This window comes from Paenibacillus marinisediminis (assembly GCF_054343325.1).
The window spans coordinates 692,056-749,726 of sequence record NZ_JBTGUH010000002.1; the positions used below are offsets into that span (position 1 = coordinate 692,056).

At 47.9% G+C, this 57,671-nt stretch carries 56 protein-coding genes, 1 pseudogene and 1 riboswitch (2 of these 58 only partly in view); of the genes and pseudogenes, 12 read left to right on the forward strand and 45 right to left on the reverse strand.

Annotated elements, in window-relative coordinates; all coding sequences use genetic code 11:
- The 7 genes from ACXX53_RS08925 to rplS form a co-directional block, all read right to left on the reverse strand.
- On the reverse strand, nt 1-984 hold the 5' portion of the coding sequence (locus ACXX53_RS08925) for a DNA ligase (RefSeq protein ID WP_458568274.1). It extends 951 nt beyond the left edge of the window; 984 of the gene's 1,935 nt are visible here — the first part of the coding sequence; its start codon is at nt 982-984; its stop codon lies beyond the left edge, outside the window.
- 127 nt (nt 985-1,111) lie between these two features.
- Nucleotides 1,112-1,756 (reverse strand): ribonuclease HII, encoded by a 645-nt coding sequence (locus tag ACXX53_RS08930; protein ID WP_458568275.1) that lies wholly within the window; start codon nt 1,754-1,756, stop codon nt 1,112-1,114.
- A gap of 127 nt (nt 1,757-1,883) precedes the next feature.
- On the reverse strand, nt 1,884-2,987 hold the full coding sequence (locus ACXX53_RS08935; protein WP_458568276.1) for an SDR family oxidoreductase: 1,104 nt from the start codon (nt 2,985-2,987) through the stop codon (nt 1,884-1,886).
- 164 nt (nt 2,988-3,151) lie between these two features.
- Nucleotides 3,152-4,204 (reverse strand): AI-2E family transporter, encoded by a 1,053-nt coding sequence (locus tag ACXX53_RS08940; RefSeq protein ID WP_458568277.1) that lies wholly within the window; start codon nt 4,202-4,204, stop codon nt 3,152-3,154.
- A gap of 190 nt (nt 4,205-4,394) precedes the next feature.
- On the reverse strand, nt 4,395-5,291 hold the full coding sequence (gene ylqF, locus ACXX53_RS08945; protein ID WP_458568278.1) for a ribosome biogenesis GTPase YlqF: 897 nt from the start codon (nt 5,289-5,291) through the stop codon (nt 4,395-4,397).
- Nucleotides 5,292-5,331: 40 nt separating this feature from the next.
- Nucleotides 5,332-5,961: a signal peptidase I gene (gene lepB / locus ACXX53_RS08950; RefSeq protein WP_458568279.1), complete on the reverse strand. Its 630-nt coding sequence runs from the start codon at nt 5,959-5,961 to the stop codon at nt 5,332-5,334.
- 129 nt (nt 5,962-6,090) lie between these two features.
- Nucleotides 6,091-6,432, reverse strand: coding sequence for a 50S ribosomal protein L19 (rplS, locus tag ACXX53_RS08955; RefSeq protein ID WP_458568280.1), 342 nt, complete (start codon nt 6,430-6,432; stop codon nt 6,091-6,093).
- 293 nt (nt 6,433-6,725) lie between these two features.
- Between rplS and melA the strand changes: the two genes are divergently transcribed.
- The 4 genes and pseudogenes from melA to ACXX53_RS08975 all read left to right on the forward strand — a co-directional run bounded on the left by melA (nt 6,726) and on the right by ACXX53_RS08975 (nt 10,993).
- On the forward strand, nt 6,726-8,024 hold the full coding sequence (gene melA / locus ACXX53_RS08960; RefSeq protein WP_458568281.1) for an alpha-galactosidase: 1,299 nt from the start codon (nt 6,726-6,728) through the stop codon (nt 8,022-8,024).
- Nucleotides 8,025-8,159: 135 nt separating this feature from the next.
- A complete protein-coding gene (locus ACXX53_RS08965) occupies nt 8,160-9,488 on the forward strand; it encodes an alpha-L-fucosidase (RefSeq protein ID WP_458568282.1) in 1,329 nt (442 codons plus the stop codon).
- A 602-nt stretch (nt 9,489-10,090) separates the two neighbouring features.
- Nucleotides 10,091-10,273, forward strand: a pseudogene (locus ACXX53_RS08970) (transposase); the annotation flags it as partial.
- Nucleotides 10,274-10,345: 72 nt separating this feature from the next.
- A complete protein-coding gene (locus ACXX53_RS08975; protein WP_458568382.1) occupies nt 10,346-10,993 on the forward strand; it encodes a transposase in 648 nt (215 codons plus the stop codon).
- Nucleotides 10,994-11,466: 473 nt separating this feature from the next.
- Here ACXX53_RS08975 and ACXX53_RS08980 read toward each other — a convergent pair whose 3' ends face one another.
- From ACXX53_RS08980 to ACXX53_RS09025, 10 genes are all read right to left on the reverse strand, one after another.
- The gene (locus tag ACXX53_RS08980; protein ID WP_458568283.1) at nt 11,467-11,667 is read right to left on the reverse strand and encodes a hypothetical protein; all 201 of its coding nucleotides are present in this window, start codon (nt 11,665-11,667) and stop codon (nt 11,467-11,469) included.
- A 77-nt stretch (nt 11,668-11,744) separates the two neighbouring features.
- Nucleotides 11,745-12,500 (reverse strand): tRNA (guanosine(37)-N1)-methyltransferase TrmD, encoded by a 756-nt coding sequence (trmD, locus tag ACXX53_RS08985; RefSeq protein WP_458568284.1) that lies wholly within the window; start codon nt 12,498-12,500, stop codon nt 11,745-11,747.
- The gene (rimM, locus tag ACXX53_RS08990; protein WP_458568285.1) at nt 12,500-13,018 is read right to left on the reverse strand and encodes a ribosome maturation factor RimM; all 519 of its coding nucleotides are present in this window, start codon (nt 13,016-13,018) and stop codon (nt 12,500-12,502) included. The genes trmD and rimM overlap by 1 nt, the downstream gene beginning before the upstream one ends.
- Before the next feature lie 82 nt (nt 13,019-13,100).
- Entirely contained in the window at nt 13,101-13,331 is a 231-nt protein-coding gene (locus tag ACXX53_RS08995) for a KH domain-containing protein (protein WP_458568286.1), read from the reverse strand.
- A gap of 23 nt (nt 13,332-13,354) precedes the next feature.
- Complete coding sequence (gene rpsP / locus ACXX53_RS09000; protein WP_458568287.1) at nt 13,355-13,627, reverse strand: 30S ribosomal protein S16; 273 nt, start codon at nt 13,625-13,627, stop codon at nt 13,355-13,357.
- A gap of 40 nt (nt 13,628-13,667) precedes the next feature.
- Nucleotides 13,668-15,038, reverse strand: coding sequence for a signal recognition particle protein (gene ffh / locus ACXX53_RS09005; protein ID WP_458568288.1), 1,371 nt, complete (start codon nt 15,036-15,038; stop codon nt 13,668-13,670).
- A gap of 22 nt (nt 15,039-15,060) precedes the next feature.
- Nucleotides 15,061-15,417, reverse strand: a complete 357-nt coding sequence (locus ACXX53_RS09010) for a putative DNA-binding protein (protein ID WP_458568289.1) — start codon at nt 15,415-15,417, stop codon at nt 15,061-15,063.
- Between the two features lie 224 nt (nt 15,418-15,641).
- The gene (gene trhA, locus ACXX53_RS09015) at nt 15,642-16,283 is read right to left on the reverse strand and encodes a PAQR family membrane homeostasis protein TrhA (protein WP_458568290.1); all 642 of its coding nucleotides are present in this window, start codon (nt 16,281-16,283) and stop codon (nt 15,642-15,644) included.
- A gap of 113 nt (nt 16,284-16,396) precedes the next feature.
- Nucleotides 16,397-17,794: a (Fe-S)-binding protein gene (locus ACXX53_RS09020; protein ID WP_458568291.1), complete on the reverse strand. Its 1,398-nt coding sequence runs from the start codon at nt 17,792-17,794 to the stop codon at nt 16,397-16,399.
- Nucleotides 17,791-19,206 carry an FAD-binding oxidoreductase gene (locus ACXX53_RS09025; protein ID WP_458568292.1) on the reverse strand — a complete coding sequence of 472 codons (1,416 nt, stop codon included), beginning with the start codon at nt 19,204-19,206 and terminating at the stop codon, nt 17,791-17,793. The genes ACXX53_RS09020 and ACXX53_RS09025 overlap by 4 nt, the downstream gene beginning before the upstream one ends.
- 178 nt (nt 19,207-19,384) lie before the next feature.
- Between ACXX53_RS09025 and ACXX53_RS09030 the strand changes: the two genes are divergently transcribed.
- Both ACXX53_RS09030 and ACXX53_RS09035 read left to right on the forward strand, forming a co-directional pair.
- Nucleotides 19,385-20,080: a FadR/GntR family transcriptional regulator gene (locus ACXX53_RS09030; protein WP_458568293.1), complete on the forward strand. Its 696-nt coding sequence runs from the start codon at nt 19,385-19,387 to the stop codon at nt 20,078-20,080.
- Nucleotides 20,081-20,113: 33 nt separating this feature from the next.
- A complete protein-coding gene (locus tag ACXX53_RS09035) occupies nt 20,114-21,346 on the forward strand; it encodes an MFS transporter (protein WP_458568294.1) in 1,233 nt (410 codons plus the stop codon).
- An 87-nt stretch (nt 21,347-21,433) separates the two neighbouring features.
- Here the strand turns inward: ACXX53_RS09035 and ACXX53_RS09040 are convergent, their stop codons facing one another.
- From ACXX53_RS09040 to ACXX53_RS09110, 15 genes are all read right to left on the reverse strand, one after another.
- A complete protein-coding gene (locus ACXX53_RS09040) occupies nt 21,434-22,291 on the reverse strand; it encodes an ABC transporter permease (protein WP_458568295.1) in 858 nt (285 codons plus the stop codon).
- Nucleotides 22,284-23,204, reverse strand: a complete 921-nt coding sequence (locus tag ACXX53_RS09045) for an ATP-binding cassette domain-containing protein (protein WP_458568296.1) — start codon at nt 23,202-23,204, stop codon at nt 22,284-22,286. The genes ACXX53_RS09040 and ACXX53_RS09045 overlap by 8 nt, the downstream gene beginning before the upstream one ends.
- A 249-nt stretch (nt 23,205-23,453) precedes the next feature.
- Nucleotides 23,454-24,809, reverse strand: coding sequence for a serpin family protein (locus ACXX53_RS09050; RefSeq protein WP_458568297.1), 1,356 nt, complete (start codon nt 24,807-24,809; stop codon nt 23,454-23,456).
- A gap of 136 nt (nt 24,810-24,945) precedes the next feature.
- A complete protein-coding gene (gene ftsY, locus ACXX53_RS09055; RefSeq protein WP_458568298.1) occupies nt 24,946-25,947 on the reverse strand; it encodes a signal recognition particle-docking protein FtsY in 1,002 nt (333 codons plus the stop codon).
- Between the two features lie 15 nt (nt 25,948-25,962).
- On the reverse strand, nt 25,963-29,535 hold the full coding sequence (gene smc / locus ACXX53_RS09060; RefSeq protein ID WP_458568299.1) for a chromosome segregation protein SMC: 3,573 nt from the start codon (nt 29,533-29,535) through the stop codon (nt 25,963-25,965).
- Nucleotides 29,536-29,721: 186 nt separating this feature from the next.
- Entirely contained in the window at nt 29,722-30,420 is a 699-nt protein-coding gene (rnc, locus tag ACXX53_RS09065; protein ID WP_458568300.1) for a ribonuclease III, read from the reverse strand.
- Between the two features lie 12 nt (nt 30,421-30,432).
- Complete coding sequence (gene fabF, locus ACXX53_RS09070) at nt 30,433-31,671, reverse strand: beta-ketoacyl-ACP synthase II (RefSeq protein WP_458568301.1); 1,239 nt, start codon at nt 31,669-31,671, stop codon at nt 30,433-30,435.
- Between the two features lie 146 nt (nt 31,672-31,817).
- Nucleotides 31,818-32,054, reverse strand: a complete 237-nt coding sequence (gene acpP, locus ACXX53_RS09075; protein ID WP_458568302.1) for an acyl carrier protein — start codon at nt 32,052-32,054, stop codon at nt 31,818-31,820.
- Between the two features lie 105 nt (nt 32,055-32,159).
- Nucleotides 32,160-32,906, reverse strand: a complete 747-nt coding sequence (fabG, locus tag ACXX53_RS09080; RefSeq protein WP_458568303.1) for a 3-oxoacyl-[acyl-carrier-protein] reductase — start codon at nt 32,904-32,906, stop codon at nt 32,160-32,162.
- Between the two features lie 133 nt (nt 32,907-33,039).
- A complete protein-coding gene (gene fabD / locus ACXX53_RS09085) occupies nt 33,040-33,966 on the reverse strand; it encodes an ACP S-malonyltransferase (RefSeq protein ID WP_458568304.1) in 927 nt (308 codons plus the stop codon).
- Between the two features lie 123 nt (nt 33,967-34,089).
- Entirely contained in the window at nt 34,090-35,076 is a 987-nt protein-coding gene (locus ACXX53_RS09090; protein WP_458568305.1) for a beta-ketoacyl-ACP synthase III, read from the reverse strand.
- Nucleotides 35,077-35,111: 35 nt separating this feature from the next.
- Nucleotides 35,112-36,107 (reverse strand): phosphate acyltransferase PlsX, encoded by a 996-nt coding sequence (plsX, locus tag ACXX53_RS09095; RefSeq protein WP_458568306.1) that lies wholly within the window; start codon nt 36,105-36,107, stop codon nt 35,112-35,114.
- Nucleotides 36,108-36,158: 51 nt separating this feature from the next.
- Nucleotides 36,159-36,743: a transcription factor FapR gene (fapR, locus tag ACXX53_RS09100; RefSeq protein ID WP_458568307.1), complete on the reverse strand. Its 585-nt coding sequence runs from the start codon at nt 36,741-36,743 to the stop codon at nt 36,159-36,161.
- A 1,043-nt stretch (nt 36,744-37,786) separates the two neighbouring features.
- A complete protein-coding gene (rpmF, locus tag ACXX53_RS09105; protein WP_458568308.1) occupies nt 37,787-37,960 on the reverse strand; it encodes a 50S ribosomal protein L32 in 174 nt (57 codons plus the stop codon).
- A 59-nt stretch (nt 37,961-38,019) separates the two neighbouring features.
- Nucleotides 38,020-38,529 carry a YceD family protein gene (locus ACXX53_RS09110; RefSeq protein WP_458568309.1) on the reverse strand — a complete coding sequence of 170 codons (510 nt, stop codon included), beginning with the start codon at nt 38,527-38,529 and terminating at the stop codon, nt 38,020-38,022.
- A gap of 245 nt (nt 38,530-38,774) precedes the next feature.
- On the opposite strand from ACXX53_RS09110, the gene ACXX53_RS09115 reads away from it, so the two are divergent.
- A complete protein-coding gene (locus ACXX53_RS09115) occupies nt 38,775-39,980 on the forward strand; it encodes a nucleotidyltransferase (protein WP_458568383.1) in 1,206 nt (401 codons plus the stop codon).
- Nucleotides 39,981-40,029: 49 nt separating this feature from the next.
- On the opposite strand, the gene ACXX53_RS09120 is transcribed toward ACXX53_RS09115, so the two are convergent.
- Nucleotides 40,030-41,085 carry a YlbL family protein gene (locus ACXX53_RS09120; protein WP_458568310.1) on the reverse strand — a complete coding sequence of 352 codons (1,056 nt, stop codon included), beginning with the start codon at nt 41,083-41,085 and terminating at the stop codon, nt 40,030-40,032.
- A gap of 124 nt (nt 41,086-41,209) precedes the next feature.
- On the opposite strand from ACXX53_RS09120, the gene ACXX53_RS09125 reads away from it, so the two are divergent.
- Nucleotides 41,210-42,508: a nucleoside recognition domain-containing protein gene (locus ACXX53_RS09125; protein WP_458568311.1), complete on the forward strand. Its 1,299-nt coding sequence runs from the start codon at nt 41,210-41,212 to the stop codon at nt 42,506-42,508.
- Nucleotides 42,509-42,541: 33 nt separating this feature from the next.
- On the opposite strand, the gene coaD is transcribed toward ACXX53_RS09125, so the two are convergent.
- The 3 genes from coaD to ACXX53_RS09140 all read right to left on the reverse strand — a co-directional run bounded on the left by coaD (nt 42,542) and on the right by ACXX53_RS09140 (nt 44,408).
- Nucleotides 42,542-43,054 (reverse strand): pantetheine-phosphate adenylyltransferase, encoded by a 513-nt coding sequence (coaD, locus tag ACXX53_RS09130; RefSeq protein WP_458568312.1) that lies wholly within the window; start codon nt 43,052-43,054, stop codon nt 42,542-42,544.
- A complete protein-coding gene (rsmD, locus tag ACXX53_RS09135; protein WP_458568313.1) occupies nt 43,038-43,646 on the reverse strand; it encodes a 16S rRNA (guanine(966)-N(2))-methyltransferase RsmD in 609 nt (202 codons plus the stop codon). Before rsmD ends, coaD begins: the two co-directional genes overlap by 17 nt.
- A 177-nt stretch (nt 43,647-43,823) precedes the next feature.
- Entirely contained in the window at nt 43,824-44,408 is a 585-nt protein-coding gene (locus ACXX53_RS09140; RefSeq protein WP_458568314.1) for an NAD(P)H-dependent oxidoreductase, read from the reverse strand.
- A 547-nt stretch (nt 44,409-44,955) separates the two neighbouring features.
- Here ACXX53_RS09140 and ACXX53_RS09145 point away from each other — a divergent pair.
- Nucleotides 44,956-45,483, forward strand: coding sequence for a hypothetical protein (locus tag ACXX53_RS09145; RefSeq protein WP_458568315.1), 528 nt, complete (start codon nt 44,956-44,958; stop codon nt 45,481-45,483).
- 179 nt (nt 45,484-45,662) lie between these two features.
- Here ACXX53_RS09145 and ACXX53_RS09150 read toward each other — a convergent pair whose 3' ends face one another.
- From ACXX53_RS09150 to ACXX53_RS09160, 3 genes are all read right to left on the reverse strand, one after another.
- A complete protein-coding gene (locus ACXX53_RS09150; protein ID WP_458568316.1) occupies nt 45,663-45,932 on the reverse strand; it encodes a hypothetical protein in 270 nt (89 codons plus the stop codon).
- A 213-nt stretch (nt 45,933-46,145) separates the two neighbouring features.
- Complete coding sequence (locus tag ACXX53_RS09155) at nt 46,146-46,643, reverse strand: hypothetical protein (protein WP_458568317.1); 498 nt, start codon at nt 46,641-46,643, stop codon at nt 46,146-46,148.
- Nucleotides 46,644-47,059: 416 nt separating this feature from the next.
- Nucleotides 47,060-48,019, reverse strand: coding sequence for an alpha/beta hydrolase (locus ACXX53_RS09160; RefSeq protein WP_458568318.1), 960 nt, complete (start codon nt 48,017-48,019; stop codon nt 47,060-47,062).
- 149 nt (nt 48,020-48,168) lie between these two features.
- On the opposite strand from ACXX53_RS09160, the gene ACXX53_RS09165 reads away from it, so the two are divergent.
- Nucleotides 48,169-48,633 (forward strand): LSM domain-containing protein, encoded by a 465-nt coding sequence (locus tag ACXX53_RS09165; RefSeq protein ID WP_458568319.1) that lies wholly within the window; start codon nt 48,169-48,171, stop codon nt 48,631-48,633.
- Nucleotides 48,634-48,740: 107 nt separating this feature from the next.
- Here the strand turns inward: ACXX53_RS09165 and ACXX53_RS09170 are convergent, their stop codons facing one another.
- Nucleotides 48,741-49,961: an MFS transporter gene (locus ACXX53_RS09170; protein ID WP_458568320.1), complete on the reverse strand. Its 1,221-nt coding sequence runs from the start codon at nt 49,959-49,961 to the stop codon at nt 48,741-48,743.
- Between the two features lie 100 nt (nt 49,962-50,061).
- Between ACXX53_RS09170 and ACXX53_RS09175 the strand changes: the two genes are divergently transcribed.
- A complete protein-coding gene (locus tag ACXX53_RS09175) occupies nt 50,062-50,127 on the forward strand; it encodes a DUF2905 family protein (RefSeq protein WP_458568384.1) in 66 nt (21 codons plus the stop codon).
- Between the two features lie 21 nt (nt 50,128-50,148).
- Here the strand turns inward: ACXX53_RS09175 and ACXX53_RS09180 are convergent, their stop codons facing one another.
- The 4 genes from ACXX53_RS09180 to ACXX53_RS09195 form a co-directional block, all read right to left on the reverse strand.
- Nucleotides 50,149-50,961: a GAF domain-containing protein gene (locus ACXX53_RS09180; RefSeq protein ID WP_458568321.1), complete on the reverse strand. Its 813-nt coding sequence runs from the start codon at nt 50,959-50,961 to the stop codon at nt 50,149-50,151.
- 115 nt (nt 50,962-51,076) lie between these two features.
- The gene (locus ACXX53_RS09185) at nt 51,077-51,466 is read right to left on the reverse strand and encodes a hypothetical protein (RefSeq protein ID WP_458568322.1); all 390 of its coding nucleotides are present in this window, start codon (nt 51,464-51,466) and stop codon (nt 51,077-51,079) included.
- Nucleotides 51,467-51,849: 383 nt separating this feature from the next.
- Nucleotides 51,850-52,692, reverse strand: a complete 843-nt coding sequence (locus tag ACXX53_RS09190) for a bifunctional 5,10-methylenetetrahydrofolate dehydrogenase/5,10-methenyltetrahydrofolate cyclohydrolase (protein ID WP_458568323.1) — start codon at nt 52,690-52,692, stop codon at nt 51,850-51,852.
- Between the two features lie 56 nt (nt 52,693-52,748).
- Nucleotides 52,749-52,827, reverse strand: a riboswitch (ZMP/ZTP riboswitch).
- An 88-nt stretch (nt 52,828-52,915) separates the two neighbouring features.
- A complete protein-coding gene (locus ACXX53_RS09195) occupies nt 52,916-54,193 on the reverse strand; it encodes an adenylosuccinate synthase (RefSeq protein WP_458568324.1) in 1,278 nt (425 codons plus the stop codon).
- Nucleotides 54,194-54,319: 126 nt separating this feature from the next.
- On the opposite strand from ACXX53_RS09195, the gene ACXX53_RS09200 reads away from it, so the two are divergent.
- Nucleotides 54,320-55,204: a LysR family transcriptional regulator gene (locus ACXX53_RS09200; protein WP_458568325.1), complete on the forward strand. Its 885-nt coding sequence runs from the start codon at nt 54,320-54,322 to the stop codon at nt 55,202-55,204.
- Between the two features lie 258 nt (nt 55,205-55,462).
- Here the strand turns inward: ACXX53_RS09200 and ACXX53_RS09205 are convergent, their stop codons facing one another.
- Nucleotides 55,463-57,671, reverse strand: partial view of an ABC transporter permease gene (locus tag ACXX53_RS09205; protein ID WP_458568326.1) — the 3' portion only. Its footprint extends 329 nt past the window's final position; 2,209 of the gene's 2,538 nt are visible here — the last part of the coding sequence; its start codon lies beyond the right edge, outside the window; it ends in the stop codon at nt 55,463-55,465.

The window sequence follows — 57,671 nt, forward strand, 5'->3', positions numbered from 1 at the left end:
GCTTCCACCCGCTGCGCCGCCCTGTGCGTGCGCATTAGCCGTGCCTCCGTCTGGCATAGCCTGCCCGCCCGGCGACAACACACTTGCCCCAGCACCTCCGGCAGCTCCAGCTCCCGTGCTTGGCACACTGCCTTGCCCCGCATTCGCCGCGCCCGCAGCTGCTCCGCTTCCACCCGCTGCGCCGCCCTGTGCCTGCGCATTAGCCGTGCTACCGCCTGGCATAGCCTGCCCGCCCTGCGACAGCCCACCTGCCCCAGCACCTGCACTCGCCGTGCCCGTACCGGCTCCGCTTCCTTCCGCAGTGCCGCCTGCGGATGGCATAAGCGCGAGCAGCGTGCGCACCAGTGCCTGCGATTCCTTCAGCACGCCACTCCACGCTGTGTTCGCTATGCTTCCGCCTTGCAGTGTATCGCCTGCCTTCAGGAACGCTGTCAGCAGCTCATTCAACGGCTTGCCGAACATCGCTTGCTGCAGGCCGCTTATACCAGCTGCTGTTAACGGCAGCTGACGCTTCACAGCAACCGCAACCGCCTGCATCCATTGTTCCAATGACACTCCCGGCGGCTTCTGCTGCATCGCTTTACCTAGACGCTCCATGGTGTCGCGCGTTAACGGAATCCCATTCTTCTGCAGCTCTAATACAAGCGTTCGCGCCCATGGCTCATCCGGCAAGCCTGCCTGCTTCAATGCATCAGCTAGAGTTGGCAGCGGCTGCGCATTAGGTCCATCCGACGGCTTCAACATAATCATGCCGTCTTCCTGTTGCCCTTCAACTACCATCCAAGTCGCTTGCCCTTGCTGCAATGGTGTTTCTAATACGGCATGCACTGCGACACCGTTGATTTGAACGACTGCTTCTTTACCATTTTCCGACACACTTTGCACGATTCCGCGTACCTGCTGCCCGGTCTTTAATTCCAGCACGCGTGTTTCACCGGGCTTCGCATCCCCCATCATGCCGCGTACCATGCTTGTAATATTCATGTTCGTCCCCCGATTCCACAACAAGTCTAACTTCTTTATCGGCAGAAACTGGGATCAACTAAATACATAGAGCATTTTCCGCCTATCAACATTAGAATTTAACCAGATACTCCAGTTTGCTCTGATACTAAAACAACGTATTCTGCTGATCCTCCCACTTCTTAAGAAAGCTTCTGCGATGCATATTTGTCGCTCCATGCTCATCCAACTTCGCATAATGCGCTTTAGTCCCATACCCTTTATGAACAGCTATTCCGTAACCAGGATACATCTCTTCCCATTCTCCGGCACACAGACGATCTCGTGTTACTTTGGCTAATATGGAGGCAGCAGCGATCGATTGGCTCCTTGCATCGCCTTTGACCAATGCTTCCTGCGGCAGCGGCAGATCTATTCGCTCAGCATCAACGAGCAATACTTCAGGTGAGATGGTCAAGCCTTCAACTGCCATCTTCATCGCCATGCGCGCCGCCTGCTTAATATTGATCCGGTCAATGGTTGCAGCATCTACCCGCGCTACTGACCACGCCAATGCTTCATTAATGATTTGTTCATACAGCAGCTCCCGCTTCTTCTCCGTCAGCTTCTTGGAGTCGTTCACTCCATCCAAGATAACATTCTTAGGCATAATAACTGCCGCAGCTACTACATCTCCAAACAGGCACCCTCTGCCTACTTCATCTATACCTGCAATAAATTCATAGCCCTGGTCCCAATATCGTGTTTCCCATTCCAGCATATCGATCTGTTCCATTACTTCTTTATTGCTCATGTGACCGTATCCCCTTTCGTTAGTTCACGCACGCAGCTTGCGCGTTGCTGAACTCGAATGCCTGTCCATCGTACCTGCTTCAACGAGAATCGTCAACATGACCAACAAAGCGTCAGCTTCATCGAAATCACTTAATGTTTAACTGCTTGCTGCTGTCGTTCTTGTGCTTGCCGTAATAGGCGACCATAGGTGCAATTGTCTCCTGAAAATCAGGACATTTTATACCGGCTCCTTGCAGATCGCGCTCAGCTTGTGAACAATCATATTCGGCCATGCAGCTAAAGTAATCCAGCCCTTCCTTCTCCACTCTCAGCCACTTTCTGATCACAGCGATTTGCATGAATGGCTTGGCTGCTGCAAGCGGCAGCATTCCTTTGGGCTTTCTACCCAAGTACTCCTGCATCAGCATTCGGTATACATCCCTCATCGGATAAGGCTTAGGGTCTGCCAAATGATAAGTCTTTCCTTCGCCTACCTGTTCATGAGCAAGATAAAGAACTGCAGGAACGATATAATCCACCGGCACAAAGTTGCCTTGTGCATCCCCTTTTCCCATATAAGGTATGAACGGTAGAAAGGACAGCTTATCTATCATATTCAGAATAAAATAAGGTCCGTCAAACTTAATCGTTTCGCCCGTCTTCGAATCGCCTCTGACGATTCCCGGGCGAATGATCGTCGTCGGAATATCGCTCATCGCTTGCTTCACGATTACCTCAGCCTCATACTTTGTGCTTTCATAATGATTTTTGAAGCCTGCATGATGCTGAAGCTCCGATTCCATAATTCGTCCTTCACGTTTTCCAGACACATAAGCAGTACTAAAATATACGTACCTCTGCAAGCCGACCAATGCACGCACCCATTCCGTGACGTTGCTAGTACCGACCACATTCACTTGGTAGGCCATTTCGTAGGGCACAGCCAGATCATATATGGCAGCTAGATGAAATACATGCGTGATCTTTTTTTTCATATTAGGAAGATGCACGGAATCAATACCTAGTCCCTGCTTCGTGATGTCTCCTGGCACAATAGTAAATAAATCAAGCGATACCCCCTCTTGTGCAGCGATGGATGCAATTTCATCCTGTGCTTTCTGCACTAGATTCGGAAGAACAAGCACGTACAGATGCTCTACTGGACGTCCGCATTTCAACAGTCCTTGTATGACTAACCTTGCAATAAAACCGGGAAACCCTGTAATAAAGTAGTTATGATTCTCGTTCATATGTACACCCCCATAGCTTCAATAGCCTTCATGTATACGTTTTCGTGATGTAATAAGCAAATCCTTCCAATTTCTTCACACTTGCCATCATGTGCAGTAAATAAAATAAAGAACCCTTGCATATACAAGGGTTCTTCGTATGTCAGACAGCTTCACCGTTACGGTTAATGGGCACCCTTGACCTTCTCCAGGGAATTATCCGCAAAATTAACTTCTAACAAGTCAAGCAAGAAGATAAACAATGGGATGCCAAGAATTAATCCCCACACTCCGATAAAATGCTCGGAAACCAGCAATACGATGAACGTAAAGAAGATTGGAAGCTTCGTTTTTGCTGACATCAGCTTCGGATTCATCAGATAAGTCTCAAATGAATGTAGCGCAGCAATCATGATGAGCACGTAAAGGATAACCTTAAAACCGCCGATCGAGAAGCCAATCGCACATAATGGAATGAGAGAGATGAACACGCCCGCTACTGGAATTAAGCCGAGTACAAAGATCATGAGGCTAAGCGCGATCAAATTCGGGAAGCCCATCAACCACAGGAAAAATATCGACATGATACAGTTCAGAAATGAGATCGTTACCTGCACTTCCAGCACTTTGCCGAAAGAATGTGTAAATTTATTGCCAAAGTAGCACAACTCTTCATAGAAATAAGCCAACTTACTTGTTCTAAATTTATCGATAAACTGCTTGATTCTATCCTTCTCTAACAGGAAGAATAAACTGAGAATCAAAGCCATAATGATATTCATGCCTACTGCGCTGACTTTCTGCAACAGCGAAAGCATAAATGTCATCCCTTTATTCACATAGTCGGAGAAATTGATGCTCTGGACTGATGCGAGAATGTCCTGTAAGAATTGATTCTCAACAACAGGCAGAGGCTTATCGTAAAATTTAACTACCTGATCTACTAAAGGCTTCAACTCGGTTATGACACTTGGTATTAACTTGTATATACCAAACCCTATTAATGCAATGAATATTACGTACTGAAGAATTAAAGTTGTTAAGTTGCCAGCCTTGGTCTTGATCTTCATCTTACGAGTCAAAAACTTATGGAGTTGATTCATTAAATAAGTCAGAATGTAGAAGATCAGCAGCAAGTTCATCATGCCTCTAAATGTATAAATAAATACGAGAAGCAGAACTACGACTAAAAATCGTTTCATCCCTTTACTCTGTAACAATTGCTGTAGACCATTCATGTAGTTACTGTGCTCCTTTTAACTATATATTTCATTGCTACGTATGACAGTAACTGTACGTTTCATATTATTTCGCGGTAACATTCGAGAGTTTTTAACTCTTACCCCAATTATTGCCGATATGCAGCAATTTTTATCCGATTGCTCAGCAAAAAGCCGCTCCACCTCAAACAGTGAAACGGCTGTACGATTATTTTGATTCAGTTAAAGAAACCCCGCATTCTTCCGGTGTTTCCAGCGTAACTCTACCCATTTTGCCGGCACGGAGCTCACGCAGGATAATACCTGATGCTTTCTCAAGATCCACGCGTCCTCCACTGACAAGACAACCGCGCTTACGCCCGATCTCTTCCATCACGGCGACGACTTCATTCGGATCCTCGCTGTCTACTTGTGGCAGCTCTTCAAGCTCGAAACGTTCCTTCAAACGCTCGCTATAATGCTTTGTCAAATACTTGATCGCATAAAATGCGATGTCTTCGACATTCAACAGTTGATCCTTAATCGCGCCAGTTGTCGCGAGTCGGTATCCTACCAGTTGATCTTCGAATTTAGGCCACAAGATTCCAGGTGTGTCCAGGAGCTCCATCTCCTGTCCAACACGGATCCATTGCTGGCCTTTGGTTACACCTGGCTTATCGCCGGTAGCAGCAACTTGTCGCCCTGCAAGCTTATTGATCAACGTTGATTTACCGACATTCGGAATGCCAACGATCAATGCTCGAATAGCTCGCGGCTTCATACCTTTCGCGATCTGGCGAGCGATCTTCTCCTCCAGCAGCTTACGAGCTTCGCCTGGAATCTGCTGTACATTCGTGCCTGTAGAAGCATCAACAGGCAGAACTGCATGTCCTTCAGCGCGGAAGATTTGCATCCAGCGATTCGTCATCTCTGGATCTGCAAGATCTGCTTTATTCATAATAATCAATCTAGGCTTATCCCCTAATATCTCGGAGATCATAGGGTTTCGGCTTGACATCGGCAGTCGAGCATCCAAGAGCTCGATCGCTACATCGATGAGCTTCAACTTTTCCTGGATCTGTCTGCGTGCCCTTGTCATGTGTCCCGGGAACCATTGAATCGACATCGCGATCCACCTCCTTCTATGCTGTGCGACGCTACTTCATCTATTCATGATTAACGAATTGTATATTTTTAAGCGGCCAGAAGATAACATCCGCTCTACCAATCACGTCTTCAAGCGGAATAAATCCGAGCAGTCGGCTGTCAGTACTATTGTTGCGATGATCGCCCATCACGAAAATGTGACCTTCTGGTACTTTATTTTCTGTAATTATTTCGTTTGGAAAATCGCGACCATCCTGGTCATTGTACAATGTTCCGTTCTTATGAGCCTCATCTATTGCTTCTTGTATGTAAGGCTCCTCCACCTTGCTTCCATTAACATACAAGTCATCGCCTTTGTACTCAATGGTATCGCCAGGCACCGCAATTACACGCTTAATTAAATCGCGGTTTTGCTCCGGAACGTGGAACACAACCACCTCACCGGGTTGGGGATCACGGAAATCGTATACGATTTTGTTAACGATCAGACGTTCACCTGTCCAAAAATTAGGTTCCATTGATGGTCCGTCTACGATAAATGGTGCAAATAGCAGCCAGCGTACGAGGACGACCAGTACAACTGCTACTGCAATTGCTTTGACCCATTCGAGTAACTCATTTGATTTACGCGGTACAGTACCGGATGGTTCAGCTGCACTCGGTTGTTTTACTTGATTCTCTTGCTCCATATCATACCGGGCCCCGCCTTCTTCATAGGATGCGAATCGGATATCGATTTCATGCTACTAGCGTAACGTATTTTCGGCTATATAGCAAAAAGAGAGCTTGCGCGATATGCAAGCCCCCTCGATGTTCCATTAGCGGATTTCTTTGATTCTCGCTGCTTTACCGCGTAGGTTGCGAAGATAATAAAGCTTCGCACGACGCACTTTACCACGGCGAGCCACTTCGATTTTCTCGATTTTCGGCGAGTGAATTGGGAATGTACGCTCAACACCTACACCGTAGGAAATTTTGCGAACAGTAAACGTTTCACTGATACCGCCGCCACGACGCTTGATAACAACACCTTCAAACAACTGGACACGCTCGCGTGAACCCTCGATAACTTTAACATGTACTTTCAAAGTATCACCAGGACGGAAGCTAGGCAGATCCTTGCGGAGTTGCTCTTGCGTGATCGCTTGTACGATATTCATCTATGACTCCTCCTTCCTCACAGACGTTCTTACATCTCAGAGCAGCATCTTGGCTTACTCGTCACAGTATGTAGAGGACCGCCGTATTCAACACAACAGAAGTTATTCTAACATATTATTATCTAGAACACAACTCGTATTTAATCATAATACCAATATCTTTTTTTCACTTTGTATCTATGATTTGCGCAAACTACAAAAGCACATATTCTTCATTATTTTTCGCATGTCTAGTTGTCTGTGAATGATTTACATTGAGAGTGTAACCAATCCCGATCAAGAGGTGATAGCAGTTGAGTAAAATAACGATTTTAGGAGCAGGCAGCACCGTATTCGCAAGGAACATACTAGGTGACTGCATGTTAACCCCATCTTTGCAAGGATTCGAGCTTGCTTTGTATGATATCGACCCTGTACGTCTCCATGATTCTGAAATCATTATTAGCAACATATGCAAAACCGTTGGCAGCACATGCAAAGTAAAGAGCTATACAGATCGAAGAGAAGCGTTGCGAGGCGCTAAATATGTTGTCAACTCCATTCAGGTTGGCGGATATGATCCATGTACGATCACCGATTTTGAGATTCCGAAGAAATACGGACTTCGTCAGACCATTGCCGATACAGTCGGCATCGGCGGTATTTTCCGCAACTTGCGGACTATACCGGTTATGCTGGATTTCGCGAAAGACATTCGAGAGGTATGCCCGGATGCGCTGTTCCTAAACTACACGAATCCGATGGCTGTGCTGACCAATGTGATGAATACATATGGAGGAGTCCAAACAGTAGGTCTTTGCCATAGTGTTCAAGCCTGTGTCCCTAATTTATTTTATCATTTAGGAATGGATTCGACAGGTGTGAAAGCCAAGATTGCTGGAATTAATCATATGGCGTGGCTGCTGGAAGTCACTAAAGACGGTGTGGATCTCTATCCTGAGATCAAGCGTCGTGCTCTTGAGAAACAGCAAACTAAACATCATGACATGGTGAGATATGAACTTATGTTCAAGTTCGGTTACTATGTCACGGAGTCATCTGAGCACAATGCCGAATATCACCCTTACTTCATTAAGCAGCGATATCCTGAGCTGATCGATCAGCTTAACATTCCATTGGATGAATACCCTAGACGATGCATCTATCAGATTCAACATTGGAAAGAACTGCGTGAATCGCTCGTCAACGATGTGGAACTGTCTCACGAACGCTCAGGCGAATACGCTTCGCGCATCTTCCATGCGATCGAAACAGACGAACCGTACCAGTTCGGCGGCAATGTGATGAATACTGGCTTGATTACGAACTTGCCTCAGGAGGCATGCGTAGAAGTATCCTGCTTCGCTAATCGAAGCGGTATCCATGCTACCCATGTGGGAAATCTCCCGCCTCAGCTGGCAGCGCTTAACCGCACCAACATCAATACACAGCTGCTGACGATTGAAGCTGCGATCACGCAAAAGCGTGAACATATTTATCATGCCGCAATGCTTGATCCACATACATCAGCAGAGCTCAGCTTGGACGATATCGTAAGCTTGTGTGACGATCTTATCGAAGCACACGGAGATTGGCTTCCTAAGTTTAACTAATGAATTGAATAGACTCAATTCCTTGCCCTCAGCGAACATTTCGTTGAGGGCTTTTAGTATAAACCCTCTATTTATCAACAGCTTCCTATGCCCTACCTTCATGAGATTTATGTATAGCTGCAGAGAATCAGCCATATGCTCTTTACTATCGCAACAAACAATATCAATTCATCAGAGGAGGAATCTAAGTTGATCAAGTCCAAACAAGAACGTATGCAATGGTTTATGCAGGATCGCTTCGGCATGTTTATCCATTGGGGGCTATATGCCATCCCCGCTCGCGGTGAATGGGTTCGCAGCACAGAGAGACTAACCGTCGAAGATTATGAGCCTTATTTCAACACCTTCAACCCTGATCGTTACGACCCAAGAGCATGGGCTAAGGCCGCTAAAGCTGCAGGCATGAAGTATACAGTTATGACAACAAAGCACCACGATGGCTTCTGTTTGTTCGATAGTGCACTAACTGATTACAAGGCAACAAACACCCCGGCAGGTCGTGATCTTATTCGTGAATATGTAGACGCCTTCCGCGCAGAAGGTCTAAAGATTGGTTTTTATTATTCCATTATCGATTGGCATCATCCTGATTATCCGGCATACGGCGATCGCCAGCACCCTATGCGTTCCAATGAAGCGTTCAAAGATAAAGAGATGGACTTTAATCGCTATCTGGAATATATGCATGAACAAGTTAAGGAACTGCTTACGAATTACGGTACAATTGATATCTTATGGTTTGACTTCTCATACAACGACATGACGGGTGAAAAATGGAAGGCTACGCAGCTTGTGCAAATGATTCGAGAACTGCAGCCTAATGTCATCATTGACAATCGTCTAGGCGGCAACATTTATGCCGTTGAGCCTGAGATTTACGCAGGGGACTTCGCTTCTCCAGAGCAGATACTCCCGCCTAAAGGCATCGTGAACGAAGCAGGTGAACCGATTCCTTGGGAAGCATGTATAACGTTAAATCAACATTGGGGATATCATGCCTACGATCAACAGTATAAGAACCCGAAAACAGTCATTCGTGGACTTGTAGAATGCGTAAGTAAAAATGGCAACCTGCTGCTAAACGTAGGTCCAGATGCTAAAGGAGAAATACCGCTTCGATCGCTCGAGATCCTTGACGAAGTCGGCAAATGGATGCACCGCAATGGAGATAGTATACATGGCTGCTGCGCTGCGGAATTACCGAAGCCGGAATGGGGCCGCTATACACGGAACGGTAATAAGCTGTACGCGCATATATTAGATCGCGGAATTGGACCTATTGCCCTAGAAGGCCTAGAGGGACACGTACGGAATCCGCGCATGTTAGCAGACGGCTCCGAAGTAAACATCCAGACCCCTTGGAACGGCGAAGCCTTCAAGGGTTATTTGTTCATCAATATCCCATCAGCTCAGCTTCCTTGCGACATCGATACAGTTGTTGAATTTGATCTTATTCAAGTTTAATGCTTAAGAGAGGCTAGTCCCTATACATATTCTACACGTATGGTGCTAGCCTCTCACACCCTTTTCAGATTTCAATTTCATTTTTGATCAACACCATCTATTTACTTGTTCAAGGCTCAACCTAACCATACTCCGTCTACAGATCCCCTGCCACCCTCCCCTTAACTCAGGTAAATAACACTTTCCTATAACTTCACCTATTTCATGATAATCGCCAGTCATGTTCCCCCTTTACATCACGTTTCGCCATTCTCCCTACCACTCAGGTTAATATCACTTCCAGAACTTCTTCTCCACGCTCATGATAATCGTCTGTCATGTTCCCCTTTACATCACGTTTCGCCATTATCCCCTCCTCTCAGGTTAATATCATTTACCAAATTTTAATCTATTTCACGACAATCCCAAGCTTCATCCACTCTACAACCATGCTCATCGACACTCAAACTGCTTCATTCCTGTGCATTGATTATTTACCCACATCACAATAAATCATATTATATTTTACATAATTTAGTTGAATCAAGAACATTTGTTTGCTATAATTGTTATACAGTTAAGAACATACATTCGCTAGCAAAGATCAAAGGGAATAGTTGTTAATGAAATTTCGAAATGATTGGAGTTCACTCGAGGAATTATCTCACTATTTTTCTGACGAACATGACTGTATTAATTATTTGTATAATATGAAATGGCCGCACGGTTTTGAGTGTCCCCGCTGCCACAATGCTCACCATTATGTCATACGCACTCGTCGGCTGCCGCTATATGAATGCAGTTCCTGTCATCACCAAACCTCCCTTACAACAGACACAATCATGGAGAATAGCCGCACTTCATTACGCAAATGGATTATGGCAATATGGTTAATCACTCAACACGATGTGTCCATTAATGCAGTTCAACTCAGCTCTATTATTCAAGTTACATATAAGACTGCTTGGTCTATTCTACATAAGATCCGATCTATCATTAGTGCAGTCGATCTGGATTCTCCTTTGGAAGGTAACGTACAGGGCATTGTTGAATACCATTGCAAGCCTACTTTCCGTTCAACTTTGGAGCTTCTTTCCTATGAACATCCGCTAATCGTGGCAGCATCCATTACAGCCGATGAACATATCATCGCCCTTAAGATGAAACTTGTTAATCGACAGCATCTTCGCGATCGAACATTGCGCCCCATAGCTAGCAGCACCTTCAATGATCTTCATACTTGCGCAGATCCTTCTAACATCGAGATTATCCCACACCCATACCGTGCACTGCGATTTCGGCACCTGAAAGATGCATTTCAACAAGCCCGTAGATGGATGATTACTACGTTTCATGGAATTGGGCAGAAATATTTACAGCGCTATTTGGATGAGTTCTGCTTTCGCTACAATGCACGCAACCATCCTCTTTCCGCCTATGAACGCTTAGTGAGCATGTGTATGTACACTAATTACGCTACACATGTGAGAAGCAACGCTCCATCCTATATGTATCGAGCTGCATAATTTCATGTTCATTTTCAGCACTCGAGGTACCGTCCTTATCATGCAAAGTTAGTACATAAAACACGCTTATCTTGGATGGCTGTTTTTCTTGAAATGCCATTAATTTGTGCTATTTTTGATTATTGTTTCACATACATTAATACAATCAGTTTTGTTAATAAGACTATCGAAATAGCCCATTTCCAGTTCCTGAGCTATGGGGATAATGGTCAGATACTCTTTCTGACATATACTTCACTCCCAAAACAATCTTATTCCATTCGTCCTGTTCTACGCCGAACAGCTACTCGATATCCCCCTGAGCAGCTCAACAACCAGCTTGTCCTTTCCTGAGCCATTGGGATAATGGTCGAACACTCTCGCGGACCTATATCTCGTATATGTCATGAAGCATCTGCAGCAAGCTGGAATAATAAAAAAGGGAGTGTCCCCTTCGTCATATAACAACACCTATGACTAATAAGACCATCCCTTTATTCATACAGCGCATCCTTCAGCTTACTCGACATCGAAGACTTGCGTGAATATTTTACTACGGTTTGCCGCAGTCGATCATTTTCCAGGCTCAGCCGTTCCACTTCCTCTAGGAGCTCAGTAAGCAGCGCTCCAGTTGTGGCATTCGAAGATTGAAGCGCTTGCTCTACTTGTGCTCGGTATGACTTCTGCTCTCGCATGGTTTTCCCCTCCATTGCCTGCAGCGAGACAAGCAATCACTCTCGTGTCAGCTTGCAGCCGCAAGTGACACGTTCGTCTACTGCTGCTCCTGCTCAAGTTCCTTGCGCAATCGATCCAGCACCTTAAGATCTTCCTTCGTTAACTCCATCTTCTCCAGCAGATCTGGTCGACGTGTGAACGTACGACGTAAGGATTGTTCACGGCGCCAACGCTCAACGTTAGCATGATGCCCGGATATAAGTACATCAGGAACACTCCACCCGCGAAATTCTGCAGGACGAGTATAATGCGGATACTCCAGCAGCCCCGTACTGAATGAATCTGTCACAGCGGAAGATTCATTGCCCAGCACACCAGGCAGCAGCCGTACGACGGCATCGGCGATGACTAGTGCAGGAAGCTCGCCGCCTGTCAGAACATAATCGCCTATGGATAGCTCGTCTGTTACAAGATGCTCGCGAATGCGTTCATCGTAGCCCTCATAATGACCGCATACAAATATTAGATGCTCTTCCTGCGCTAGTTCCTCTGCTTTCGACTGTGTGAAGGTCTCACCTTGCGGGCACATCAGAATTACTCGCGGTTTACGGGCAGATTCTGACTTTGCATGCAAATGCTCTACAGCCATGAAGATCGGCTCTGGCTTTAGCACCATACCTCCACCGCCGCCATACGGATAGTCATCAACCGTATTGTGCTTGTTCGTAGAGAACTGGCGGAAATTCGTTGCTTCGAGTTCCACCAAACCTTTTTCCCGGGCGCGTCCCATAATGCTCGTATTGAATACACCTTCACACATCTCAGGAAACAGCGTAAGCACATCAATACGCATTAGATCAGGCCCTCCATCAGGTGAACCGTTACCAGCTTGCTTGCTACGTCCACTTTCAAGATAACATCATCGATGACCGGCAGCAAAACATCTTGTCCTTTAGGACGCTTTACGACCCATACATGGTTAGCGCCAGGAGCCAATATTTCTTTGATAACGCCTAGCTCTTCTCCTTCATCTGTCACCACTTGGCATCCAATGATGTCACTGTAGTAATATTCATCTTCTTCGAGTTGATCACGATCAACATCTGAAATTTTAAGGAACCAACCCTTGTATTTTTCAACATCGTTAATGTCATCCAAACCAACAAACTTCACCATGTATACATTCTTATGTAATCGGGAACGTTCCACTGTTACGGAAATGGTCTGTTCATTGTTCGGATGCTGAATATAGAGACTGCTCTTCGGCGCAAATCTCTCTTCAGGAAAATCAGTGTGCGAAACAACCTTGAGCTCACCACGAATACCATGTGTATTGGCTATCATGCCAACGGTATATAACTTCTCCGTCATAACTTCCTCCGATTTTTTTATGATCACAAGCATTAGTATATGAAAAAGGGCTAGGATATGATCCTAACCCCAGTCCGACTTATTAAGAAACAATGTCAACGACAATCCGTTTCGGAATCTTGACGGCTGCCGATGTGACAACCGTGCGAAGCGCCTTAGCAATTCGACCTTGCTTACCAATCACTTTACCGACATCATCGGGGTGAACGTAAAGCTCATAGACGATAACTTGCTCTTTCTCGACGACTTCTACACGGACCTCTTCCGGATGATCGACCAAAGCCCGTGCAATGACTGACACTAACTCTTCCATCTCCGACCCTCCGAACGAGTGATTTATTTCTGAAGTTTCGATTCATGGAACTTCTTCATAACGCCAGCTTGGCTAAGCAAGTTGCGAACCGTGTCGGAAGCTTGTGCACCTGTTTGGAGCCATTTCAACGCTTTTTCTTCGTCGATATTGACTTGTGCAGGCTGAGCTACCGGATTGTAAAAACCAATTTCCTCGATGAAACGACCGTCACGCGGGGAACGGGAATCACTTACAACTACACGATAGAAAGGCGCTTTATGAGCACCCATACGTTTCAGACGGATACGTACTGCCACGACATTCACCTCCTTAACGAAATATCATAATGGTTAAGCATTAACGAAACGGGAAACGCATTCCCTTCGCTTTGCTCTTCATATTCTTCATCATTTTAGGTCCTTTTGGACCCATCATGTCAGAAAATTGCTTCATGACGCGGCGCATCTCGTCAAATTGCTTAATCAATCGGTTGACGTCAGCCAGCTGAGTTCCGCTGCCTGCCGCAATCCGCTTGCGCCGACTATGATTAATCAGATCGGGATCTTGACGCTCATCGTTCGTCATGGAACGGACAATCGCTTCTATCCGACCCATCTGACGCTCGTCGACCTTCAAGTTCTGCGCCTGCTTCATCTTACTCATACCTGGGATCATGTCAAGGATCTGATCGATTGGTCCCATCTGCTTGACTTGCTGCATCTGCTCTAGGAAATCATCAAATGTGAAGGATGCGTTGCGCATCTTCATTTCCATTTCCTTAGCCTTCTCCGCATCGATGTTGGACTGTGCTTTCTCGATTAGCGAGAGCATGTCCCCCATCCCGAGAATTCGTGAAGCCATCCGTTCTGGATGGAACGCCTCAAGAGCATCAATCTTCTCGCCGAGTGCGGCGAACTTGATCGGGCAGCCAGTGACAGCTTTGACGGACAATGCGGCACCGCCGCGTGTATCGCCGTCTAGCTTCGTCAGTACTACACCAGTCAATGTAAGCTGCTGGTTAAAGCTATCTGCTACGTTTACTGCATCTTGACCTGTCATAGCATCAACGACGAGAAGCACTTCATTTGGCTTAACTGTAGCATGGATCTGCTTCAGTTCTTCCATCAGCGTCTCATCAATATGAAGACGGCCGGCAGTATCGATAATCACATAATCGAGGTGCTGCTCGCGCGCATGCTCAACTGCTTGTTGCGCTATATCAACTGGATTGGCCTGATCACCGAGGGTGAAAACCGGAACATTGATCTGGGCTCCCAGAACTTGCAATTGCTTGATCGCAGCTGGACGATAGATGTCCGCGGCAACGAGCAATGGTTTATGGTTCTGTTTCTGTAGAAGCTTCGCAAGCTTAGCAGAAGTAGTTGTCTTACCAGCGCCTTGAAGACCTGCCATCATGATTACGGTAGGCGGCTTGTTCGCTTTCTCAAGCTTAGCTGCCGTGCCACCCATCAATTCTGTCAGTTCCTTGTTGACGATATCGATTATGACCATGCCTGGTGTGAAGCTCTTCATCACTTCCTGGCCGATAGCCTTCTCTTTTACTTTGGCAATAAAGTCTTTGACGACTTTAAAGTTAACATCCGCTTCGAGCAGTGCGAGACGCACTTCGCGCATTGCCTCATTTACATCTTCATCCGACACCTTGCCCTTACCGCGCAATTTGCCAAATACATTCTGTAATCGATTCGTTAATCCTTCAAATGCCATAATATCATCTCACCCCGTTCCCTTAATCTAACGCCTGCAATTCACGGACAATCTTCTGCAGTTCCGCTCGCTGCGGGTCGGGTATGCTCGTATTCGCGAAAACCTGCTGCAGTTGCTCTAGCAGCTTCGTCCTTGCTTCAAACGTAACGAGCAGCTCGAGTTTATTCTCATAAGACTCCAATGTTTGCTCCGCCCGCTTAATATGCTCATATACCGCTTGTCGGCTGATTCCGAACTCCGCGGCAATCTCTCCTAATGAGAAATCATCGTGAAAGTAGCATTTTAGAAATGTCTGCTGCTTCTCCGTGAGCAACGGTTCGTAAAAATCAAAAAGCAAATTGATTCGGTTGGTCTTCGCTAACACTTGTTCATCGTTCATCAGGGCCACTCCTTTCGTCAAGGAAAAACACTTTACAGCCCATCGACGTTCCTTATCATATCGAAATCAGCTCCCAATGTCAAGCGTTTTACCTTAACAAGTTCTTAAAGATATTGTACTCGCTTCTGTTATGTAATATTTATCAATTATACATAACTACGAAAAGGACTATCCCATGAATAGTGATAGCCCTCCTCATACTCTATCTGGCTAGACTAAATAGTCTAATTTGTCATGATCAAATACACACATCCATAGTGAAGCGCGGCACCAGCCAGTACGAATAGATGCCAAATAGCGTGATGATAGGGCAATCGTTCCCAAACAAAAAAGACAATCCCTGCCGTATAGCATATCCCACCAGCCAGCAGCATATATAAACCCGTGACACCTAACGCGGATGATAAATCATTCCAGAGGACTGCTACAAACCAGCCCATCACCAAGTAGCCTAATGTAGAAAGCCACATATATCGCCCTGTGTAAAATTTTTTGTATATTATCCCCGCCGCCGCGGCTCCCCAGATCAAGCCAAGAAGATACAGGCCTTTCCGTTCACCAACTGCAATCAACAGAAATGGTGTATAGGTACCTGCGATAAAAATATATATAGACATATGGTCGAAAATAACAAACTTGATCTTTCGATTGCCTTCAGGGAGGCTGTGCATCATAGTAGAGACGGCAAACATCATAATTAGCGTTAATCCGTAAATTATCACACCCGCCAAATACCAAGCTTTATCTTGCTTCCAGGCCGCATGGATCAGCGCGGCAAATCCAGCAAGACTTAGCAGCACCCCAAATCCATGAGTAATGACATTCATCCGTTCTTCATTGCGAATGAAGTGTTCCTTAGTCGTCAATCTGTCTCCCCCCTTGCTGTGATGATTCCGTTCCTAGGCTAATGCCTATATAACGGATTACATCATATGCAATCGACAACAAGAGGGTGTATAAAAACATTCTATTGAAGCGCTTATGTTTGCAATACTTTCTCGGCAAAATAATCCACAACGTGCATGACGCGCAGCCGATCATGCGCGTTCTCCCGCTCCACTCCAGCCTTCATCTGCAGTAGGCATCCTGGGTTGCTCGTCAGGATGATAGCTGCACCCGTCTCATTCACAGCTTCCATCTTACGATCCAATAACGAGTTTGCCATCTGCGGCTGCTGCAGGTTATAGGTTCCTGCCGAACCGCAGCAAGCTTCCGCGCCCTCCAGCTCAACATAATGAATCTTAGGCAACAGGCCCAGCAGTTGGCGCGGACCTGCTCCAGCCTTCATCACATTGCGAAGATGGCAGGAGTCCTGATAAGTTACTGTTTCAAAAGTATGTTCTTCTGTAGGCGCAGCCTCGGAAGCAGTTACTGCCTCTTGTTTCAGTTTGTTCCAACGATTGGAGCGAAGCAATAACTCGCTAATGTCCTTAATCTGTGCGACAAATGTACGAGCGGTCTCCGCCCAATCCGAATCATCTGCCAACAAATGATCGTATTCGATCAGCATCGCTCCGCAACCGCCAGCGTTCGAAGCAATATAATCTACCTTTACATCGCGGAACGCAGTCAGATTCTGTATCGCGAATTCTCTGGCGGTCTCTTGATTGCCGCCATGCGAAAATAGCGCACCGCAGCAGGCTTGTGCCTCGGGGATAATAACATCATATCCTGACTCGGTCAGCAGACGCACCGTATTCACATTTGTCTCCGTAAATACGACATCCATAATGCAGCCGCGGAACAATCCTACCGTGCCGATTCGCTCCCCCTTAGCGGCAAATTGCTGTCCGCCTGCTCGATGCACGACACCGCGACTATCCGCCTGCGGCATAATCCGCTCCATCGTCTGAATATGCGGCGGAAGCCAGCGCAGCAGATTGCGCTTGCCCGCAAATCGCTGCAGACCTGAGCGCTGATAGCCCTCCAGCAGCTTGCTCATCATAAGCAAGCGTTCATGCCGCTTAAAGATCGGCTTCATGAAACGATGTACTCGATTCGTCGTTATGACCTTATTGCTCGTTGCTGCTTCTTCTTCAAACAGCACTTCCTTCGTCTGTTCAAGCAGTTGTCCATACTTTACATCCGAGGGACATACAGGCTCGCATGCGCGGCATCCGAGACATAAGTTCATCTGCCGCTTGAATGAGTCGTCCGGCTCCATGATGCCGTCCGCCACAGCCTTCATTAACGCAATTCGCCCCCGAGGAGAAGCCGCCTCTAGTCCCGTCTGCTGATAGGTCGGACAGGAAGGCTGGCAAAACCCACAGCGCATGCAATTCATCAACTCTTCATAATCAAGCGTTTTGACTAGCTTCTGCTGAAGCGTTAATAAGCTCTGAGGATCAGGCTTCGCTACTGTCTGCTGTTCAGTCATCTTGATATCACCAGCCTTTTGCGGGTGGACTTAGCGAAGATCTTGCTTGGATTCATAATTCCGTTCGGATCAAATGCCTGCTTGATCCCTTTCATCAGGTCGATTCCAGCCGCTCCAACCTTCCACTCTAGGTACGGTGCCTTGACTGTGCCGACACCGTGCTCCCCTGTTATCGTGCCGCCGAGACGGATCGCCTCCTCAAATATAGCGGCAAATGCCTCCTCGACACGGTGTATTTCATCCGCGTTGCGAGCATCCGTCGGGCATGTCGGATGTAGATTGCCATCGCCAGCATGCCCGAACGTACATATCTTAACGCCGTACTCATCTGCAATCCGATTGATCGCAAGCATCATATCCGCTATTCGAGAGCGAGGAACTGTCGCATCCTCCAATATCGTAGTAGGACTAATTCTCGCAAGTGTTGATAATGCGCTTCGCCTTGCCTTCATCAGCTGCCCTGCTTCGGCTTCATCCTTCGCAGTCTGAATACGGGATGCTCCTTCTTCAGCGCATATCGCAGCAATAGCTTCCATATCATTGCGGACACTATCAAGCTCTTGACCATCCTGCTCAATCAACAGCACGGCTTCCATATCGATAGGGAGTCCGATATGGTTGTATTCCTCTACTACTCGTATCGTCGGCTGATCCATGATTTCGAGCGTAGCTGGAATGATGCGTGCCCCGACGATACGAGATACCGAACGCGCGGCTGCGTATATATCCGAATAGGCAACCAGCATCGTCTGCCTGACTAGTGGCGCGGGCAGCAGCTTCACCGTCGCCTCCGTAATTAACGCAAGCGTACCTTCCGAGCCGACAAGCAGCTTGGTCAGATCATAGCCCGCGACATCCTTGTACAGCTTGCCGCCTGTGCGAATAACCTCGCCGGAAGGAAGCACGGCTTCCAATCCGAGTACATAATCCTTCGTGGTACCATACTTCAGGCCTCGCAATCCGCCTGCACCTTCCATAATGTTGCCGCCGAGCGTCGAGATAACCATACTGCTCGGATCAGGAGGATAGAATAGCCCCCGCTTTTCTACTTCGCGGTGGAACTGCTTCGTATTCAACCCAGGCTGAAAGGTTGCGGTTAAATTGTCCGTATCCAGCTCAAGGAGCTTATTCATACGCGTCATGGCCACCACGATGCCCCCCTCCACAGGCACGGTGCCTCCGCACAGATTGCTGGCTGCGCCGCGCGGTACGATCGGTATCCGATACTCATTCGCTGCACGCAGAATGTGCTGTACCTCGGCTGTCGTTTCCGGATACACAACCGCATCCGGCAAAGATTGAAGCATCGGCGTTGCATCATAAGAATGCGTGACGAGCGCTTCCTTGTCATCCCTATACCTTTCAGGTCCCAGCAGCTCCAGTAATTGTTTCCTTACTTCTTGAACCAACATGTTCTTCCCCCCAATTGATCTCCATAGTTCAAACTGCAGTCTGAATGAATTCGCTTATGACCATTCCTTTGACAATTTAGCAGGTCATCTGATGACTTTTACCATATTATACCTTATGATAAAGTTAGGTGTATACCATCATTTCAAGAAGAATAACTGCAGTTAGAGGGGCCGTCGCATGAACAGAATTATGATTAAAAAGGGGGCAGAGCTTGTCTCCGATCATTTATTAGAGCAAATGAAAGCAGGTTTGTACGCGCCTGGTCAGAAACTGCCATCAGTAGAAGCGCTCGCTAAGCAGTATCAAGTGGGACGCTCTACGATTCGAGAAGCGCTAAGCGCGCTCAAAGCGATGGGTTGGCTCGACATTCGCCACGGCGGCGGGACATTCGTTCGCGAGCAACCGAATGAGCCCGCTTCGGTCTTACAGGGCTGGCTGTCCGATAAGCAATCGCTCACCTCATTAATAGAGGTACGGAAGATGATCGAGGTAGGCTCAGCCAGCTTAGCCGCACGCAGGCGAACTATAGCGGACTTGGCATATATGGAGGAATGCCTCAGCCGAATGGAATCACATCTCGATGATGAGCAGGCAAGCCAGCAGGATGACCTGATGTTTCATATTCATCTGGCACGCGCTAGCCATAATGAGATCTTAATTCCGATGCTTCATGCATTTCACACGGAATGTGCACGGTACATGGGCAGTACGCGCCGCATGTGGCTATTTGGCGAACGCTCTTCCACTCTGCAGCTTCTAGAGGAGCATCGTCTGATCTACGAAGCAATCTTGCAGCAGGATGAATCGCTCGCATCTAGAAGAATGCTTGAGCATCTAACTAAAGTAGAAATCTTATTGGAGCAAAACAGGTAATTATCTTTCAATAATCTGCTAGGAGACTGACGAATGAACCGATCTTTCTATACTTTGTGGTCAAGCCAATCCTTTACCAGCATTGCTGGCTCCCTATACATGATGACGTTAATCGCAGCAGTCTACCAAATGACTGGCTCTGCCGCCTTTGCTGGCGCTGTATCCTTCGTGCGTTCAATCGCCGTGCTGGCAAGCAGCTTGACGCTGCCATTTTGGTACAAGAAGCTGCCTCTCGCTGCAATTACGCGTCTATTTCTACTTCTTCAATGCAGTGTTGCTGCAGCTGTTGCCTTCTCTCTTACTCCGCTATCCTATGTGCTGCCGACGAATCTATATGTCGGCTATGCGTTCATCGGCATCGTGTTGATCGGCTACACGGAAGGCTGTGCTTCTACCAGCGCTAATGCGCTCTATCCTCGCTTAGTCCATGCGGATAAGCGTGTGCAGGCTAATAGCCTCGTGTCAACGAGCATGCAGATGCTGTCCCTGCTTGGATGGACATTTGGCGGCATCCTAGTTGCCAAGCTCGGCTATTCACTTGCCCTGCAGCTTGCAACAGGTCTGCTGTTGCTTGGACTCCTAATCATCATTAAGCTGTCAGAGCCTCAGACAGATTCGGTTCAGCAAAAAGCTTCACGTTCCCTGCTGGCTGGATGGAGCTTTTTGTTCAAGCATCCCCGACTTCGCGTCATCACGTGGATGGATCTTATTGAAGGTGTAGCAGGCGGCATATGGATCGGTGGTATTACACTCGTATTCGTACAGGAGGTACTGCAGCAAAATGAAGCTTGGTGGGGATATATTAATGCCGCCTATTACGCGGGTACGATCGTTGGCGGCATCATCACGCTCAAGCTTGCGACATGGATTAATCGTCACCTCGTAACCACGATTATCATAGGCTCTTTCGGCGTCAGTATACTCGTGCTCGGGTATGCGATAAATGTCCAAGCCTTTGTAGCGTTAGCGCTAGTTATGCTGATGGGACCATTCTATCAGCTCCGCGACATCGCCCAACGAACTTATGTTCAGCTGCAAACGCCTCAGGAGGATCAGCCGCATGTATTTGCCGCGCAGAATACAATCTCGTACGTCTTATTCGGTATCTCTGTTTTATTTGCCGGCACCGTGGCTGATCTATGGGGTGCACGCGCTGTTTATCTTGTTGCTGGCACTCTGTATCTATTATCTTCGGCAGCTGGATTAATATTGCGTCGTTCTCACGCATCGTTGCAGCAGGAGCAGCAGCACACAACCACATCCTAGTAATCGCTATTGGCCTTCCAAAAGTAAAAAGCCCTCTAACGTTTCACGAACGAGACGTTAGAAGGCGATTAAGTTCATAGTATAGGATCACTTACTCTTGCGCGAAAGATTAAATATCGCTAGACCGTAGAACAATACGGTCGTAAGAAGCAGCACGATGATACTCGTGCCCATTCCCGTCGTATAATCACCAAACGAATAGGTAACCCCCATCATCTCATTGAATTGTTCAACAGCGTCCGACGGGGCATTGGCAAATGCCGCAGCCATGGGCTCTTCCATCATCACCTGTCTAAAGAGCGAGCCAGCATGTGAAACGGGGAAGATCTTAACGATGAACTGTACAGCCTCAGGCAGATTTCCGATGGGAATATATATACCAGTTATGAAGCCAATTAACGTCCCGACAACTGAGCTCGCAGTCGCGAATGCATTCTGACTTTTAAAGAATGAGACAAGGAAGTACACCATCGCACTTCCAGAGAGTACAGACAACAGGATGATGCCTAGCACTTTAAGCAAGGCTTCAAACGATAGCAATTCGCCGCCATAGATCTTGATGTATCCTTCAGCAAGCACAAGGGCGATGAGACTGATGATGACCCCAACGATATAGGAACTAAGAATATATCCTCCAGCGAGTGAAGAACGTTTGATAGGCGATGCCGAAAAATCCTTCAATATCTTCTTGGAGCGATCCTCCACCATAACTCCGAACGCGCCCATCGTTGTCGTTATCGAAGTAACGGCAAGCAGCCCTGCCATTATCCAGCTATCGATAAGAAAGCGTGCATGTTCACCAAAATCAGTCATGCCGGATGTGATTGCATCTCCAAGAAATAGTACGTATAAGCCTATGATGATGAATACAGCGAGGAGGGAGAAGAATACAGCCGTTTTGTCTCGGAAAAATATTTTCAAATTACGCTTCGCGATATTAAGCATACTCTCTGATCTCCCCTCCCGTAATGTGGATAAATACATCATCCATCGTGCCGCGTGTGACTTCAAAGCTTGATATATATGGCTCGCATTGATTCAGAATCGCGATTGCTTCCATCGTATTCGACAGCTTGATGGAGACGATCTCACCCGTACATCCATAACTAATGTCATTGGATTGAAGTGCTGCAAGCAACTGATCTCTGTCTAGGGGTATCATTTTCAAAAAGTCAGCACTGAACTGCTCCTTCAATTCGTACGGCGTGCCTTGGGCAGAGATCTTGCCATGGTCAATGATCGTGACATAGTCTGCATTTGCAGCTTCTTCCATGTAATGAGTGGTCAGGAACACAGTCATTCCCTTCTCCTTCTGAAGCTTCTGAATCGTTTCCCACACACTCTTGCGTGTTTGTGGATCTAATCCGGTAGTAGGCTCATCGAGAAAGAGAATCTTTGGCGTATTAATAAGCGCCCGTGCGATATCCGCCCGGCGACGCTGTCCGCCTGACAGCTTCCCGTAGGGACGATTCTTGAACTCCGTCGCTCCCGCAGCTTCAAGCGCAAGCTGTATCGCTGTCTTCAGATCTTCTTTCGATATGCCGTAAAAACCGCCTCTAACTTGTAAATTCTCATGAACAGTCAGCAGCGGATCGAGAAGGCTGTCTTGGAATACAACTCCGATCTTGGAACGTATCTGATTATCGTCGTGTCCCAGCTTATGTCCATCTATTACAACAGAGCCGCTGTCAGGTTCCAGTAACGTACAAATAATATCAATAGTCGTAGATTTACCCGCACCATTCGGCCCTAGAAATGCGAATAACGAGCCTCGCTCCACGTAGAAGTCTATCCCCTTTACCGCCTCTACTTGACCATACGATTTCTTCAAATTAGTTACTTCAATGATCTTATTCAAGCTTCATCACCTTTCTAGCTTAGAATTTCTAATTAGTCATGTCGTGATCTATAATTACTTTGGAGCATTGGAAATAATAACACATATAAATCTTAGCTAGCTTGACATAATCTGTCTATATAAAAATGAGCAATAATTCATGCGCTTGCCCCAAAACAAAAATAACCGCCCAGCCGTCATTTGAATGAACAGCGAAGCGGTTATTGTTATAAGCAGCACATAAGTTATACGGTGGAAAGTTGCAGCAAATTAAGGCTGTGGATTGACAACGGTGCCCATAAACAGCGGTAGTCCTGTCTCATTGTCCATAATGGCGTATAGGAAAGGTCGATTCAGCGTAATGGACTTAGCGACGACCGCGCCTGCTTCCTCCATTGCCACTTTCGTAACTGCGCCTGCTTTCGTTCCCAATTCGTCTACTTGAATATACGTTTTGTGCAGCACATCGCCAATGTATACATTACCGTTTGAAGATAAAGCCATACGACTGAAATCAGCCAGCTGACCATCGAATCCATCGGTTAACCCTAACTCTTTTAGCGGATCGACGAGATTCACTTCGTACTCATATTTGAACTTCGGCAGCCCGGCTATTATCATTTCATCAGACTTACTTCCGATTAATTGAAGCCATGACTCGCCAGTAAGCGATGCTGCATATTCATTCAGGGATATTCCCTCGTTCGGTAGGATGGCAACGAAGCTGAATCTGTTATCCTTATAAGGCTTGATAAAGCCTTGCGCGCGATCATCTTGTACATAAGCCCTTTCTTCTGAATACATGTACTCCACATCGATAGACCGCTTATCATCTAACTTAAATGGACCTTTTCCTACATTATTCTTGTTGTATACATTCGCCCATTCCTGTTCGAACAGCACCGTATTAAATAGGTACATGACCGTATCCGTATCAATCTTATCAATAATTGAATCGATCAACCCATCTGTATTATGGTTCACCCAGTTGTTGATATCTTTAACAGTTTGCGTACTGTTGAAGTCGGCTAGATACGCCGCGGCTTCATAATAAGTCGCATTCGTCTCTAGGAAGCTTGGCATAACTTGAAAGTCGGGAGCATCCTTGTACCATATGGAATTTGCAATATGAAAAGTGCCTGACTTCACTTCTCGAAGTCCGCTTGCAAGTGTACTGTAGTATCGGTTCAGATCTTCGATCTTGAGCGAGCCGCCGCCTAACAAGGCTTCCATTTCCGCAAGGGTATGGTTTGCAGCTCCATTAGCAGTCATGCCTAACGCCAAATAGACAGATGCCGGTGAGATCAGAGAGTTCTTGTCCAGCTCCGCCGAATGCCTAAACAGATCTATAGAGAAATCTGCAGTTGCTTGAATAAAGGCTTGATCCAGCTTTACAGGGCTTGATGGCTTCGCATTTACATGCTCCATTAGATTAGCCGCTTGCACATGGTGCTCTATACTCTTCTCTTGGCGAGGGAATAAGCCCAACCAGATCACTGCCGCTGTGATCGCAACGACTAAGCCTCCCCATATGAACCAGACTGATTTGGATTTACGTAACCCGCACATCGTGTTCCCCTCCAGGATCATTAGAAAATGATGACGTCCATTTTCTTTATTTTCCATTTAGACGTGCACGGCTGGTTAAATGTTTCAGCGCAAGTATGTGATCTCTCGCCTCATGGGCACGAAAAAACGGCAGTCAAAGGACACGCCTTCTTCTGCCGTTAGTTTAATTACATTTTACGGTAAATCAATTCCATTAATCCACCGCTTGGTCCTTCTTCTCTTCTTCCTGAATCAGGCCTTCGAACAGCGCATGTACAAACTGCTCCGAATCGAACTTTTGCAGATCGCCCATCTTCTCGCCAAGGCCAACCAATTTAACAGGCAAATTCAGCTCTTGTCGAATCGCAACGACGATACCGCCCTTGGCTGTTCCATCGAGCTTCGTCAGCACTAAGCCTGTTACACCGCTCTTTGCTCCGAACAGCTTCGCCTGCGACAACGCATTTTGCCCAGTCGTTGCATCCAGCACCATCAGCACTTCATGCGGTGCATCAGGCACTTCGCGTTGAATGACGCGGAAGATCTTGTTCAGCTCATCCATGAGATTCGTCTTGTTCTGCAAGCGTCCCGCAGTATCGCATAAAAGCACGTCAACGCCGCGCTGCTTAGCGGCCTGCACAGCGTCAAACATAACCGCTGCCGGATCAGAGCCTGATTGATGCTTGACCACATCTACACCGACGCGCTGACCCCACACTTCAAGCTGCTCAATCGCTCCTGCCCGGAATGTGTCTCCAGCTGCCATCAGTACACTCTTGCCTTCCTGCTTGAAACGGTGTGCCAGCTTGCCGATCGTTGTCGTCTTGCCGACACCGTTGACACCTACGAATAGGATGATCGTCAATCCATTCGGATTCATACGAATATCATTCGCTTCGTCGCCACGCAGCAGCTCAATCAATTTCTCAGACAGAATGGGTTGAAGATCTACTGCATCCTCGATCTTGCGCTTCTTTACCTCGCTGCGCAGATCGTCGATCAGATTCATAACGGTGTTCACGCCAACATCCGCACCGATCAGAATCTCTTCCAGTTCCTCGTAGAACTCCTCGTCAATCTTCTTGCGGCGAGTGATGAGGTCTGCTACCTTCTCGACAAAGCCTTTTCTCGTCTTCTCAAGGCCTTCCTTGAATACGGACGTTACGGCTTCCGTCTTCGATGCGATACTTTCTTTTAGTTTCTTAAAAAAGCTCATTTGTGCTCCTCCGATCTATGCAATGATCGCTTCATCATCTTCCAGCTTCACGGATACCAGCTTAGATACGCCGCCCTCTTCCATTGTCACGCCATACAGAACATCTGACTCTTCCATCGTGCCCTTACGATGCGTGACAACGATAAATTGCGTCTGTTCTGAGAACTCACGCAAGTACTGCGCAAATCTCGTTACATTCGCTTCATCAAGCGCCGCCTCAACTTCATCAAGCACGCAGAATGGAACAGGCTTAATGTGCAGAATGGCAAATAGGAGCGCCATTGCGGTCAATGCTCGTTCTCCACCTGAGAGCAGTTGGAGATTCTGCAGCTTTTTGCCTGGCGGCTGCGCTACGATGTCAATGCCGGTCTCAAGCACACGATCCGGTTCCAAAAGCACCAGATCTGCGCGTCCTCCGCCAAACAGCTTCGCGAATACGACAACGAACTGCTTGCGGATCGCGTCGAATGTCGTCTTGAAGCGTTTGGACATCTCATCGTCCATTTCCTTGATGACTTGGTACAGCGTCGTCTTCGCCTCAATCAAATCATTCTTCTGCTCGCTCAAGTATTCGTAGCGTTCATTTACCCGGTCATACTCATCAATCGCACCGAGGTTGACTTCACCTAGCGCTGTGATCTGGCGTTTCAGATCGCGCACTTCCTGCTGTGCCGCTTGAATATCCTCTGGCATCGGATAACGATTCTTCGCCGCCTCGTAGCTGATCTCATATTCCTCACTCAGCTTGCGCAGCAGATTGTCCAGCTCAACGTCAAGACGATTCGCTTGAATCTCGGTTTGACGCATGGCGTCCTCAACCTGCTTCAGCTCTGTGCGCTGCTCCTTCGTATCGCTTTCGGCGAGCTCCAGCTTGCGCATCGACTCTGCGCGCTCCGCACGCTTGAAGTCGATCTGCTTCGCCGCCTCCTGCTTCTTGACGCCGAAGTGGTTCAGATCCTCCATCTGCTTCGTCATTTCATGAACGACGGTTTCAAGATCGATCTGAACTTGAATGAGCGTCTGCGTCTGCTGCGCGTATTCACGTTCATACGCGGATGCATCCTGCTCCGCCCGCTTCAGCTGTTCGGTCAAGGAGAACAGCTCTTGATCCAGCTTGCCTTGGCGAACCTTCATATCTGTCAGCTGCGATTGCAGTTCTTCCTTCGCAGACTCATTTGCGCGGCGCGCTGACTCCGCTGTCTGGATCGCCACCTGTTGGCGATCCTCCTCGACCTTCAGCTCCGCAAGCCGCTGCTCAGCCGTGCGCTGCCCCGCTTCCAGCGTCTTCATCTCTTCTTGCGCGAGCAGCTGCTCCTGCTCTTCAGCCCCGATCAGCGATTCGATCTGACGATCTTCCTTCTCCAGCGCTGTGAGCTCATTGGCTAACTGCTGTTCGCTTATGCGCTTCGCTTCCCCTTGTTCGCGAAGATCATCGAGACGCTTCACGCCAGTTGTCGTGCGCTGTTTCAGCTCTGTGACGGAAGCTGTAAGTTTCTTCAGCTCCGCTTCCGTATCCTTAATCTCATGCGCGAGCTCTTCGAGCTGGCGCTTGCGACCCAGCAGGTTCGCGCCCTTCTTATTCATGCTTCCGCCTGTCATCGAACCGCCGGCGTTCACGACGTCGCCTTCCAGCGTAACGACGCGATAGCGATAATTCAGCTTGGCCGCAATCTTATTGGCGTGCTCCAGCTTTTCCGCTAACACGACGTTGCCAAGGAGGCTGCCGATGATCTGCTTATACGTTTTCTCGGTACCGACCAGATCGGCTGCGATGCCGACATGGCCTTCCATGCCTTCAATGATGCGGCGGTCCGTATCTTGAATCGTGCGAGCGCGGATAACATCCAGCGGCAAGAACGTTGCTCGTCCGAGCTGACGCTGCTTCAGGAAAGCAATCGCCTGCCGGGAGACGGCTTCATTCTCCATGACGACGTGCTGAAGCGCGGCGCCAAGCGCTGTCTCGACTGCCGTCTCCAGATGCTCCGGCACCTGAATCAGCTCTGCTACAGCACCATGCACGCCAGTTAAGCCGTTCGGACGGCGCGACGCCTTCAGCACTTCACGGACGCCGAGCATGAAGCCTTCAAGATCATCTTGCAGCTCCTGCATCGTGTCGCGGCGGGAAGTGAGCGAGTCATGCTTCTGCTGCCACTTACGCAGCGCGACTTGCCCTTCCTCGAGCAGCTTCTCGTCCTGCTTCAGCTGCTCGCCTTCCTGCATATATCGCTTACGGATATATACAAGGTCATCTGCCATTGTGTCGATGCGGCGTTTCATATCTTCGATCTTTTTGTGAACGTCAGCGCGTTCTGCTTCACGCTTCGCGCGCGCCGCGTTCATCTTGTCTAATCGCTTCGTTAACGTCTCTTTCTGCTGTTCATAGTAACGGATGTCGTTGCGCTGCTGCGCCATCTGGTTTAAGATCTCCAGCATCTGACCCTTAAGCGATTCCTCAGCATCAGAGCTTGCTCCGCCAGCAACGCCGACCAGCCGCTCTTGCTCCGCCTGAATAAGACGATTAACCTCATTCAGCTCTACTTCAACGGCAAGACGCTTATCGCGCACGCCTTGCACTTCAAGCTGCTTTGAGTTCATACGCTCGGACGTAATCTCGATCGCTTGCTGAAGCTGCTGCTCATTCGCAGTCAGGTTCCGCTTGCGTTCGCGCAGCACCTCGCCTTGTCCCTCGCATTTCTCATACTCTTCACTGTAATGAAGCAGAGTCGCTTGGTATTTCTCAAGCTCTTCCTCGAGCTTGCGGAGCTCAACACGATGAACCTCCAGCTTCGCATCATGCTCGCTTACAACCGCAGACAAGCTTAGTTCACGCTCTTTCAGCTTAGCCAGCTTATCATTCGCCTGCTGCCACTGCTCATGCAGCTGCTCGATCTGATGAACATATACCGCGATTTCCTTCGTTTTCAACCATTCACGCAGCTGCTTATAATGACGAGCCTTTTCGGATTGCTCTCGAAGCGGACCAATCTGATCTTCCAATTCTGTGACAAGATCATGGATACGCAGCAGATTATGCTCGGTATCTTCAAGCTTCTTCGAAGCTTCACGCTTTCTGGACTTGTATTTGACGATACCTGACGCTTCTTCAAATATGCCGCGGCGATCTTCAGACCGCGTACTCAAGATTTCCTCGATTCGGCCTTGTCCAATAATCGAATAGGCTTCTTTGCCGATTCCCGTATCCATGAACAGCTCTGTAATATCACGAAGTCGGCATGACTGCTTATTTATAAAATATTCACTGTCGCCGCTTCGATGAACACGCCGCGTTACGGTTACTTCGTTATAATCTAGAGGCAGAGCCTGATCACTATTATCCAGCGTTAAGGAAACCTCGCCATAATTGACCGCCTTGCGCGCATCACTGCCTGCAAATATAATATCCTCCATCTTGCCGCCTCGTAATGACTTGGCGCTTTGCTCGCCCAGTACCCAGCGGATGGAGTCTGATATGTTACTTTTACCACTGCCGTTCGGACCAACGACACCTGTAATACCTTGTACAAACTCCAATTCTGTCCGGTCGGCGAACGATTTGAAGCCTGCCAATTCCAACCGCTTTAAGAACATTTTCTCCCATTCACCTCATGTTCTAGTACGACTCATCGCCATCCGTGGCAGACGATGTGCTGCAACTATTCTGGCTGGCAGCCATTCGGACAAAGAAAGAGCAAAAATCAGCCGCTCGTCTCGCACGCGCTGCTCTTTGCTCTTTCTGCGAAACCGGCCGACAGCTCGCGCGCCGGCCTCAGTACTTTATAATTTCGGTATGACTACTTGTTCAAGAGCTACTGCTGCCGCTTGCTGCTCCGCTTCTTTCTTCGAGCGGCCTAATCCACGACCTAGACTTACATCACCCATAAACACTTCAGAAACGAACTCGCGCTCGTGCGCTGGTCCACGCTCCTCGACAATGCGATATTCTAGTACGCCTAAATTATGATGCTGAGTCAGCTCCTGCAGCTGAGTTTTGTAATCATTCGTCTGCAGCTTGCCATCCAACGAGATATATGGAAAGATAAACCGCTGCAGGAATTCACGGACAACATCCAAGCCCTGATCCAGATACAGCGCGCCGATGAATGATTCAAACACATCCGCCAGCAAGGCTGGCCGAGTTCGGCCACCTGTTAATTCTTCGCCTTTTCCCAGCAATACGTACTGTCCAAATTGCAGATGATTCGCAAAATTGACGAGAGAAGGCTCACAGACGATCGATGCACGCATCTTAGTCAGCTCCCCTTCCGGCCGTGTTGGGCAACGCTCGAATAGAAATTCCGAGACTGTCAGCTCCAACACGGCATCACCAAGAAACTCTAATCTTTCGTTATCTTGATGATGCCCGAAACGATGTTCGTTCACATAGGAAGCGTGCGTGAATGCCTGTTTCAACAACTGACGGTTCTTAAAGGAAATGTTCAGTTTCTGTTGTAACTGCTTCATATCTGCACTCAACTGTCTGACCCCTTATGCTTCGAATTTCTTCATAATGATTGTGGCGTTATGACCGCCAAATCCGAATGAATTAGACATGACGACATTAATATCCGCTTTGCGAGCTACGTTCGGCACAACATCCAGATCACATTCTGGATCCTGTTGATCCACATTGATCGTCGGCGGAATCACTCCATTTTGAAGTGTAAGTCCGCAGATGACTGCCTCTACACCGCCTGCAGCGCCAAGCAAATGTCCTGTCATTGATTTTGTAGAACTTACGGCAACTTTATAGGCGTGATCGCCAAGTGCCATCTTAATAGCTTTGGTCTCCGACTTATCGCCAACAGGCGTCGAAGTACCGTGTGCATTGATATACTGCACATCTTCAGGACTCATGCCAGCATCCTTGATAGCGCGCTTCATGCAGGAAGCCGCTCCGGTTGGATCCGGCTCTGTAATATGGTGCGCATCCGCGCTCATGCCGTAGCCTACGACCTCAGCGTATATACGCGCGCCGCGATTAAGCGCATGTTCCAGCGATTCCAGCACCAATACGCCGGCGCCTTCGCCCATAACGAAGCCATCGCGGTCTACGTCGAACGGACGGCTTGCACGTTCTGGCTCATCATTGCGCGTCGACATCGCGCGCATAGCGCAGAACCCAGCCATACCCAGCGGCTGAATCGTTGCTTCAGAGCCGCCGCATATCATAACTTCCGCATCGCCGCGTTGAATGACTTTGAAGGCATCGCCAATCGAATGCGTTCCCGTTGCACAAGCTGATACTGGCGAAGTATTAGGTCCTTTCGCGCCAAGGCTCATTGAGACTTGACCGGAACCCATATTCGCAATCATCATTGGGATAAAGAACGGGCTTACTCGCTTAGCGCCCTTCTGTAAGAGCGTAGTATGCTGTTCTTCCCAAGTACCTAACCCACCGATTCCAGAGCCGATAATAACACCGACACGCTCTGGATCTTCCTCTTCTTGAATGTTCAGCTTCGCATCTTCAACAGCCATCTTAGAAGCTGCAACCGCGAATTGAACGAAGCGGTCCATGCGGCGAGTTTCCTTCTTATCCATATAGGCTTCGGGATTAAAGTCCTTGACCGAAGCTGCAATCTGTGTTGAATAGTCCGTTGTATCGAATGACTCGACACGAGAAACCCCTGATTTGCCTTCCATCAGATGGTTCCAGAACGTATTCAGGTCTGAACCGAGAGCTGTTACAACGCCCATACCGGTTACTACAACCCTATTCTTCAAACAACATCACCTCAGTATACTATTTCATTTCCAATTCTCTATAGTCCAACACATGCATGGCATGTGTATCATCTCAATAGGTCATATGCTGATAACATCAATTAATGAGGAGAAGTCCCGTTAGCTTAAAACGGGACTTAACAATCTTACTTATGAGATTGTATGTAGTTGACTACTTCTCCAACAGATGTAATCTTCTCTGCATCTTCATCAGAGATTTCCATATCAAACTCATCTTCTAATTCCATCACCAATTCCACCACATCGAGGGAATCAGCGCCTAGATCATCCTTGAAAGATGCTTCGAGGGTAACTTCAGCTTCATCAACGCCAAGGCGTTCTATGACGATACGCTTTACACGCTCAAATACTTCAGCAGACATCCGGTTCACCTCCTCTTTGGTATTATACGAGAAAACATACTAAATTGCCATATGAAACGGCTAACAAAAATGCTCAACACCTATGGATTCATAGGAGTAGTAGCTTTACATATACATGCCGCCATCGACGTGGATCGTCTGTCCGGTCATGTAGGAAGCATCGTCCGATGCCAAGAAGAGCACAGCTTTGGCGATATCTTCCGGACGTCCGAGCCGGGCGAGCGGAATGCCTGCCAACAACTGCTCCTTTGTACTATCCGATAGTACGTCTGTCATGTCTGTCTCGATAAATCCTGGAGCAACAGCATTGACTGTAATACCCCGTGAAGCCAGCTCACGAGCAGCAGCCTTCGTCAGACCGATAACACCTGCTTTAGCAGCAACGTAATTAGCCTGTCCTGGGTTGCCAAGCGCGCCTACTACAGAGGAAATGTTGATTATGCGTCCAGAACGCTGCTTCATCATAGGTCGCGTGACGGCTTTCAGGCAGTTGAACACACCTTTCAAGTTCGTCTCGATAACCTGATCAAACTCTTCTTCTTTCATGCGCATAATTAAATTATCTCTTGTAATACCAGCATTATTCACCAGAATATCAATCTTGCCAAATTGTTCCAGCGCCGCTTTAACAAGCTGCTCTGCTTCATCCGCCTTGCCCACATTCGCTTGGACGGCTGCCGCTTGACGTCCCATCGCTTGAATGGCTGCGACGGTTTCTGCAGCAGCACCAACACTGCCGGCATAATTGACAATGACATCAGCGCCTGCTTCAGCTAGAGAGAGAGCAATAGCGCGGCCAATTCCACGGGAAGCGCCAGTTACAAGCGCTACCTTGCCTTCGACTTTAGACAATCCTATTTCCTCCTTCCAGTGGAATCAATAGATCGATACTTACCAACCCTTGACTCCGCTTACTTCACATACGGGCATACGCCGCAGCGGGGTATGCCCGTGCCTATTTATTGCAGCTAGCTATTGCGAAGCATTAAGCTTCGTAAGACTGAATAGCCTCTAAGCTGTTAATGGATACAACCTTAACCGAACGATCAATCTTCTTGATCAAGCCGGTCAACACGGTGCCAGATCCAATCTCAATAAACGTATCAACACCTTGCTCGATCATGTAACGAACACTATCTTCCCACAGCACTGGTGAAAATACTTGCTCTACCAGCATTTCACGCAGGCGCTCTCCCGACTGCTCGGCACGAGCCGATACATTCGCTACCACGGGTATCGCAGCATCTTCCACATCCGTTTCGCTTAACGCGATATTCAAACGCTCTGCTGCGGGCTTCATAAGCGTTGAGTGGAATGGACCGCTGACCTCGAGCGGAATGACGCGCTTCGCCCCAGCTTCCTTGCCGCGCTCTACGACAGCTTGTACGCCAGCTGTTGAACCGCTCACGACAATCTGGCCTGGAGCGTTAACATTCGCCATCTCGACAGGCGCTGTGTAGGCCGTTATGTCGTCGCATAGCGCGCCCAGCTGGTCGCGATCCGCTCCGAGCACTGCCGCCATTGCGCCTTCGCCATTCGGCACCGCTTGCTCCATAAACTCGCCGCGCTTGCGCACAATGGCAACCGCGTCTTTGAATGGCATCACTCCAGCGACAACTAGCGCGCTGTACTCGCCCAAGCTGTGCCCCGCTACATAATCCGGCGTAACGCCTTTCTCCGCAAATGCCTTATACAAGGCGTAGCTGGTTGTAAGCAACGCAGGCTGCGTATTTACCGTTTGTTTCAGCATGTCGTCCGGTCCATTAAAGATCAGATCCGTTAGCGCGAAGTCGAGCACCCGATTCGCTTGTTCAAACACTTCACGCGCTGCAGGAACCGCTTCATATACATCTCGTCCCATGCCGACAGCCTGTGCACCTTGGCCAGGAAAGACAAAGGCTACCTTGCCCATCATATCCACTCCTTGATCTATCTATCATCCTATTCGAATACGTCACTACTCATTATTATCGTCCAGTTATATGGAATTGACACTTTCAGGTCCAATTCTTCTATGTAACCGCTCGTCTCCGGCTTACCAGCCGAAGACGCACGCTCCCCATGTCAAGCCGCCGCCGAAGCCGACAAGCACTACTGTGTCGCCTTGGCTGAGGCGTCCTTCTTCTGCCGCCTCAGCCAGCGCGATCGGAATCGACGCTGCTGAAGTATTCGCGTACTTCGGCAGATTAATCATGCATTTTTCCTCAGGGAGATTCAAACGATCAATCGCCGACTTAATAATTCGAGCATTCGCCTGATGAGGAATGAACAGGTCGATATCTTCCTTCGTCTTACCTGCCTTCGATAATGCCTCCTCAGCAGCATTCCCCATGATGCGAACAGCGAATTTAAACACTTCGCGGCCATTCATATAGATACTGTGCAGCTTATTCTCAACCGTCTCAACCGATGCTGGTTTGCGAGAACCGCCCGCTTCGAGCTTAAGCAGATCCTTGCCGGTGCCGTCCGCACCCAGCTCGAACGACATAAAGCCCCTGCCTTCTTCCACTGGGCCAAGCACAGCTGCGCCTGCTCCGTCACCGAACAGAATGCATGTGTTGCGATCCGTATAATCAGTTATGCGCGACAAGCACTCAGCGCCAATAACAAGCGCATGTTTGTAGATACCCGTCTTAATAAAGTTCGAAGCTGTCGCTAAACCATATATGAATCCTGCGCAAGCCGCTGACAGGTCAAATGCTGCCGCTCGGTTTGCTCCAAGACGTTCCTGCACGATGCAAGCCGTGGAAGGAAACATCGTATCCGGCGTCACTGTGCAGACTACGATCAGATCAAGCTGCTCCGCTGTAATTCCTGCTGATTCCAACGCCTTGACCGCAGCTTCATAGGCTAGATCGGATGTCGCCTCATGCTCGCCCGCGATACGCCGTTCCTTCATGCCTGTCATGGTTACGATCCATTCATCACTGGTGTCAACCATTTCCGACAATTCGGCATTCGTCAATATACGTTCAGGCACGTACTTTCCTGTACCGATAATTCCAACTGAACGAAAACTCATTACGTATCACTCTCATTTCAATGTAATATAACGTATTATGATTGTTTATGTGCCTGAATCTCTGAAGAGATTGTATTGGTCAGATCATTCTGCAGCGCAGTTCGTGCTTGGCGGATAGCGTTGAATATAGCTCGCTTATCAGACGATCCATGAGCTTTAATAACGAGACCGTTTAACCCAAGCAGCGGAGCCCCGCCAACTTCCTTATAATCCATCATGTTTTTTAATCGTCTCATGCTCGGCATCAAGATTGCCGCAGCCAGTTTATTTTTAAATGAACTCGTAAACTCCTTCTTCAATATACCGAACAATGAACCCGCCGTTCCTTCGAGTGTCTTCAGCATCACGTTTCCAGAGAACCCATCGCAGACGAGCACGTCGCAAGGACTTTCCAGAACATCTCGAGATTCAACATTCCCTACGAAGTTGATCGGAGCTTTCTCCAGCAATGGATACGCGCCTTTCGTCAGCTCATTGCCCTTCATCGCCTCGGTACCGACATTAAGGAGGCCTACTCTCGGTTTTGTAATACCGTGAACCTTCTCCCGATAAATGCTGCCCATCACCGCGTACTGCAGCAGATGCTCTGGCTTAGCATCCATATTAGCGCCCAGATCCAGCGCAAGCACGCCCTTGCCGTCAATCGAAGGAATGATTGGCGCAAGCGCAGGCCGCTCAACACCTTCCATACGACCTACAACAAGAAGTCCCGTTGTCATGAGCGCACCTGTATTGCCGGCAGATATCATACAGTCCGCTTCCTGCTCACGCACCATACGACCCGCCATAACCATCGAGGCACCCTTCTTGCGGCGTACCGCTTTAACAGGCTCATCATCCGCTTCGATTCGTTCTTCTGTATGAACAACTCGAATATTGCTCGGAGCTCCCTGCATCAATGGTTGAATCTGCGCTTCATCGCCTACAAGAATCAATTCAATGTCTTTCCAATTATTTGCCGCTTCGATTGCGCCTTCTACATTGCACTTAGGAGCGTGGTCACCGCCCATTGCATCAATGACGATCTTCATGCTTACTTCCTCCTCTGTTGGAACCATCAACTCGATACTAAGCTTCATGGTTTAGCGATCGCTGCTAGTTCCTTCTGTAGTCGAGCGAAATATAATAAAATGCCCTTGAAACACAAGTTCTTCACCAACATAACTGAATACTTCTACCTTAGCCTTGCTTCGTTCGCCCGATATAGAGCGCACGTAAGCTTTCGCAATACATTTCTCACCTTTATGAACTTGGCGGATAAAACGAATATCAGCGGAGGCGGTCAATGCTATTTCATCATTGATGACAGCCACTGCCAGCGAGTTGGCCTGCGCAAACAGATGGTGTCCCCGCGCAATCTGCGTTCTGGAGAACACATGCTCTTCCCCAATCTCAAATATCGATATCCCGCTCTTATCTAATTGTAAATCAATAACATCACCAATAACCTCATGCAGCGGCAGCGAGCGCACTTGATCGTATGAGCGTTCCGCCATCAGTTTCAGTCGCTCTCTGAGTTCTGGAATACCGAGTTCCATCCGATCCAAGCGTATCGTCTGAATGCTGACACGAAGCATTCGAGTCAATTCCTGGTCCGTTATAAATGGATTATCTTCAATAACCTTCATCAACTGCTGCTGTCGTTGCCGTTTCGGTAGCCGTTCCATGTCCCACACCCCTTACTGCGTGCCGCAGGTACCAGCCAGCCATCCATTAAGCCCAGCCTTCCCCACAAGCAATATATACAAGCTGTTCGGTTAGGTGCTCGTGTCGAGTCCCGTCCAGCCTTATTCTCTTTTTAGAACCTGGTACTAAACTAGTATATAGAAAAATGCCAATAAAGAAAAGCACCAGTTTCACACAACTGCTCTACATGCGAATTCACCCTAGTTATAGATCACTATTTCGGCTGGATCATCTATGCTTCTTTATCTGAAAATCCTGACCAGTCAAGGAACACTCCCACATTTCCTGCAACAGAGGCTATTCAATCGAACTAGAAACACATTGCCGCCTATTTTACACAATATACCTTGGCAATATGCCTTGGTTGATTCAGTGGCGGACACAGGAACCCTTATTTGCAGCCAGAACCTCAATTTCGTCATGTTCGCGGACCATAGAGCCGCTATTTGATCAAAATCAACTAGTAAACACTAATTTTGTCACAAATAACGGCTTCTGAGTCCACAAAACTCAAAAAACTCCTCAAAATCACAAAATAGAGGCCCCTGTGTCCGTTTCATCCAGTAAGTCAGTTTAGATCGGATCAACCGCCAGACGGTGCAGGTAGTGACGAGTTACTGAACTTAGCAATTGCCCCAATCAAGTTACCCATATCATTTATGAATAGCGAGTTGATCGAATATGCACCTGTTGAGACACATTGCACCATTATTCCCAACACTCAGTTACCTAGAATCTAAAGGATATAAGCAAGTTAGCGTCTAGCGTTTAACTATTATACCTTTCACTCAGTACCCACCCTGTCCCTGAGGCTATGGGATAATAGGCAAATGACAACTGTACCCGTTACCCTGAGACTTAAGGATAATGGATAGATAACGACTAAGAGAGACTATCTGGGGTCATGACATGGTCTGCATTTTCATCAAAAAGCAAAAAAATAGTACCCCATCCGAGGATGAGGTACTATTTCTCCGTATTGGACGCCGGATCATGTGGAATGAATGCATCCATAAGTATACGATTATTGTTTGATGATCTCTCTAGCTTTGTATGTTCCACAAACTTTGCATACATGATGCGCAAGCTTCAACTCTCCGCATTGCTCGCACTTGATCATGCCTGGAACCTCTAATTTAAAGTGAGTACGGCGCTTATCGCGACGTGTTTTGGACGTTCTTCTTTGAGGTACTGCCATGTTCCCACCTCCTTACATTAATTACGTACTGCTAAATCTAACAATGGCTGGTTCTCAAGTTACTTCTTAAAAAAGTCCATCAATCCTGCCAGTCTCGGATCAATCCGTTCATTCGAGCAACCGCACTCTGTCTCATTGCGATTTACACCGCAGGTTGGGCAGAGCCCCTTGCAATCCTCTTCGCATAGAGGCGCATAAGGCAAATGAACGATGACCGCTTCCTCCACATATGGCTTCAGATCGACGTTTTCGTCTGTCACGTATGTGACATCGTCATCGTCATCTGCAGGAAGTCCAGATGATTCCGTCAGTCGATAATGTTCATCAAACGGAATAACAAGAGTTTCGGAATGAGGCGTCAGACAGCGTGAGCAAACTGCGCTAATCACTGTTCTAAGCTTCCCGCGAACACCAATCTGATCTTCGCTTTCTGCTGTAGCTGTTAAGTCGACTTCAATGGGTCCGATCTCGCGAATGTCGTTACGGCCACGCACGATCTCATCGGCGCGGAACGATTCTTGAATTCGCATATCTTGTCCTTTAGTGACGTCTCGAATAATAACCTTCATGTGATCACCCCAAACAAACAAAATTAATTATAGCTATTAGGCTTATGCTTTGTCAACCAATTTTGTTTGACAGATTCGGAAAACGGGCATTATAAAGCCACTTTTGGCGACATGCTCTTCATGATATGATGAATAGCATATAAAAACAAGCACCTGCAATTAGTATACCCTAATAATTGTCCATATGGTCAATGGAAAGGATGAAATTCATGCAAACTGTCGGCGTTATTGTCGAATACAACCCCATGCACAACGGCCATGTGTACCATGTGCAGGAGTCGAAGCGAGTAACGGGAGCGGATGCCGTGGTCGCCGTCATGAGCGGCCATTTTCTGCAGCGCGGCGAGCCTGCTGTCTGCGATAAATGGGCGCGCGCTGACATGGCGCTGGCGCAGGGTGTCGACCTCGTGCTGGAGCTGCCTGTCGCTTATGCCGTGCAGCCTGCCGAATGGTTTGGATTCGGCGGAGTGGCAACGCTAGAGGCGACTGGCGTGGTCGACGCGCTCTGCTTCGGCAGCGAGCTGGGCAGCATCGCGCCGCTGCGGGAGGCCGCCGCTCGCTTGACAGACGAGCCGGATGCCTTCGCCTCGCTGCTGCAAGCCGGCTTGAAGGCAGGCAGCAGCTACCCGAAGGCATATGCGCAGGCTGCTGAAGCGCTTGGCGCCGAGCCTGGGGCGCAGCAGTGGATCGCCGAGCCGAACAATTCGCTCGGCCTCCACTACATGATGGCGCTAAGCCGCCTAGGCAGCCAAATCGAGCCGCACACGATTACGCGTGTGAAGGCAGGCTATCACGACGAGAGCGTTAACGACAGCAGCATTGCAAGCGCGACGGCCATTCGCCGCCTCGTATTCAGCGAAGGCGTCGCGAACGCGGCTGCTTATCTGCCAGACAGCTCCCTGCGGATTCTGCAGCAGCTAGCCGCTAACGGTAGACCTCCAGTGAGCTGGCGCGATTACACAGCACAGCTGTTCTACCAGCTGTCTGTGCTGAATCACAGTGAGCTGGAGCAGATACTGGAAGTTACCGAGGGGCTGGAGCACCGGGTACTGAATACGTTGCCGGAGCTCGTTAGTTTCGAGCCGGAGCTGCTGCTCGAAGCGCTGAAGACGAAGCGTTATACGCGCACGAAGCTTCAACGGATGCTGACGCACATCCTGCTCGGGCATCGCAAGACAGACTTTGGCCCTGACGCGCTTGCCGCAGGGCCGTCATACATACGCGTGCTCGGCTTCTCCGAACGCGGTCAGACGCTACTTAAGCGCATGAAGAAGGCCGCAACACTCCCGATCATCCAACGGATGACGCGGGAGAATGCAGGCCTTGGCGGCGCCAATGGGCTCGCCGCCGATGCGCGCGCAACCGCGGTGTACGCGACCGCATTCGCGAAGCGCGACGGCCGCGCCGCATTCCGCGACTTCTACGAGCCGCCGCGGCGACCGCGCGCATAATGCACAAAGCCCCTTGTCCGTTTGAATGTGGACAGGGGGCTTTGCACTGCTACTTCGTATCCAACGTCTCGAGCGCCTTCAAGGCGTCGTCGAGCGTTGCTACAGGCACGAGCTTCATCTCGGTATCCATCTTGTCTACCTTCTCTTTCGCTTCAGCATAGTTGCCCTCCGGCACGAGGAACATCACCGCGCCTTCGCGATCAGCGGCGACTACCTTGTGTTGGACGCCGCCGATAACCCCAACCGTTCCGTCCGGGCTAATAACGCCCGTACCCGCGATCCGCTGCCCCCGGGTCAGATCTCCAGGCGTCAGCTGGTTAATGAGCTCCAGGGTAAACATAAGCCCTGCCGACGGACCTCCGATATCGCTTTCCTTGAATGTAATTTTCTTGGATGCGTCATCTGGCACAACTTCTTTTTTCTCGCCATAAACCGTACCGAAGCCTGTTTGTATCTTAGTTGGATCAGCTGATGAAGCAAATGTAACGAGCGTCGCGCTTACATCGACCATCTCTCCGTTACGCTCAACTACCGCCTTCAACGTGTCTCCAGCCTTGTAGGTTTTAATTAGATCAGTCAGATCTGTGATCTTCTTGATTGGATGTCCTTCAACAGAAACGACACGATCATTGGTCTGAAATTCATTTTTAGCAACTTCCGGTATGTTACGGATCACATAAATGCCTTCTGTTACGATCTGGTATGGAATATTCAGCTTGTTATAAGCTGCAAGCATCGCATTGCTCTGCGATCCCATCATATTGAATACTTGCTCTGTCTGATATTCTTCCTCTGTACGGCCCTGCAGCGCATCTTCTTTCCTCGAGTACTCCGCATCGTCATTAAACATATTCCAACCGAGCATGAATAGATTCGCATTCATTCTTCTGACGGTCGTCATCATGAATACGCCTTCCTCCTGTGGATCACCACCAGGCACATCCACCATCGGCTTAACCGCCTCCGCACTGCCTGCGGTATATATGACAAATGGCATCGGCATGTAAACGAGCAGGTATACCGCTATCAGTCCTGCCGCCAACCATCTCCACGCGTACCATGGACTGCGATTGGAAGATCGCTGTCCCGAATGTTTCTCTGCCATTACTGACCGCCTCCTCCAATAGTAGGTTCTGTTGGTATAAAGCCCGTCCGCTGCACGTAAACATGTATACATATGGACGTACAAGCTGCTTGCAGCCGTTCAATCCGATATACGAGGTGAACCTATGCCCCCTATGCTGCACCATCATCAGCGCAGCGCTCCTGTCGCATCGAAGCTGTATACGATTGCTGCAGGCAGCCTTGCTGTGCTGCTAATCATATGTATTGTGTCCTATCCAGATGCCGCATTTCGAGCTTCCCTACAGGGATTAAAAGTATGGTGGAACATCATTTTCCCTGCGCTGCTGCCATTCCTTGTGCTGTCTGAGCTGCTGCTTGCCTACGGCTGGGTGCATGGACTTGGCGTTCTGCTTAATCCTGTCATGCGTTTGTTGTTTCGCCTCCCCGGCGTCAGCGGTTGGGCTTGGGCCGTCGGCTGGACCGCTGGATATCCAGCGGGCGCCGAAGCGGTCGTTAAGCTCCGTCAGCAGCGACGGCTTAGCCGCAGTGAAGGCAATCGGCTGCTCGGATTAACACATGCCAGCAGCCCCGTATTCATGATCGCCGTCATCGGCGTCGGCTTCATGCAGCAAGCTGATACCGGGCTGTTAATCGCTATCGTTCACTGGTTGTCTGCGCTCCTGACCGCCTTCATCCTGCGATGGACCGCACAGCCGAACGAGGCTGATGCGATGCATGCGGACACGGTCAGCGGCAGCCGCTCAGCTAACGATACAGAGCAGCCCGGTAAACCGACCTCGCTTCCGCGCAGCATCGTCGATGCGATGGAGCTCGCACATCGCGCCGATGGGCGTCCGCTCGGCAAGCTGCTCGGCGACTCTGTCTCGTCCGCCGTTCAAACTCTCATGATGATCGGCGGGTACATGATGATCTTCTCCGTCATCATTCAAGTATCGAGACTTGTCATACCTCATCAGTTCGGCGCTTATGTGTTGAACGGCCTGTTGGAAGTTAATCTAGGCGCCTTTACGATTGGAACGGCGACTTTCGCTTCACCTGTGTTTCAAGCTGCGCTCGTTAGTGCGGTGCTTGGCTGGAGCGGCATCAGTGCGCATCTGCAGGTTCACAGCCTTATGAAGAACAGCGACCTGCGCTTCTCACACTTTCTGCTGTCACGTATGGTGCATGCCATCTCTGCATTCCTGCTGACCTATGTATGCTGGGAACCGTTTCGCCATTGGTTTTCAGGCAACCAGATCTCACAGCCAGCGCTCCTACAGCCTATAGAACAGGCGATACAGCCTGCTTCCGTATGGCACAGCATACTTAACTGGATCTTAACTCTGCCCACAGGCTGGCTCCAGATCATGCCTTTGCTGATTGCTGCGATCTTCATGCTTTCCGTACTCTGCATTTCGAGCGCGTTAATAGCCATTTGGACTCACATCGTCCGTTCTCGATAACGAGTACGAACCGTTCGGATGCTGTTCATTGCACTAATCCGTATATGCGCTGTATTTCTTGCGCAGTGCTTCTTCCACCTCAGGAGAGACAAATTCGCTCACGGGTCCGCCGAAGCGCGCGATTTCCTTCACCATGCTTGAGCTCAAGAATGAATACTTTGGATTCGTCATCATAAAGAACGTCTCGACTCGAGGATTCAGCTTCTGATTCGTACTCGCGAGCTGCAGCTCATATTCAAAATCCGTAACAGAGCGCACACCTCTCACAATGACGTGCGCCTCCTTCTGATCCATATAATTGACGGTCAGATCTCGGAAGCTGTCCACTTGCACATTGCCCAGATCCCTTGTCACTTCTGTGACCAACTGCTTGCGCTCCTCAACCGTGAATAGAGGGTTCTTGCTAATGTTGTTTAAGATTGCAACGATGACAATGTCAAATTGCTTCGATGTACGCTCAATAATATCCAGATGCCCGCGTGTAACAGGGTCAAAGCTCCCTGGGTAAACGGCAATACGCGGGCCTTTGTTAGGAGTGGTTTGCATGATCAGTGTCCTCCTTCAATTCATGATGAGCGTCTGTTGAATCATCCAGTCGGTAGATAGTCAGTACCGTTTCTCCATATTCCGATCGCTTCCACATCTTATATACGTCGATTTGTTCCGGATAGGAATGCCCTGCATCATGCTCAATCACAATTGTTGCATCCTTATGCACAAGTCCTTTCTCATGCATGTCCAAGATAAGCTCATCTGCGTCTATAAATCGATAAGGCGGGTCCAAGAAGATCAACTCGAAGCTCGTCCCTCGCTTAGCCAGCGCCTTAATAGCACGCTTCGCATCATTGCGATATATTTCTGCTTGCTTCGCAAGCTGGGTCACCTGCACATTATGTTTGATGACTTCAATTGCTTTTGGATCCATATCGATGAACACGGCTCGATCCATCCCGCGGCTTAGCGCTTCGATACCTAGTCCTCCAGTACCTGCAAATAAGTCCAGAACATTACCGCCCTCAAAGTATGGTCCAATCATGCTAAACAGCGCTTCTTTCACTTTATCTGTTGTAGGCCTTGTTCCCATTCCAGGCACAGGCTTCAACGAGCGCCCCCTAGCTGTTCCAGATATAACTCTCACTTACACACCACATTTCTATTTAACTGTCTTATCACTCTGTTGGCATTCATTTGCCCCTAGCTTCGACGTTTATCGTAACATATTTTTACTCGATTGTTGAGACGTAACTCCATGCAGTTTCAGATACAGGAAAAGGACTGAACCCATTGATTCAGCCCTCTTGATGCATAATGCTGTTTATGAGCTGAGTTTGGCTACAATCCCCTTTGCTTCTTCCAGCATCTTCTTGCGCGCTTCATCATCCACAGTCGTTACTGATGGGAAATACTTATGCTCCAACACATCAATTCCAACAAATTCAAATATTGCCTCATCCACCGTCTTTTTCATAGCCTCAAACATCTTGACCTCTTGGTAATGTTCCTCCGAATTGCCCATCATTGTAAATAGAATTGCTTTCTTGCCGCTCAGCAGCTTCTTGATTCCGTCACCATCCATGCTGTAGGCGAAGCCGTACGCGAATACGCGATCAATATACCCCTTTAACAAAGCTGGCAATGTTCCCCACCACAGCGGATAAATGATAATTAAGCAGTCCGCCCATTTTACGTATTCTTGTTCCACCCTCACATCCTCTGGAACATTTCCAGACTTTGACGCCGCAAAATCTTCAACCGTCAGCACTGGATTAAACATTAATGTGTACAAATCCCGAAGCTGGATGTCGTGACCATGCTCCTGTAAAGCGGATTCCACTACTTCTCGCACGGCATACGTAAAACTGTCCGGATTCGGATGAGTATTAATAACAGCTACTTTCATAAACAGTCAGCTCCTTGCGCGCGTGATCTAGGCGTTATTCATACCGGCATGCTCGCTTGGGACATACCTGATCTTAGAATGCACGGGCCGTAAACTGACGATACCTTGGAAAAGGTACACTGCATGAGTTAAGCTCTGACTAAAATAAACATTTTTCGAGCACCTGAGTATATTTTGCATCAATCGGGCAATCCTTAAATTATCGGCATTAAGAAATGTCGTAGACAACCGCGGAGAAGACTTACGTTTCCCCATAAGCTCTTCGTCCGGTTTCTCCTCTCCCATGAGAGCGCCATAGCGATATGGCGCTCAATTTATGTTTGAAAAAGCCTTGTTCATCAAGGTTTTAGTCGCTTCCATAGCACCTCTATTTAATTTCACCAGTCGGTAACAATTACCACATCATTTCCGCGTTCTCTTAGAACTGAGCATCAGTCATACCTAAACTATCAATTTCAATATCGACGAAAAGACAGACTATTAATTGTAGATTTAGCGTGTTATTATACTTGGATAAATGTTACATAACAACAAGGGGAACTAATAAATGAGAAAAATACCGTTATTTTTGCTTATACTATTACTGTTTTCATTCTCATTGCAGGCGTGTGGTAAGTCGATCCTCCCTATGTCTCCAGAGGAGGAAATGAAGTCGATTGGGCAAAATATCGTAACGAAACTAATAGTTGATTATTACGAGATCAAAGATGAGGAAGAATTCGAAGAAAAATTCATTTATGGTCTTTATGACGAGTCGTATGTAAGTGAGTCATATGCACGACAGAGCATGCATTTGAGCCACAAAAAGGTATTGTTAAAATTCAATAAAGGTGAAGTACATAAGATAGAAAATGAATCTGTCGAGCCAACAGATGAAGGAGGGTTCATTTACAAAGCGACCGTTACGGATAAAATGTACTATACAGAAGTTAAAGAGGATGGACAGACATATAGGTTCGATAAAAATGACTATGAGATTCATCTTAATAAAGATGCTAATGGACAGCACAAAATTTCTAACATATCTGTTGAAAAGCAATTTTACTTTCCTGATATTTCAGAAATAACTGGTTAGTATTTAAAAGTCAGTATGGTAGGAGTCTATCCATAATTTAGTATAAACATATTTAAAAAGCGTATTCGAAAAAATTCGAATACGCTTTTTCTTTCGTGGCGCGAATAATTCGCGCAGGTAGTTTGGGATATAGGGTTACATGAAAATACTCTCTATCGGTAGATCGCCTGAAGTGAGTATTAACTGTGCCACCACGATTCTACAATTTGATGCGCAACATTAGGGCTAAAGCCTCTCCCTATCAAATAAGTTACTGCTGCTGCTTCTCTTAAGGCATGCTCAACGGATATTCTTTGTGCTTCTCTCAATCCATTCTGTACCCACGGCTCCACCACTTGTAATGTTTCGCGCTTTAACATATGTGCATCCTGGTGCTGCTGCGAATGTGGATGCATATAGGTAGGATGAGGCTGATAATGAGGTTGATATTGATAACTTATCTTGGACATCCCCTCTCAAAATACAACTTACATCACCATATGCCCAATGCGACTATTTTGACTCACTTTTTCGAGCGATAAAGCACTCCTAGTTATTAATATGAGAAATGCCATTATTAACTGAGCAACTGGGATAATACTCAAATGAATGTTCAAAGACATATTTGGGTGACCCTAGTACTAAATTGATGTCGACCACGTTAAAAATGAAGATGATGCTTCTCATGGGATAATCTTCAGCAGACTCTCTGATCTACTCATAAAGCTATTCCAATTATTGCTTAGCGTTTTATTCATAGCAAACCCTGCTTGTTGGAGATGGGATTGTAAACGCTCAAAACTTTCGATATCGCTCTGGCTTACTTTACTGAAATCATATAAATCATCATGCGGATAACGCATCAAGGCTGCATAAAGTCGCTGCATCGTCTTCTCCTCACTACTGGACAGCCAACCTGAATAATGGCCGTTACTTGTTGCAACATTAATTCCGTTCAATATATCTCCCAACTGGGTTGTCACTAGATTAGGCTCAGTCCAGTCATTTTTCTTCTGATGTTCGATTAATCCATCTAGTTCAACAAGCCGCCATTGTACTTCGTTATAAAATAACTGCTCGTGCGCTAAATTAACCTTGAGATACCCTATCACTAAAATGATGATCAACACAGCATTTAATGCTAATGAGGCACGAAATATGATTCTCTGCTTCTTACTCAATCGATCACCCCTGGGTCATCATATTTATCTATATTTCAGACAAATCATAAATCAGCTTCCCATTATGATCAAATTACAAATATGTCATCTATTCCCTTATAAAATCCATTCATCGTAACTTTATTGCTGCGACTCTCGTCATATGTATATGGATAAATAATACATTACCTATGAGGGAGTGATTCGTGTGGAAACATTCGGCAGTGGGTGTCTATACATCATCATTGGAATTGTTGTGCTTATGTTTCTAGCATTTTTAATTGGCGGAACGATCCATATTCCAATTATTATTGCAATCCCGTTAATTATTCTCGCGTTCTACATAGCATCCAAGAAGAGCAAAGACAACTAAAAGGCTGTGGGAGAAGTCGATTCTCCCACAGCCTCTAACTCATGCTATTCAACTACATACATTCTTAGCTTGTTCCCGCCTCAGTCCCCATTAAGCGCCCCACAAATCCGCTAACTTTCTTCTCATAGCCTTTCGGATCCGTTATTCTGGCTAAAGCGTGCGCGGCTGTCGGAACGAGCCATATTTCTTTCTCACTGCTGCATTGCTCATACAACGGATAGACCATCTCGGTCGGTACAAATGTATCCGCATCTCCGTGGATAAATAGAATCGGCACCTTCGCACGCCGCACCTGCTTGAGCGCGTTGGCCTCCTTAAAGCTATATCCCGCGCGCAATCGCGACACCAAGCTCGTAGTATGCAGCAATGGAAAGCTCGGAAGCTTATACATCTGCTTCATCTGGAAGGTTAGCTGCTCTTCCACTGAAGTATAGGCACAATCTGACACAATGGCCTTCACATTCGAAGGCAGCTCTTCACCGCTCACCATCAGCACGGTCGCACCACCCATCGATACTCCGTGCAGTGCTATCTCCGCATCCGTTCCTGTTCGCGCGATAACTTCATCGATCCACTTCATGATATCTTTGCGATCATGCCAACCGAAACCGATATAATGGCCTTCGCTCTGCCCATGTCCCCGGTTATCGGGCATCAGCACGTTCATGCCTAGCTTATCGTAATAGATACACGCATAGGCAACCATATCAAGTCCTCTGCAATAGTACCCATGGACGAGAATAGCCGTTTGATTTGTTGGCTTCTTCGCCTTGATATACAGACCATGCAGTGCCAATCCATCATCGCTCTGAATCGTCAAATGCTCGAGCTCATGTTCAGCAAGCCATTCCTGATTGCATGCGGCTTCTTTTACAGAAGGATCAGTCTGATCCGTATCTGTATTACCAGCCAAAAAAGACTTGCTCGTTCGATGAATAGCCAATCTGTAAAAATAGAAGCTTACTGCAATAATTATGATTAATATTAATGCGATTACAGCAGCTACTCCTAATACGATGTCCATATGTTCTCTACACCTCTATCTCTGCTCTAACAATTATGTCTTATTATACACAAATTTGCCGCTATATTTGTATACATATGACACAACTGAACCCATCAATAGGCTATCGCATACGATGTAATAAATTCCGACAATGGAGGAAATATCCGATGTCCAGCAATGATCATCAGACCCTGCAAAGGCCTGTGCTGTACCAAGGCGATAAGAAGCTGATGTCTCAGTTACAATCGATAAGTGACAACGTTAAGCGAGCGGTTCAACCTTATATGAATCAACGCGTTCAAGTCACGATGCAGGACGGCACAACTTATGAAGGAACGATCGTTGGTATAGATAAATGCCATCTATATATCAGCATGACAACTGCACCAGAACCCACGCCATATCAGACAGGTATGCTGGTCTATCCAAGCCATTCTTCTACTAACGCGTATGCTTCAGCTTATGCACAGGCAGTCTATTGTCAGCAGCCCTGCAGCTATACCAGTAATGAATATGCGATGTCTCCTCTGAACTCGATATACCCTATGTATCGAGGCTATAACAGCTATTATAGCAATGTCATCCTACCGCTTGTATTGTTCGAGCTGCTCGTCATCGTTCTGTTAATGTAACAATGATAGACCGCCCCCATGCACGCTATGATGCTGGAGACGGTCTTATTTGTCTTGATGGTTATATGCGTTCGATTTATGACTAGCAGTGCAATCCAATTAGTTCTTTATGAGGATACCGAAGCAGTCGTTCCCTGATCCTGGTTCTGCTCTCTAACACCGTTTCTGCGCGCGTATGCTATGGCATTTACAAGAAAGAGAATGGACATCGCACCGAACACCAATACCATATACTGCAGTCCAATCGTATCGAGTAACAGACCTGTTGACAGCAGCACAACCTGCATGAGCACGCGATCCAGCATGCCGCGGAAGGAGAAGAACCGGCCGTGCATTTCCTGCGGAATATTGGTTTGGAAGAACGTCGCAATCAGCGGGAAGAAGCAGCCCGCCGCAAAGCCAAACAGCCCGAATGCCAGAATGGATACCAACGGTACATCGGCAAAGAACAAGCTTAATTGCGATATGGCGATCAAGAACCCGAAGAAGAACAATTTCTTCAGCAAACTGCCTTGTCCAGCGATACGCTTCACTAAAAATGCCGCCAAGATAAAGCACACACCCTCGACCGTGTATAAATAACCCTTGATCTGGGCACTCCCCTGAAGTTCACTGATGTTGATAACCATCAGATTGAATGAACCAATAAACAAAGCCGGAATAACAGATAACACAAGCATCATCACCGCAATAGGCATACTCTTTAGCATGGGGATCATTTCTTTGAACGATGCCTTTTCCTTCTGCTTCAACTGCGGCTTCTGCTCTTTCTCATTCACCCTCAGCAGCAGCGTACTAAGCAGAAGCAAGGCATAGGCGACAAATGACGCGACATACAGTATGCTAATGCTCATGACAACTAGTAATGTCCCTGCAAGTGATGTGCCTATTATGCGCGCGATTGTCGACGCATTCATAAATACTCCGTTCAGCGAGATTAATTGCTCAGAAGGTACAATTCGCGGAATGAGCGCCTGTAAGGCAGGAAACATGAAGGAAAGCGACACCTGCAGCGCAATAACGAATACGATCATCCAGAAGATCGAATCATTGGCGATCGCTACGAACATAAAGCAAACGCTGAACAGTCTTCCTATGCCGGAATAAACGAGCACTTTTTTCTTCGGATACATATCCACAACTTTGCCTGCGTAAGGCGCCATGATGACCCCTGCGAGCAAGCCGGTGAATAAGACAAGCGACTTCATAAAATCAGAAGGAACCTGTTGCTGCATAAATTCCAGATTAGCGATAATGGACGTCCACATACCAAGGCCCGCTACAAACTCCCCAGCCAGCACAATCCATACATTTCGGTTGGACCACATTCAGGCTCTCCCCCTTTCTGCTGCTTGCCCATATTGAACATATGTTCCTATCATAACAGCGGAGGATATTTATGGCAAATACTTCATTACATGAGAAAACGTGAAGATCTACTTTCCAATCGTGACCTGCATCGTCAGCAGCATCGTCGGATCCTTGCTCTTATGATTATTATACCGACAATCTACTCTATAGCTGCTGGGCTATGCCTAATGCGGGATTGCCTTCGCTCACGCTCTTGGCCCAATGTGAAAAGGCCTTCGTATGCTCGGTCAGCACACCTGTCACAAATGCAGCATACATCTCGCCGATCGCTCTGCCCGCTTCTGGAAATGGCTCCAGCCCATCTATCGTAAGTACGCCATAGTCGCTGAGCGGCATGCAGAGCAGCGTCTGGTATGGACTCTTGGAGTCGGGATTCAGCTCCCAGTCCTCATCCCTCCGCACTTCTGGGCTGTGGACGATCGCTTGCTTGCGATACGACCGCCCTGCTACCGAGCGGTCTACATGCAGCGTGCGCTCCCCCACATAGTGCTTCGGAAAGCCCGCCGATGCGAAGCGCATCGTCAGCATCGATTCGCCGTGGAGCCATATGCCGCAGCGGTGATGCCCTCCCGGCTTTAGCTTCATATCGATGGCCAGCATATCAAGCATACGCTGCATCAAGAATCCCGTCTCCGTCAGCACGACATAGCAATCGTCGGTTTGCCGCAGATCATTCAGCGTATCCATGAACGTCCTCAGATTCCGCAGTGCAGACAACATCTGCTGCGAGCTGTGCTCGCTCTCCTGTCGAGAGACTTGCAGCTTATCCACCTTATCTTGATACGTCTGCATCCGATCATCCCGCTTCATGATGTCAGTAACCATATCGCTGAATTTTTTATTAATATATAACGTCCGAACAAAATAAAAGATAAGCCCCGCACATATAACGATCGCAAACATCTGATACGACCACGGCGGAAGCTTATCCAACATCCCTTTAATAATCCCTTCCATACGATCGCCCCATCTCCCGCATTTCCATATTGGTACAATCCTATGCGCGAATACGGGCGAACATGCATTCTATGATTGAAATGATCTTGCGTACCTAGGCAGAATGCATCAAACGCTACTTACGATCCTTTATTTTCCAGGAAATATGATAGCTTCCCTCATGATCTTCGGCATCGATGCTTAGCTTGTACTTTCCTTGCTGATCCAGTTGAACTTGAAAAGCTGAAGTTGGAATATCCGTTCCCTGATACGCATACTCCCCATTCTCATCTTCGATCGAGATATTGAGTTTACCCTTGATCGATTCAACTTCCACAGATACTTCAGTAGGCCCCTTAACCGTGATCGTCTTGCCTTTATGACCATCGAAAAACTTGTACGACATCGACATCATCGTATTGGTATTGTTCCCAATAGACCCAATAGTCGTATAACCGTCCGAAGTGCAGCCTGCTAGTGATACCATGAGCAGCAGGCTTAGCATAACAGCAAGTGCTTGTCTCATACCCTTTCTCTCCTCTCGTAGACCATGTTCTTTTTATTGCTCAGCATACATGGGGAAAAATGGGTTTTGTATAACATTTGGCACAATTCAATTAACGGCGCGATGACGATACAATGACTTTTAAACCATTTTCTGTATTGATAATGATTTGGTCATGGTATCATATAATAAGAAAGACCAAGTGCACTAACACTTGGCCCTTACAATTGGCTTGGATGGTCTATTTCCTTTCGAGCTATAATGAAAATAAAACCCACCGTCGGCGCTCAACCTATGGGTGGGTTTTTACTTTCAGGACAGATTGCCATAGCAGTACAATTTTCCATAAAATGCTCCCTTACAATCAAATAAGGCTGCCGCGTAGAGCGACAGCCTTGTTTGGTTTATGCAAGCTTCTCAGCAGCATCAACCGTGTGCTTGAGCAGAGTAGCGATCGTGACTGGGCCTACACCAGCCGGTACCGGCGTAATTGCGCTCGCACGCTTTAAACATGCGTCATAGTCAACATCGCCGATGTTACCTGGATTGTAACCTGCGTCCAAGACGACCGCGCCCGGCTTGATCCAATTCCCTTGAATGAAATTCGGCTTGCCTACTGCCGCTACTACAATATCAGCTTGGCGAACGATATCCGCTAAGTTTGCCGTCTTGGAGTGACAGATCGTCACGGTAGCATTGCGATTCAACAGCATTAAAGATACGGGCTTGCCCAAGATCGGGCTTCTTCCCACGACCACAGCATGCTTGCCTTCAATAGGAAGCTCGTAATAGTCCAAGATCGCCATAATAGCCGCCGGTGTGCAAGACGGGTAATCTGCGAAACCAAAAGCATTTTCAGCAAATCCTAAAGTTGTTACGCCATCTACATCCTTGTCAATGCGAATCGCTTCAAATGCCGCCCGCTCATCGATATGGTGAGGCACAGGATGCTGAAGCAGAATGCCATGCACGCTAGCATCGTCATTCAAAGTGTTTATGGCCGCAATCAGTTCTTCAGTCGTCGTGCTCTCTGACAGCTCAACCCGAATGGACTGCATATTCAGGCGCTTGCACGCATTTCCTTTCATCCGTACATAGGTAGCAGATGAAGGATCTTCACCTACCAATATCGTTGCCAGGCACGGAACGATTCCCTGCCCCGAGAGCCGAGCCACTCGCCCTTCCAGCTTCTCCTTTATGCTTGCCGCCACTCGATTGCCGTCCAGAATCAATGCTTCTGTACTCATCTAATCCGCCCTCTCCTATGGAAATAAACACAAAGAGGCAAGGGGATCACTCCCCTTACCTCTGCCCAGGCGTACGGCTGATTATCTATGTGCTCCCTCATGGTTCCCCATGCTCCGCCAGTCACACATAGTCATATGCTAATCCTATTTTAACAACTGCAACCGTATTATTCAATTCAGATGAAATAAATCTGCTTAACTAATTTCGAGCATTCATGATCCATTATCGACTCATAATCTGTTCACGTTTCGGTCCATTGGACACCCAGCGTACTGGAACGCCAATTACCTTCTCTAGAAATTGAACATACTGCTTCGCTTCCGCAGGAAGTTCCTCGAAGGAACGGATCTGTGAAATATCGCATTTCCAGCCTGGAAGTGTCTCATAGACTGGTTCACTCTGTGCTAATTTCGAAGTTACCGGAAATACCGTCGTCTGTTCATCTCCGATTCGATATGCGGTACATACCGGAATCTCATCCAAATAGCCCAACACATCCAGGTTCGTCAATGCAACCTCAGTTGCCCCTTGAACCTTGCAGCCATACTTGGTTGCTACTGCGTCAAACCAGCCCACACTTCTTGCTCGTCCCGTCGTAGCGCCGAATTCGCCGGCGTCTCCGCCTCGTCTCCGCAGCTCATCAGCAGCCTCGCCTGCTATTTCCGTTACAAATGGGCCTTCCCCAACACAACTCGAATAAGCTTTCGTAACAGCTACGACTCTCGTAATCGCCTGCGGAGGAACACCCGCTCCAACGGCCGCAAATCCCGCTAATGTAGAAGAAGATGTCGAATACGGGTAGATGCCGTGATCCGGATCTCGCAATGCGCCCAACTGTCCCTCGACTACGATGTTCTCTCCTCTTTGCAGAGCTTGGTTGAGAAGCTCCGTCGTATCGCATACAAATGGCTTCAAGATTTCCGCTTGCTTCAGCAATTCCGAAACCATGTTCTCGATGTCAAAAGCAGGCTTGTTGTAGAGGTGCTGCAGGAGTACGTTTTTCGCTTCTAATGAGGTGCTGAGCCTTGAACGAAGGCGTGCCTCATCATATAGATCCGCGACTTGGACCCCAAGCTTCGCATATTTGTCAGAATAAAATGGAGCAATCCCTTGTTTCGTCGAGCCGAACTTACGGTCACCTAGCCGCTCTTCTTCCAGTTCGTCGAACAAGATATGATAAGGAAGCACAATCTGCGCACGGTCGGAAATCTTCAGATTCGGAGTCGGTACGCCACGCTTCGCTAATTCGCCCAGTTCACTTAGCAGGTTGTTAATATTCAAGGCAACACCCGTACCGATGACATTCGTAACTCCTGGATAGAATACACCCGACGGCAGCAGATGCAGAGCAAATTTTCCATAATGATTAATTATCGTATGCCCTGCATTGCTTCCTCCCTGATATCGAACCACATATTGAGATTGCGCCGCCAGCACATCCGTGATCTTTCCTTTTCCTTCATCGCCCCAGTTAGCGCCTACTATAGCTGTAATTGTCATATTCACATGCCTCCGCTGTTGGAATATTGTTCTGCCTTCAAGTATAATAAACATTGCACTATTAAAAAAATTAATATTTATAATAGCAGCTATAAATGTGGATTATAACACTTTGAGGTGAAGATCATGATCCATAATATGGACCTTTATCAGGTATTTTATTTCACGGCTAAGACTGGCAGCCTATCCAAAGCCGCAGAGGAATTGTTTATTACACAGCCAGCCGTAACCCATGCGATTAAGCAATTGGAGAGCAAGCTCGGAGGTCAGCTGTTTATCCGAACTTCTAAGGGCGTTACCCTAACTGCCGAAGGCAGCATGCTCTTTACTTATATTGAGCAGGCGTATCATTTTATTCATGAAGGGGAACGGAAGATTGGCGAGATGCACGAACTTATTAGCGGAGAAGTCAAGATCGGGGCAGGCGATACGCTGTGTAAACACTACCTTCTGCCGCATCTGAAGGCTTATCACGAATCGTTTCCCAGCATCAAGATTCAGGTTATCAACCGTACAACCGCTGAAACGATCTCCCTCTTGAAGGAAGGGAAGATTGATCTCGGCATCGTAAATCTCCCCCTGTCCGATCCGAACATTGAGATTCAGGAAGGGATGACGATCCATGACTGCTTTATAGCAGGTGAAGGCTACAAGCAATTGTCTGAGACCGCTATCTCTCTGGAACAATTGCTTACTTATCCTCTTGTGCTGCTGGAGGAGGGAAGCCGTACCCGCGCCTACCTGGATGAGATCGCCTCTGAGCAAGGCTTGACGATTAAGCCGGAGATTGAACTGGGGAGTGTTGATCTGCTGATCGAATTCGCGCGCAGCGGGTTTGGCATCGCTTGTGTCATTAAGGAGTTTATTACTCAAGAGCTAATCGGGAATTCACTATATGAAATTCAACTTCAGAACCCTCTGCCTCCACGCAAAATAGGTATTATTAAACGTAAAAGAACGCCCTTATCCTTTGCGGCTGCTCATTTACATAACATGCTGCTGCAAACATAATAGCCGTTCCCATATGCTGCTGGGAACGGCTGTTTCACGTGCTTAGCTTAGATTCATGCGGACACACGGGACCTTATTTACCATCATGAAGGCGATTTTTCCGGTGAGGCGGACCGTAGTTCCGTTATTTACACCAAATCAGCATGAAACTACTCGATTTGAGTTAAATAACGGCCTCTGTGTCCGCCAAATTTGAAATAAGCCGTTTTTTTCGTAAATAGCGTCTCCTGTGTCCGCAACATCTCCAACTAGCAGATGTTATTCCATCTCTCGCAAGCGCTCCACAATGCTCATCCTGCTCGCCGTGCGATAACTGAGCATAGGCACCGCTAGCGCCATCATTATCAACAGCGGTGTGCATATCGCAATTGGCAATACCGTAAAGTGATAGCTGAAGAACCAGAATTGACCCGCAAAGGCCGATACACCGAAATAAGTCAGCAGCATTCCAAACGTACAGACGATTCCAAGCGTCAGCAACGCAAAGTAAAATCCTTCAAACATGAGCATCTTATACACCTGTCGATTCGTCATTCCGATACTCTGGAGCATCGCAATTTCGTTGCGGCGGGAAATGATGCTCGTCACCATCGAATTGATGAAGTTTAAGATGCCGATCAAGGCGATGATGCTGCATAGCGTGTAGCCTACTCCAGTAAAGGTTGATTGCATGCTCTTGAACTCCTCCGCATAGGTTGCGCGGGATTCATAGTCCAGCATAGGATCAACCTTATCGACATAATGAGCAAGGTACTGTTCCATCGCCTCCGTCTGTTCATCTGTTACGTCGAATACCGTAGTCATAATAGTCGGATGACTGACAAGTTGCTTTATTTCCGTTGCAGGCAGGAAGAATTCCAAACCTAACATACTCGTCCATCTGGATGACATGCTATGCGGAATCGTGCCAAGCGCCATTACTTCATAAGTCTTTTCCTCACCATTTTCAATTGCTAGCGTGACCTGTTCCCCAATCTCATAGATACTCTCAACCGAATCTTCATCTTTATAATTAGGCATGACAACGATATAATCGCCGGACTTGAACTTCTCGGCATCATAGGTTCCTTGCTTAATCTCTAGATGCTCAGCAGCAAATTCATCAAGCCCGTGCAGCTTCATCGGCATCTTCTTATCGGCAAGTACCATGTCCACGGAATATTGCATATCGCGGTCTGTAAGTGACAGCAGCTTAGGGATCAGACGTTGAAAGCTTTCTAGCGTTGTACCAGTTATCGGATGCTCACCTGCGGTAAAATACACACTCCCTATATCCTCGACATCCTCGCGCGAAGCGAGACTTGCCACCAGCTCCTCCGTCACCGTATCCTGACCGCTAAAGCCGATATTTACGTTGAACAAGCCGACATCTCCGATCACGAAATCGGTCTGTATTTCGGTCTCCAGATACTTGTCCATATCGAACCCTGTTACCATTGTATAGACGCTATTGAGCAGGATGATGCTAAGCGATAACGAAGAGAGCACGATCACTGCCTTCTTCTTGTTGCGAAATACGTTCGAGAACGCCATGCGATGAAGCTTCGCGCCGCTGATCGACTTCTTCAGCCCTTTCCGACTCGCCCCGCTCACATCGGTATAGCGAACCGCCTCAATCGGCGATACTCCTGCAGCTGTCTTGGCCGGCTTATTGCAGCTAATGAACACCGTCAGGAGAGCAAATAACGCCGAGCCAACAAAAATGAGCGGATGGATCGAGACTCCCACATGCGACATCGTCATCATCTGCATCACGACCGGCACAAGCGCTGCCCCGACTGCATATCCCGCCAGCAAACCTAACGGGATGCCGACACAGGATAGCAGCCACGCCTGACGCCGCACCAACTTCTTCAACTGCTTCGGAGTCGTACCGATCGTTTTGAGAAGTCCATAGAACTTAATATCCTTTGCTATGGAAATGTAGAAGATGTTATAAATGATTAAGTATCCGCTCAGCATTATGAGCAAGATTCCGCCTGCAACGCCCGCTATCATACCGATGTCCAACGTCATTTGCGTCGGCGCATATGCCCAGTTCACTCCAATTGGGATGTCCCGCTCCGTGAAGCCGTTATCCTCCAAGATGCGGTTCAACTTGCCTTCGATGTTAACGGAATTGTCCAGCATCACATCTGCAAATAACAATCCCGTGTAAGACTGACCATCTCTAGCCCGCGACTGATCGATCCCTGCCAATTCCTGTTCAATAAAGCTCTCCGATACCCAGATCATGCTTGCAGGAATGACGATGTCTCCTTCATAGAAGCCGCTTAGGACAAACTCCTTCTGCACTTGTTGCCCATCGATCGTATACTTTAGCTTCACCTTCTGTCCGACTTCATGCGGAATTCCCAATCGATCTAGCACGAGTGTATCCGTGGCGATCTCATCAGGCTGCTCTGGCATTCTGCCCGTCGTCGGCAGAGCAAACATAAATTTCGCATACGTTTCATCCGCAAATCGG

Excerpts from the sequence above, each read along its gene's own strand:
- rimM (WP_458568285.1), bottom strand. The coding sequence starts at position 13,018 with ATGACGGAGAAGTTATATACCGTTGGCATGATAGCCAATACACATGGT.
- ACXX53_RS09140 (WP_458568314.1), bottom strand. The coding sequence starts at position 44,408 with ATGAAAGTAGCTGTTATTAATACTCATCCGAATCCGGACAGTTTTACG.
- ylqF (WP_458568278.1), bottom strand. The coding sequence starts at position 5,291 with ATGTCGATTCAATGGTTCCCGGGACACATGACAAGGGCACGCAGACAG.
- ACXX53_RS09165 (WP_458568319.1), top strand. The coding sequence starts at position 48,169 with ATGTCCAGCAATGATCATCAGACCCTGCAAAGGCCTGTGCTGTACCAA.
- ACXX53_RS08975 (WP_458568382.1), top strand. The coding sequence starts at position 10,346 with ATGGCAATATGGTTAATCACTCAACACGATGTGTCCATTAATGCAGTT.
- ACXX53_RS09145 (WP_458568315.1), top strand. The coding sequence starts at position 44,956 with ATGAGAAAAATACCGTTATTTTTGCTTATACTATTACTGTTTTCATTC.
- ACXX53_RS09180 (WP_458568321.1), bottom strand. The coding sequence starts at position 50,961 with ATGGAAGGGATTATTAAAGGGATGTTGGATAAGCTTCCGCCGTGGTCG.
- ACXX53_RS09035 (WP_458568294.1), top strand. The coding sequence starts at position 20,114 with ATGAACCGATCTTTCTATACTTTGTGGTCAAGCCAATCCTTTACCAGC.
- ACXX53_RS09195 (WP_458568324.1), bottom strand. The coding sequence starts at position 54,193 with ATGACAATTACAGCTATAGTAGGCGCTAACTGGGGCGATGAAGGAAAA.
- ACXX53_RS09185 (WP_458568322.1), bottom strand. The coding sequence starts at position 51,466 with ATGAGACAAGCACTTGCTGTTATGCTAAGCCTGCTGCTCATGGTATCA.
- acpP (WP_458568302.1), bottom strand. The coding sequence starts at position 32,054 with ATGTCTGCTGAAGTATTTGAGCGTGTAAAGCGTATCGTCATAGAACGC.
- coaD (WP_458568312.1), bottom strand. The coding sequence starts at position 43,054 with ATGCAAACCACTCCTAACAAAGGCCCGCGTATTGCCGTTTACCCAGGG.
- ACXX53_RS09110 (WP_458568309.1), bottom strand. The coding sequence starts at position 38,529 with ATGAAGGTTATTATTCGAGACGTCACTAAAGGACAAGATATGCGAATT.
- ffh (WP_458568288.1), bottom strand. The coding sequence starts at position 15,038 with ATGGCATTTGAAGGATTAACGAATCGATTACAGAATGTATTTGGCAAA.
- rplS (WP_458568280.1), bottom strand. The coding sequence starts at position 6,432 with ATGAATATCGTACAAGCGATCACGCAAGAGCAACTCCGCAAGGATCTG.
- smc (WP_458568299.1), bottom strand. The coding sequence starts at position 29,535 with ATGTTCTTAAAGCGGTTGGAATTGGCAGGCTTCAAATCGTTCGCCGAC.
- ACXX53_RS09160 (WP_458568318.1), bottom strand. The coding sequence starts at position 48,019 with ATGGACATCGTATTAGGAGTAGCTGCTGTAATCGCATTAATATTAATC.
- plsX (WP_458568306.1), bottom strand. The coding sequence starts at position 36,107 with ATGAAGATCGTCATTGATGCAATGGGCGGTGACCACGCTCCTAAGTGC.
- lepB (WP_458568279.1), bottom strand. The coding sequence starts at position 5,961 with ATGGAGCAAGAGAATCAAGTAAAACAACCGAGTGCAGCTGAACCATCC.
- ACXX53_RS09010 (WP_458568289.1), bottom strand. The coding sequence starts at position 15,417 with ATGAACGATGAACAAGTGTTAGCGAAGACCAACCGAATCAATTTGCTT.
- ACXX53_RS09150 (WP_458568316.1), bottom strand. The coding sequence starts at position 45,932 with ATGTCCAAGATAAGTTATCAATATCAACCTCATTATCAGCCTCATCCT.
- ACXX53_RS08995 (WP_458568286.1), bottom strand. The coding sequence starts at position 13,331 with ATGGAAGAGTTAGTGTCAGTCATTGCACGGGCTTTGGTCGATCATCCG.
- ACXX53_RS09025 (WP_458568292.1), bottom strand. The coding sequence starts at position 19,206 with ATGTTGGTTCAAGAAGTAAGGAAACAATTACTGGAGCTGCTGGGACCT.
- ACXX53_RS09050 (WP_458568297.1), bottom strand. The coding sequence starts at position 24,809 with ATGGAAAATAAAGAAAATGGACGTCATCATTTTCTAATGATCCTGGAG.
- ACXX53_RS09020 (WP_458568291.1), bottom strand. The coding sequence starts at position 17,794 with ATGACTGAACAGCAGACAGTAGCGAAGCCTGATCCTCAGAGCTTATTA.
- ACXX53_RS08940 (WP_458568277.1), bottom strand. The coding sequence starts at position 4,204 with ATGAATGGTCTACAGCAATTGTTACAGAGTAAAGGGATGAAACGATTT.
- ACXX53_RS09190 (WP_458568323.1), bottom strand. The coding sequence starts at position 52,692 with ATGAGTACAGAAGCATTGATTCTGGACGGCAATCGAGTGGCGGCAAGC.
- ACXX53_RS09200 (WP_458568325.1), top strand. The coding sequence starts at position 54,320 with ATGATCCATAATATGGACCTTTATCAGGTATTTTATTTCACGGCTAAG.
- ACXX53_RS09040 (WP_458568295.1), bottom strand. The coding sequence starts at position 22,291 with ATGCTTAATATCGCGAAGCGTAATTTGAAAATATTTTTCCGAGACAAA.
- ftsY (WP_458568298.1), bottom strand. The coding sequence starts at position 25,947 with ATGAGCTTTTTTAAGAAACTAAAAGAAAGTATCGCATCGAAGACGGAA.
- ACXX53_RS09115 (WP_458568383.1), top strand. The coding sequence starts at position 38,775 with ATGCACAACGGCCATGTGTACCATGTGCAGGAGTCGAAGCGAGTAACG.
- rpmF (WP_458568308.1), bottom strand. The coding sequence starts at position 37,960 with ATGGCAGTACCTCAAAGAAGAACGTCCAAAACACGTCGCGATAAGCGC.
- fapR (WP_458568307.1), bottom strand. The coding sequence starts at position 36,743 with ATGGAACGGCTACCGAAACGGCAACGACAGCAGCAGTTGATGAAGGTT.
- ACXX53_RS09090 (WP_458568305.1), bottom strand. The coding sequence starts at position 35,076 with ATGAGTTTTCGTTCAGTTGGAATTATCGGTACAGGAAAGTACGTGCCT.
- ACXX53_RS09125 (WP_458568311.1), top strand. The coding sequence starts at position 41,210 with ATGCCCCCTATGCTGCACCATCATCAGCGCAGCGCTCCTGTCGCATCG.
- ACXX53_RS09030 (WP_458568293.1), top strand. The coding sequence starts at position 19,385 with ATGAACAGAATTATGATTAAAAAGGGGGCAGAGCTTGTCTCCGATCAT.
- ACXX53_RS08930 (WP_458568275.1), bottom strand. The coding sequence starts at position 1,756 with ATGAGCAATAAAGAAGTAATGGAACAGATCGATATGCTGGAATGGGAA.
- ACXX53_RS08935 (WP_458568276.1), bottom strand. The coding sequence starts at position 2,987 with ATGAACGAGAATCATAACTACTTTATTACAGGGTTTCCCGGTTTTATT.
- ACXX53_RS09170 (WP_458568320.1), bottom strand. The coding sequence starts at position 49,961 with ATGTGGTCCAACCGAAATGTATGGATTGTGCTGGCTGGGGAGTTTGTA.
- fabD (WP_458568304.1), bottom strand. The coding sequence starts at position 33,966 with ATGGGCAAGGTAGCCTTTGTCTTTCCTGGCCAAGGTGCACAGGCTGTC.
- ACXX53_RS08980 (WP_458568283.1), bottom strand. The coding sequence starts at position 11,667 with ATGCGAGAGCAGAAGTCATACCGAGCACAAGTAGAGCAAGCGCTTCAA.
- ACXX53_RS09120 (WP_458568310.1), bottom strand. The coding sequence starts at position 41,085 with ATGGCAGAGAAACATTCGGGACAGCGATCTTCCAATCGCAGTCCATGG.
- ACXX53_RS08965 (WP_458568282.1), top strand. The coding sequence starts at position 8,160 with ATGCTCTTTACTATCGCAACAAACAATATCAATTCATCAGAGGAGGAA.
- trmD (WP_458568284.1), bottom strand. The coding sequence starts at position 12,500 with ATGCGTATTGATGTGCTTACGCTGTTTCCTGAGATGTGTGAAGGTGTA.